The following is a 47,197-nucleotide window of genomic DNA, read 5'->3' on the forward strand; positions in this document are numbered from 1 at the left end:
CAGATGGGCCCGGCCGAGTTTCTGACCGGCCAGGGCATCGACGTCCGCCCGCACCCTCACATCGGCCTCGGGACGGTCACCTACCTTCTGAAGGGAAAGATGCACCACCGCGACAGCCTGGGATCGGACCTCTGGATCGAACCCGGCGCGGTCAACTGGATGATGGCGGGGCAGGGGATCACCCATTCGGAACGGACGGATGGTGAGGCCCGCAAGGCCCCCCTCTCCCTCTTCGGCCTGCAGACCTGGCTTGCTCTCCCCAAGGACCGCGAGGAAGACGCCGCCGGTTTCGCCCATCTCGAACGGGCCGCCTTGCCGGAACTGGAAGGCGAGGGCAAACAGGTCCGCCTCATCCTCGGCACCGCCTGGGGCGAAAAGGTCGGTCTCGACATGCCCTCCGAGGTCTTCTACGCCGACGCCCGCCTGCAGCCCGGCGCCTCCATCCCGCTGCCCGACGATCACGAAGACCGCGGCGTCTATATCCTGGATGGCGAGGTCTCCAGCGGGGGCCAGACTTTCGAGGCGGGCCGGATGCTGGTCTTCCGCCCCGGCGACCGGGTCTCGGTCAAGGCGGGTCCCCAGGGCGCGCGGATCATGCTGCTGGGAGGCGCCACGATGGACGGCCCCCGATTCATCTGGTGGAACTTCGTCGCCTCCAGCCGCGAGAAGATCGAGGCCGCAAAGGAAGCCTGGCGCGCCGGCGACTGGATGCACGGCCGCTTCAAGCTGCCGCCCCATGACGACGGCGAATTCATCCCGGCCCCGGATCGGTGAAAATCCCGCGCTTCCCCCATTGACGCCCCCGGCGTGACCGTCTATCCCGCCCTCCACGCGCGGTGGTAGCTCAGTTGGTTAGAGTACCGGCCTGTCACGCCGGGGGTCGCGGGTTCGAGCCCCGTCCACCGCGCCAGTTACCTCCCTTTGCAGATCATAGCCCGCAAGGGCGCCACACGTGGCGCGCTTTTCGGGCCGTTTGATTTCAAAGGGTTGGATGCGGGTGTGAGAGGAGTGGTAACACTTCGCCGTAATCTTCGCCTTTGACCGCGCGGGCCGTATCCGGGCGAAGGGGGCGACGCTGGCCCAGCCACCGTCCATCCTGCACCGACCCCCTGAAGCCGGACCAAGCGCCGCCCAGCAGCACTGCCGGCGGCGGCCCCACGACCCTCGCCACCCTTGGCCCACGGTGCTCCTCCTCGCCGTCCTGACCCTCACCCTCCAGACCCGCACGCACGCCGACCTCCGCCACTTCGGTCTGGAGTGACCGCACCCCACAGTTTCCCGCTTGACGCCCCCTGCGTGACCCACTATTTGCCCCTCCAGCGCGCGGTGGTAGCTCAGTTGGTTAGAGTACCGGCCTGTCACGCCGGGGGTCGCGGGTTCGAGCCCCGTCCACCGCGCCAGCTTCTCTCATGAACCGACCAACTGTCGCATGACGGTCCGTTCTGTCCGACTGCGACATGCCGTTGAGCGGGGTTGATGGCCCGGTGGCAGGAGGGTACGATGGCTGTTCTCGATCGGATTCCGCTGTCAATTCTGGTGATCGCAGCCCTGACGCTGGGGTTGGCGCCCTTTGTCCCCGAACCGCATATCTGGGAGAAGCTGAAGCTCTTGGTGGCGGGTGATCTGGTGAAGTCGGTAGATATCTTCGATCTGCTGATGCATGCGACCCCCTTCGTGCTGCTGGTGGCCAAACTGGTGCGTATGGCCGTGCAGCGGGGGTAGGGTGTCGGGGTGAACCCCGAGTTACAGTGTCATCCGATACCTGATATGGCCGTCGTTATCGCAGAACTGGTCGTAAAGTTTGCGGGCCGTCGTGTTCTCGATCTCGGTCAGCCAGTAAAGTCGCTGCCAGCCGTTGCCGCGGGCGATGGCGATCAGGTCCTCGATCAGCGCGCGGCCAAGACCCTTGCCGCGGGCCTCGGGGGCGACGAAGAGGTCTTCCAGATAGCCGTCGTCCCCCAGCACCCATGTCGAGGGGTGGTGCTGGTGAATGGCGAAGCCCTGCGGGGTGCCGTCGACCACCGCCAGCCGGGCCGTCAGGGGATTCGCGGGGTCCATCAGGCGGGTCCAGGTGAAGGCGGTGACCTCCGCAGGAAGGGTCAGGCCGTAGCCGTCGAGGAACCCCTGCCACAGGCGCAGGAAATCCCTTTCGTCTTCGGTCCTTGCGTCACGAAGCTTAAGCATCACGCGATGCGGGCCAGGATGCGCGCCCAGGAGCGGATGCCCTTGTGGAAGCTTTCCAGATCATACTTCTCGTTCGGCGAATGGATCTGGTCGTCGTCGCGGCCAAAGCCGATCAGCATCGCATCCATCCCGAGGATGGTCTTGAAGTAACCCGCCACCGGGATCGAGCCGCCGGCCCCCACGAAAGCGGCAGGGCGGCCCCATTCTTCGGTCAGTGCAGCGCGGGCGGCTTCGAAAGCGGGATCGGAGATTTCCATCACCGAGGCGGGCGCACCATCGCTGCCGCCGTGCCAGAGGATCTCGCAATCGGCGGGCATCTGGGCTTCGGCCCAATGCTTGAACGCGGCGATGATCTTTTCCGGGTCCTGGCGCGACACCAGACGGAAAGAGACCTTGGCGTGGGCCTCGCCCGGCAGCACGGTCTTGAATCCGGCCCCATTGTATCCGCCCCACATGCCGTTCACTTCGGCGGTCGGACGGGACCAGATCTTCTCCAGCGGTGTGCGGTCCTGTTCCCCCGCAGGAACCGAGAGGCCCACGTCGCCAAGGTAGGTCGCATGGTCGAAGGACAGGTTCTGCCATTGCTGGCGCAGGGTGTCGGGAAGTTCGTCCACGTCGTCATAGAATCCGGGGACCTGTACCCGGCCCGTCGAGTCGTGCAGGCCGGACAGAAGCCGCGCCATCAGGTGCAGCGGGTTCTGCGCAAGGCCGCCGTACATCCCGGAATGGAGATCCCGCGACGCGGCGCGGATGGTGAATTCGGCCTTGGCCAGCCCGCGCAGCATCGTCGTGATGGCGGGAGTCGCGCCCTCGAAAAGCCCGGTGTCGCAGATGAGGGCGAGGTCGCAGGACAGTTCCTCGCGGTTCTGTTCCAGGAAGGGGACCAGCGAGGGCGAACCCGATTCCTCCTCGCCTTCCAGGAAGATCGTCAGCTTGCCGGGCAGGGTGCCGTGGACGTGTTTCCAGGCGCGACAGGCCTCGATGAAGGTCATCAGCTGGCCCTTGTCATCGGAAGAGCCACGGGCGCGGATCACCTTGCCCTTGGGGGTGTCCTGGACTTCGGGGTCGAAGGGCTGGCGGTCCCAAAGGTCCAGGGGATCAACGGGTTGCACGTCATAGTGGCCGTAGAACAGGATGTGCCTGCGGCCTTCGCCGCCATGCGCCACGACCATCGGATGCCCCGGAGTCTGCGCGGCGCGGGCCTCGAAGCCAAGCGAGGCCAGGTCGGCGGCCAGAAGATCGGCGGTGCGGGCGCAATCCTCCTTGTAGTCGGGATCGGTGGAAATCGACGGGATGCGCAACAGCTCCATCAGCCGATCCAGTGACTGGGGCAGGGTGTCGTCGATGCGGGCAAGGACGGCGTCGAGAGACGGGGTGGACATCATACTCTCCGGGATTTGATCAGGAACCAGCCTAGCAGGCGGGTTGGGACTGTCCAGAGCAGGCGGGCTGCGGTAAGGAAGACGAGGCCTGCGGGTGGGGTGACAAATCGCCCCCTTGGCAGCGCCGCAAGATTGACCGAGATCAAGGCACCCATGCGGGGGTTCGGTGGAGAACCCTTGCAAAAGGAACCGAAGGCCGATGACCAGATACAACGATGCGATCGATGCCAGCCTGCAACGCCTTCACGACGAGGGGCGCTATCGCACCTTCATCGACATCGCGCGGGCGCAAGGCCAATTTCCCCATGCCGTGTGGACCAAGCCCGACGGGTCGCAGAAGGACATCACTGTCTGGTGCGGCAATGACTATCTGGGCATGGGTCAGCATCCGGATGTGCTGACCGCGATGCACGAGGCGCTGGAGGCGACTGGCGCCGGTTCGGGCGGCACGCGCAACATCAGCGGCACCACGGTCTGGCACAAGCGGCTGGAGGCGGAACTGGCCGACCTGCACGGGAAAGAGGCCGCGCTGGTCTTTACGTCGGCCTACATCGCCAATGACGCGACCTTGTCGACGCTGCGGGTGATCTTCCCCGGCCTCATCATCTATTCCGACTCGCTGAACCATGCCTCGATGATCGAAGGCGTGCGGCGTGGCGGTGGCGAGAAGCGGATATTCCGGCACAATGACGTGGCCCACCTGCGCGAGCTGCTGGCCGCTGACGACCCGGCGGCTCCGAAGCTGATCGCCTTCGAATCGATCTATTCGATGGACGGCGACTTTGGCCCGATCAAGGAAATCTGCGATCTGGCGCAAGAGTTTGGCGCTCTGACCTACCTGGACGAGGTGCACGCGGTCGGCATGTACGGCCCCCGCGGCGCGGGCGTGGCGGAACGTGACGGGCAGATGCACCGGGTGGACATCATCAACGGGACGCTCGCCAAGGCTTACGGCGTCTTCGGCGGCTATATCGCGGCTTCGGCGCGCATGGTCGATGCGGTGCGGTCCTACGCGCCGGGGTTCATCTTCACGACCTCGCTGCCGCCGGCGGTTGCTGCGGGTGCAGCGGCCAGTGTCCGGTTCCTGAAAGGGGCGGGTGGGCAGGCGCTGCGGCTGCGGCACCAGACCCAGGCGACGATCCTGAAGACCCGGCTCAAGGCGATGGGGCTGCCGATCATCGACCACGGGTCGCACATCGTGCCCGTGCACGTGGGCAACCCGGTGCACTGCAAGATGCTGTCCGACATGCTGCTGGAAGACCACGGCATCTACGTCCAGCCGATCAATTTTCCCACCGTCCCCCGCGGTACCGAGCGGCTGCGCTTCACGCCCTCGCCGGTGCACGGATCGGGCGAGATCGACAAGCTGGTGCGCGCGATGGATGCACTCTGGTCGCATTGTGCGCTGAATCGCGCCGAACAGGTGGCTTAAGGCCTTTGGCCTGTGGAAAAGGCCTTGTCCTATGGTAGGGTTTGTCCAATAGAACAACGATGTGAGTCGCTGGGGAAGGCGACCACGCGGACGGGTGCACCGAAGGGGACAGCGGGCAGATGATCGGTTGGAGGTCAAAACCTTCGACAACCGAAGAGGACAAGCCAAAGGGCTTTGACGACTTCGAGTTGCGGCTCGGCGACCTCATGCGCGGCGAGCGTGCCACGCTTGGCAAGTCGCTGCTTGATGTACAGCGTGAGCTTAAGATCAAGGCCACCTATATCGCCGCCATCGAAAACGCCGATCTGTCGGCTTTCGAGACCCCCGGTTTTGTCGCAGGCTACGTCCGTTCCTACGCCCGCTACCTGGCAATGGACCCGGAATGGGCCTTCGAACGCTTCTGCGCCGAAGCGGGCTATACCGTGTCGCACGGGCTTTCCTCGGCCGCTGCACCGCAGCAGTTCGCAAAGGCCCGGGCCCGGGCCGAGAATGCCGATCCGCTGGGCGACCCGAACGCCAGCTTCATCCCGCGGGGCGAGGCGATCTGGTCGCATATCGAACCCGGGGCCGTCGGCTCCATCGCCGTTCTGGTCGCGCTGATCGGGGCCATCGGCTATGGCGGCTGGTCGGTTCTGCAGGAAGTCCAGCGTGTGCAACTGGCGCCCGTCGACGAAGCCCCGACCGTGGTGGCCCAGATCGACCCTCTGTCGAGCGCCGGAACCGCGGGTCAGCAGATCGCCGTGGCCCGCCCGGCCGAACCGGCGGCGGAAGCGGTCGCCAGTGCCGAAGGTTCGGCAGACAGCGATGTGCTCGACCGGCTCTACCGCCCGCAGGCGCTGGACGTGCCCGTCCTGACCTCCCGCGATGGCCCGATTGCCGCGATCAACCCGCGCGAAACCGGGGTGCTGGCGGAAGTCGCCGAAGCCGATGCCGTGGACCAGGCGATCGAACAGGCGGTCGAGGCCGAGGTGCAGGTCGTCGCCGAGGCGCAGCAGGGCATCGAAGTCCTGGCCGTGCGCCCGTCCTGGGTGCGGGTCAATGCGGCCGATGGCACCGTGCTGTTCGAAAAGATCCTGGACGCAGGCGAACGGTACGTGGTGCCGCCGCTGGAAACCGCAGCCCTGTTCCGCACCGGCAACTCCGGATCGATCTACTTTGTCGTCGATGGTCTGACCTACGGCCCGGTTGCCCCCGGCGCGCAGGTCGCCAAGGACATCCCGCTTTCGCCAGAGGCGCTGACGCAAAGCTTTGCCCAGGCCGATCCGACGGCGGACGAGGATCTGGCGCGCTTTGCCACCGCGGATGCCTCGGCCCTTGTTCCGGCCTTGGACGCGCCAGAAGCTGCCCCCGAGGATGCGACCGAATAGGCGGATTGCCGGGACTGCCCGCGCGGCTTATGTTGCGACGGCAAGACACGGAGCCTGACCCATGACCCACAATCCCGTCCGCCCCTGGCGCAACATCCAGCGCCGGCCCTCGCGGCAGATCCGGGTGGGCAAGGTGCTGGTCGGCGGCGATGCTCCGATCAGCGTGCAGACCATGACCAACACGCTGACAACCGACGTGGCCGCGACGATCGAGCAGATCCAACGTTGCGCGGTCGCCGGGGCGGATATCGTCCGGGTGTCCACGCCGGACGCCGAAAGCACGGCGGCGCTGCGCGAGATCGTGGCGGAAAGCCCGGTCCCGATCGTTGCCGACATCCATTTCCACTACAAGCGCGCCATCGAGGCGGCTCAGGCCGGGGCGGCCTGCCTGCGGATCAACCCCGGCAACATCGGCGATGCGCGCCGGGTGGCCGAGGTGGTGAAGGCCGCGAAGGACCACGGGTGCAGCATCCGCATCGGGGTGAACGCCGGGTCGCTGGAAAAGCACCTTCTGGACAAGTACGGCGAGCCTTGTCCCGATGCGATGGTGGAATCGGGCCTCGACCACATCAAGCTGTTGCAGGACAACGATTTCCACGAATTCAAGATTTCGGTGAAGGCCAGTGATGTCTTCATGGCGGCTGCCGCCTACCAGCAGCTGGCCGATGCCACCGACGCGCCGATCCATCTGGGGATCACCGAGGCAGGGGGGCTGACCTCGGGCACGGTGAAGTCGGCCATCGGGCTGGGGAACCTGCTGTGGATGGGGATCGGCGACACGATCCGCGTCAGTCTGTCGGCGGACCCGGTCGAGGAAGTGAAGGTCGGCTTCGAGATCCTGAAATCGCTGGGCCTGCGGCACCGTGGGGTGACGATCATCTCGTGCCCGTCCTGCGCGCGGCAAGGGTTCGACGTCATCAAGACCGTCACGGCGCTGGAGGACCGGCTGGCCCACATCACCACCTCGATGAGCCTGTCGATCATCGGCTGCGTGGTCAACGGCCCCGGTGAGGCCTTGATGACCGACATCGGCTTTACCGGCGGCGGGGCGGGCAAGGGGATGGTCTATCTCGCCGGCAAGCAGGACCACACCCTGTCCAACGACCGGATGGTCGAGCACATCGTCGAACTGGTCGAGGCCAAGGCGGCCGAGATCGAGGCGGCGGAAAAGCTTGCCGCGGAATAGCGGGACTTAATCCTCGCCCAGTTCCTGCGCCAGGTGATCGATGAAGGCGCGCAGCCGGGCGGTGACCGATTGTGCCGAGGGATAGACGAAATAGATCGCCTTCCGCGGCGTGGACCAGGCGGGCAGGACATGGACCAGCCGCCCTTGCGCGATTTCCGCGCGGACGATGAGGCCGGGCAGGGGGGCGATGCCGGCCCCGGCGACGACGGCGTCACGGACTGCCAGCTGCGACCCAAGCCGTAGCGGCGGGTTGAAGGGCAGGGTGATCTCTTCGGCTCCGTTGCCAAGCGGCAGGCCTCCGGCCCACAGCGTGGCCAGGCCGACCATCGGAAAGCGCGTCAGGTCAGTCGGATGGCGCAATGTGTCCAGCCCTGGCAGGTCGGGGGCGGCGGCAAGCATCGCCTGGCCGTGCAAAAGCCGCCGCGCGACCTGGCTGCTGTCCTCCAGCGGGCCAAAGCGGATGCAACCGTCGAAGCCCTCTTCCAAGAGGTCGGGGGTCCGGTCAAGGAAATGGATCTCCAGCGTCACGTCGGGGTGCAGGCGGCGGAAGCTGGCGGCAATCGGGCCGATCAGCAGATTGCCGATCACCTGCGGCACCGCCAGCCGCAGATGCCCGCGCGGAGTGCCGCCGGATTCGCCCAGGGCGCGGCGGATGTCCTCGGCCTCGCCCAGCAGCCGGTCGGCGCGGGCAGCAAGGACTTCGCCTTCCTGCGTGGCGCGCAAGGTGCGGGTGGACCGTTCGATGAGCCGGACGCCCAGATGGCTTTCCAAGTCCGCCACCCGCTTTGACAGCGTGGACTTCGGCACCCGCAGGGCCAGGGCTGCGGCAGAGAACGAGCCCTCGCGCAGCACGGTGCGGAAGCCGCGCAGGGCGGTGAGGTCGAGGTCATTGTCCATAATTCGGGACGCACCTTGCAGGAAAGGCCAACTTGTCCATCATGCTGGATTGTCGCATCCTGTGCAAGACAGATTGAAGGACCAATAGATGCAACGGATGACTGACCGGCCCGGCGGCGCGGTGACAGGAGCGGTGACGGCGGCGGTGCTGGGACTTGCGGCGATGACGATCATGGCCAATGCCACCGTCGCCTCCTCGCTGCCGGGCCTGCGCGCCCATTATGCCGACGTGCCGCATATCGACACGCTGGCGGGGCTCATCGTGACCTTGCCCTCGCTGGCCATCGTCCTGTCGGCCGGGCTGATGGGCGTGCTGATCGACCGTTGGGACCGGCAGAAGCTTCTTTTGGTGACGGCGGTGCTTTATGCGGTGGGCGGGACCTCGGGCCTTTGGGCGGAAAGCATCTGGGCGATGCTGGCGGGGCGGCTGGCGCTGGGGCTGGGGGTTGCGGGGACGATGAACCTTGGCATGACCTGGGCCAGCGACCTGTGGCAAGGCCCCGATCGGGCGCGGTTTCTGGGGATGCAGGGGGCGGCGATCTCGGCGGCGGGGATCGTGTTCATGCTGCTGGGCGGGCTTCTGGCCAGCTACCATTGGCGCGGAGCCTTCGCTGTCTATGCACTGATCCTGCCGATCGCGGCGCTGGCCTTCATCGCCCTTGGCCCCCATGCCAGGGCCATCGCCGCCGACCGCGACCGGCCGAAACCGGTCCAGACCACCGCCGACCGCTTCCCCTGGGCCGCCTATGCCTTCATTGCGCCCCTGGCCTTCGTGTTTCAGGTCGCGTTCTACGTCACCCCCACCCGGCTGCCCTTCCACCTTGAGGCGCTGGGGACCACCAGCCCCCTGGTCGTCGGGGCGCTGATGGCGGCGCTGGTCACGGTCTCGGCCCCGGTGTCGCTGATGTACGGCCGCATCCGGACGCGGCTGTCGGCCATGACGATCTTCGGGTTGTCCTTCGTTTTGATCGGGGCGGGGTTCATCGCCCATGCCACGGCGACGGACTGGCACGGAGTCCTCGTGGGCTCGCTGATCGCGGGGCTTGGGATGGGGATCTCGATGCCGAACTACACGACCTGGTTCATGGCGCTGGTTCCGGCGACGATGCGGGGCCGGGCCTCGGGCTTGCTCACGACGGCGTTCTTCCTGGGCCAGTTCGCCTCGCCCCTGGTGTCCGCGCCGCTGGTGGCCTGGTTCGGACTGGCGGGGACATTCGCGGCGGTGGGCTTCGGTCTGGTGGGCTTGGGCGCGGCGCTTTGGGTCGTCCACGCGGTACGCCCCGAACCGACGGCGGCCGAGGCCTAGACCACCCTAGTGCGGGATCGACTTCGAGAAGAGGTTCACGATCAGCACCCCCACGAGGATGAAGGCCAGACCCAGGATCGCGGCGAAGTCCAGGGTCTGGCGATACCAGATCCAGGCCACGCCGCTGATCAGCACGATCCCCATCCCCGACCAGATCGCATAGACCACTCCGGTCGCCATCACCCGCAATGGATAGGACAGAAGCCAGAAGGCCACGGCATAGCCGAAGATCGCCACCAGCGAAGGTCCCAGCCGGGTGAAGCTTTCAGACCGCGCCAGCGCGGTCGTCGCAACCACTTCAGCCAGGATGGCCGCCAGAAGGATCAGATAGGTCCGGGTCATGCGTCCGCCTTGGTCGTTGCCTGTCACGGGCATCCTGCGCGGGCCGGCGACACAAGTCGAGTTGGCCCGCGACGCTTGCAGAGGCGGAACCGGCACCGCCAGCGACCGCAAGCCGGATCACCGGGCGGTCGCAAGCCCTGGCTCAGCCACCCTTGCGCATGTCGGCGACGAAGGTCTGCATCACGTCGAGGGGGGCATAGCCGCGCATCACCGAATCCCCCATGACGAAGGCCGGGGTTCCGGTGACGTCCATCATCTCGGCCAGGGCATAGTTGTCCTGGATCACCGCCATCACCTCGGGCGACTTCATCCGGTCCAGGACCGGCTGCGGCTCGAACCCAAGGTCTTCGGCCAGACGGGTCAGCGTCTCGGTGGTGGGCTCTCCCCGCAGGACAATGAGAGCGTGGTGCGCCTTGTCATAGGCCTCGTCGCCGTGAAGCTGGCGCAGCGCGATGGCGAACTGGGCGGATAGCATCGACGCCTCACCCAGGATCGGGAATTCCTTGACCACAAAGCGGATGTTGCCGTCGGCGGCGATCAGCTGTTCGACCTCGTCATAGGCCTTGCGGCAATAGCCGCAGCGATAGTCCATGAACTCGACCAGAGTGATGTCGCCGTTCGGGTTGCCGCCGACCCAGTCGTTCGGATTGGCGAAGATGCGCGCGCTGTTGGCCGCGATGATCGTCGAGTCCCGCTCCAGCCCGGCGGATTCTTCGCGCTGCTGCAGGATATCCATCGCTTCGATCAGTACTTCGGGATTTTCCAGCAGATAGGCCCGCACTTCGTCACGGAAGGCGCTGCGCTCGGCATCCGTCATGGCGGCAGCGGCGCCGGTGACCGGCTCCTCGGCAAGGGCGGGGAAGCTGGCAAGGCCGGCGATCAGGCCAAGGGCAAGACGGTTCATGGAAGCTCCTGAAGACCGCGGACCTGCGGCGGGCGGAGGATAGGGGGGGCCACCGGGCGTGACAAGCCGCTCGCCGCTTTGTGATGGCCGGGACGCGGGCGGAATTTACAAATGCCGGCCAAGCAGGGATAAGGCGGCGATGACCGCGCTTAAAGCCTTGCTGCTGACCCTGCTTCTGGCCCTGCCTCTGGGCGCGGAAGAGCTTTCGGCGCTGGCCAAGGTAAACTCGCTGCGGTCGGGGATCGTGGCGACAGGGGGCGGGCTGGAACTCCGCCTTGCGCTCAGCCAGCCGGTGCCCTGGCGCCTGCGGTTGCTGGACGATCCGCCGCGCCTGGTGATCGACGCGCGCGAAGTGGACTGGCGCGGGGCCGAGGCGCTGGCCGTGGTCAAGCCCGGCGTCTCGCTGCGGGCAGGCCGCTTTCGTCCGGGCTGGTCGCGGATGGTGCTGGAGCTGGAAGGTCCGCACAAGGTCGCACGGGCCGAGATGACGACGGGCGACGAGACCCGGCTGGAGATCGTGCTGGAACCGACCGACGCGGCCAGCTTCGCGGCTGAGGCAGCGCGTCCCGACCTGCCGGAATGGGCCTTGCCCGAGGCCGCGACACTGGTGCCGCCCCTGCCGCAGGGCAACGGTCCCCTGGTCGTCGTCCTTGACCCCGGCCACGGCGGGATCGACCCCGGTGCCGAACGCGACGGCACCAGCGAGGCCGCGCTGATGCTGACCTTCGCGCGCGAGGTGAAAGAGGTTCTCTTGCGCGACGGCCGCTTCCGAGTGGTGATGACCCGCGACGAGGATGTCTTCGTCCCGCTGGAAACCCGGACCTCCGTCGCGCGTGAAGCCGAGGCGGACCTGTTCCTGTCGCTTCACGCCGATGCGCTGGCCGAGGGTGATGCGCAGGGGGCGACGGTCTATACCCTAGCCGATGAGGCTTCGGATGCCGCCGCAGCCGCGCTGGCCGAACGGCATGACCGCGATGATCTGCTGGCGGGGGTGGATCTTTCCGAACAGGACGACGTGGTGGCCGAGGTCCTGATGGACATGGCCCGGACCGAAACCGCTCCGCGCACCGACCGGCTGGCAAAGGCGATGGTCGGGGCGATCAAGGCCGCGGAAATCCGGATGCACCGTCGACCGCAACAGTCGGGCGGCTTTTCGGTGCTGAAGACGCCGGACATCCCCTCGGTCCTCTTGGAGGTCGGGTTCCTGTCGTCGGACCGCGACTTCAAGCGTCTCTCTGACCCCGCCTGGCGCGCGACCCTGGCCGAGGCGCTGCGTCAGGCGCTGGTCACCTGGTCCGAGGAAGACGCGGCGCTGCGGGCTGCGGCCAACCCCTGACCCGTGCGAAACCCCGCCCGAACAGGTATTTGTGACCGTCCAAGGTTTTGACGTAGGCCCGCGTCTGGTATACTGCGGGGACGCAATCGGAAGGGACCGCGGTGCTCAGATTTGTTGGAAATGTTCTGGGCGGGATCTTCTCGGCGGCGACGCTTGGGCTGGTATTTGCCGCGCTGACCCTGGGCGGCATCTTCTTCATGTATTCCCGCGACCTGCCCAGCCACGAAAATCTGGCGCAATACACCCCAGCGACGATCAGCCGGATCTATTCCGGTGAAGGCCGGATCATCGACGAATTCGCGCAGGAACGCCGCCTCTTCGTCGCGTCCGAAGACATTCCGGACCTGGTGAAGCACGCCTTCATCAGCGCCGAGGACAAGAATTTCTACAACCACCACGGCTATGACACCCGCGGCATGGTCGCCGCCGTGGTCGAAGCCGTGCAAAGCCGCGGGCAAAGCATGCGCGGCGCATCGACCATCACCCAGCAGGTGATGAAGAACTTCCTTCTGGACGGCTCGCGCAGTGTCGAACGGAAGATCAAGGAGATCATCCTTGCGACCCGGCTGGAACAGACGCTGTCCAAAGACAAGATCCTTGAGCTCTATCTGAACGAGATCTTCCTCGGGAAGAACTCCTACGGGGTGGCGGCTGCGGCGCAGACCTATTTCAACAAATCGCTCAGCGATCTTGCCCCGCACGAGGCCGCGATGCTGGCCGCGATGCCGCAGGCGCCGGGGAAGTACGATCCGGTGACCGCCAAGGAACGGGTGACGGAACGCCGGAACTACGTCCTGCGCGAGATGTGGCAGAACGGCTATATCGACGAGGCGACCTATCTGTCCGAAAAGGACCAGCCGCTCCGGTCAGTCCAGAACGGCGATTTCGAGGCCTTCCGGGATGCGCTGCCGCCACGCGACTATTTCACCGACGAAATCCGCCGTCAGCTGTCCGGTGTCTTCGGCGAAGAGGAGTTCTTCTCGGGCGGGTTGACCATCCGCGCCACCGTGGACCCCGAGATGCAGAAGGCCGCCGCCGAGGCGCTGCGCAAGGGTCTGGAGCAGTACGACCGCAACCAGGGCGTCTGGCGCGGGACGGGCAAGACCCTTCCGGCCGAGGTGCTGGGCGCTGACGCTGCCTGGCGCGAGGCGCTGGCGAAGGTCGAGATCGCCCGCGATGTCGACACCTGGTTCCCCGCCGTGGTCTTGGAGCTGGGCGAGAACGACGCCCGGATCGGCATCGAAGGCGTGATGGACGATGAGGACGGGCATTTCATCCCGGCCGAGGATGTGACCTGGGCGCGCAAGCGGCTGGAGGGCGGCGAACTGGGCCGCAAGGCGCAGGTCGCGGGCGATCTTCTGTCCGTGGGCGATGTCGTGCTGGTCCGCGCCGTGACCAACGACGACGGCACCTTCAACCGCTGGTCGCTGCGCCAGATCCCGGAAGTCCAGGGCGCCTTCATGGCGATGGACGTGAACACCGGGCGGGTCCTGTCGATGCAGGGCGGCTTCTCTTACCAGGACTCGGTCTTCAACCGCACCACACAGGCGACGCGCCAGCCCGGCTCCAGCTTCAAGCCTTTCGTCTATGCCGCCGCGTTGGACAGCGGTTTCACCCCCGCCACCATCGTCGTCGACGCCCCGATCGAGATCGAGACGCCGCAGGGTCTGTGGACCCCGAAGAACGCCTCGAACAAGTTCTACGGCCCGACGCCCCTGCGCACCGGGATCGAGCAAAGCCGGAACCTGATGACGATCCGCATCGCGCAGGAAATCGGGATGCAGACTGTCGCCGGTTACGCCGAACGCTTTGGCGTCTATGACCGCATGGGTCCGTTCCTGGCGAACTCGCTCGGCGCGCAGGAGACGACGCTCTTCAAGATGGTCGCCGCCTATGCGATGTTCGCCAATGGCGGTGAGCGGGTCGAACCCACCCTGGTCGACCGGGTGCAGGACCGCTTCGGCAAGACGATCTACCGCCACGACCAGCGCGTCTGCGAAGATTGCGGCCAGCCGGACCTTGCACCGGGGCAGGGGGTCCGCATCGACACCAACCGCGAGCGGGTGATGAACGCGATCACCGCCTACCAGCTGACCAGCATGATGCAGGGCGTCGTCCAGCGCGGCTCGGCCAGCCGTCTGAACCTGCCGGTTCCGATCGCGGGCAAGACCGGCACCACGAACGACGCCAAGGACGTGTGGTTCATCGGCTATTCCTCGAACATCGTCGCGGGCTGCTACATCGGTTTCGACCAGCCGCGCACCCTGGGCGAAAGTGCCTTCGGCGGCACGCTTTGCGTCCCTGTCTTCCAGGACTTCATGGAGGACGCGGTGAAGAAATACGGCGGTGGCGACTTCCGCATTCCCCCCGGCGGCTATTTCCGCAAGATCGACCGTTTCAGCGGGATGCCGCTTCCGGACGACGCCTCGGGCGACAACGTGGTAGCCGAATACTTCCGCGAGGGCGAAGAGGCGCTGATCGGCATCGGCCTTGTCGTAGATGGCGGCTTTGCGATGGGCGAGAACCTGCCCCTCTTCGCCTATGGCGAGGGCGAGGGCGGCGGTGGCGATCAGGGCACCACCGTCACCAACTCGGAAGGCCAGCAGGTCGTCGTCCCGAAGAAGGCCGATTTCGGCACCGTTTCCTCGGGCGGGCTTTACTGACACCTCTCGCAGCGTCTGGCCGCGCCCTTGCCGGGGCGCGGTCAAACCCTTATGACCCTCGGCCAAGATCAAGGACTGGACCCGACCCATGCGCGCCGAAACCCAAGCCAATATCGAGGCCATCGAAAAGACGCTGAAGCTTCTGGCGCAGCGGATGGACTGGGAAACAGCGCCGCACCGGCTGGAAGAATTCGATGCGATGATCGAAGACCCCGACCTCTGGAACGATCCGGCAAAGGCGCAGAAGCTGATGCGCGACCGTCAGGGGCTTCTGGACGCGGTCAACGCCTACAAGCTGATCGACAGCGGGCTGAAGGAAAACGCCGAGCTGATCGAGCTTGGCGAGGCCGAGGGCGACACCGAGATCGTGCGCGAGGCCGAGGCGGCCCTGACCGACCTCGTCAAGGTCGCCGAGGCGAAGGAGCTGGAGGCGCTGCTGGACGGCGAGGCCGACGGCAACGACACCTTCCTGGAAATCAACGCCGGGGCCGGTGGCACCGAAAGCTGCGACTGGGCGTCGATGCTGGCGCGGATGTATGTCCGCTGGGCCGAAAAGCGTGGCTTCACCGTGGAGTTGCAGTCGGAATCCGAAGGCGACGGCGCGGGGATCAAGTCGGCCTCCTACAAGATTTCCGGCAAGAACGCCTATGGCTGGCTGAAGACCGAGGCCGGGGTCCACCGCCTGGTCCGCATCTCACCCTATGACAGCGCCGCGCGGCGGCATACCAGCTTCTGTTCGGTCTGGGTCTACCCGGTCGTCGACGACAACATCGAGATCGAGGTTCAGGACAAGGACATCCGGATCGACACCTACCGCTCCTCGGGCGCGGGTGGCCAGCACGTCAACAAGACCGACTCGGCCGTGCGGATCACCCACTTCCCGTCGGGGATCGTGGTGACCTCCAGCCTGAAGTCCCAGCACCAGAACCGCGACATCGCGATGAAGGCGCTGAAATCCCGGCTTTACCAGCAGGAACTGGACCGCCGCACCGCCTCGATCAACGAGGCGCATGAAAACAAGGGCGATGCGGGCTGGGGCAACCAGATCCGGTCCTACGTGCTGCAGCCCTACCAGATGGTGAAGGACCTGCGCACTGGCTACGAGACCTCGGATACCCAAGGCACGCTGGACGGCGATCTGGACGGGTTCATGTCGGCGACCTTGGCGCTGAACGCCAGCGGCAAGAAGCGCGGCGACTTCGCGGACGTCGACTGACGCCCGCAAAATCCTTGCCTGAAGCTTCGCCCCGCGCGTAACATTTGGGCATGAGCGTCACGCATCCGCCCGCCACCCCGGAAATCAACCTGGTCGAGGCTTCCGACCTGCGCGAAAGTCTTGCGGCCGGATGGCGGGACTTCAAGCGCGCGCCGTTCCTTGGGCTGGCATTCTCGGCGGTCTATGTGCTGGGCGGCTGGCTGATCCTGTGGGCGATGACCACCAAGGGCCAGGTCTGGTGGACCTTGCCCGCCAGCGCCGGCTTCCCGATCCTGGGCCCCTTCATCGCCTGCGGGTTCTATGAAATCTCCCGGCGGCTGGAGGCGGAGGAGCCGTTGGTGGCCACGGAAATCTTCGGCGTGATCTTTCGCCAAAAGGACCGCCAGATCCCCGCCATCGCGGCGGTGATCGTGGTCTACTTCCTGTTCTGGAATTTCCTGTCGCACATGATCTTCGCCCTTTTCCTGGGCAACGCGACAATGACCAATGTCTCGTCCTCGCTCGCGGTGTTCCTGACGCCCGAGGGGATGATCATGCTGGGCTTCGGGACGGTGGTGGGCGCGGTCTTTGCGACGCTTCTCTTCAGCCTGACGGTGGTCAGCCTGCCGATGCTTCTGGACCGCGAGGTGGATTTCGTGACCGCGATGCTGACCAGCTTTGCGCTGGTCAGGGAAAGTCCGGGGGTGATGCTGGGCTGGGGCGCGTTGATCGGGCTCTGCCTGTTCCTGGGGATGCTGCCCGGTTTCCTGGGCCTCTTCCTCGTCCTGCCCTTGTTCGGCCATGCCAGCTGGCACCTTTACCGGCGCGCCATCACCTGACCGGACGGGCGACCAGCAACGCAAGTCCTGCCGCCAGTGCGGCCATCAGACTGGAGGTCAGCGCGACTGTGCCGAAGGCCGCACCTGTTGCGGCCAGATGCTGGGCGCTGTCGCCTGTGACACCAAAGCCCGGCGCAACCGGCCCGTAGGCCTCCGCGGCCATCCGGCCCAACAGCGCCACGGCGATCAGGCCCGCGACGCGGGCCACGGCATTGTTCACGCCCGAAGCGGCGCCCTGTTCGCCATCCTCGGCCCCTTGCATCGCCGCCGCTGTCAGGGGGGCCACGACCAGACCCAGGCCTAGTCCCGCGAGCGCGGTCAGCGGCACCACATGGGCCCAGAACTGACCCATCGGTGCCGCAAGCCAAAGTCCCGCATAGGCCAGCGCAACCAGCGCCGAGCCTGCGGCCATCAGGGGCCCCGCGCCGTAGCGGTCCGCCATCCGGCCCGCCGGGGCGGAAAGGACCCCGATCAGGATCGAGATCGGCAGGAAGGCCGCCGTCACCTCCAGCGCCGTCACGTTCCAGGCCGTGACCGCGGTCATCGGCAGGTAGAACATCACCCCGTTCAAGGCGAAGTAGAGGACAAAGGTCACCACATTCGTCACCGCCAGCGTCCGGTTGCGAAAGAGGCCCAACCGCAGCATCGGGGCAGGGGCCACGGCCTCCCAGACCAGAAAGGCGGCCAGACTGGCGAGGGCGGCCAGCGCGACCCAGGCCGGGGCTGCAGCGTCCGTCAGCGCCCAGGCCATCAGCCCCAGCCCCAGCGTCGCCAGTCCCGCTCCCGGCAGGTCGACCCGGACACCCGGCTTGCCGATGTCGCCAGGTGTGCGGCCGCGGACCAGCCACAGCGCGACCAGACCCAAAGGCAGGTTCAGCGCGAAGATCAGCCGCCAGCCAAGTTCGCCGCCCCAGGTGACGAACATGCCGCCAATCACCGGACCAAGCGCGGTGGTCAGGGTCGATGCGGCGGCCCAAAGGCCAAGGGCCCGGCCCCGTTCGGCGCGGGGATAGGCGCGCGAGATCATCGCCATCGACCCCGGCACCATCATCGCTGCCCCGACACCCTTCGCGGCGCGGGCGGCGATCATCTGCTCGGGTGTCATGGCGAAGGCGCAGGCCAGCGACCCCGCCACGAAAACCAGGATGCCCAGCGAGAAGATCCGCGCGATGCCGAAACGGTCGCCCGCAGCACCCCCGACCAGGACCAGCGAGGAGACGGCCAGAAGGTAGGAGGCGTTGATCCATTGCGCTTGTTGCAGCGACGCCCCCAGCGCCTCCCGCATCGCGGGCAGCGCGATCGACGTCACCGACGAGTCGATGAACCCCATCGACGAGGCCAGGATCGCGGCCCAGAGGATGATGCCCCTGTCACCCTCGGCACAGAAGGAAACGGGCACCGGAGTGCCCTCCGATGCCCGCGCAATGGTCATGGTGGGGTGGCTTATTCGGCGTCGGACGCAGGGACGGGCGTGTCCAGACGGACCGCGCCACCGGGGCCGCGGCCATTGGCCAGCGGGTCTTCCTGACGCTGAACCGAACCCTCGAAATGGGCGCCCGATTCGATGGCGATGGTCTTGTGGATGATGTCGCCCTCGACCCGGGCGGTGGAGGTCAGGCGGACCTTCAGCCCGCGCACGCGACCGATCACCCGGCCGTTGACGACGATGTCGTCGGCGACAATCTCGCCGCGGATGGTGGCGCTTTCGCCGACGGTCAGAAGATGCGCGCGGATGTCACCTTCCACGGTGCCCTCGACCTGGATGTCGCCCGTGGTCCGCAGATTGCCCACGACGGTCAGATCCGACGACAGCACCGAGGCGGATGCCTTGCCCTTCGGAGCCGAGGGGGTGAAATCCATGCTGGGCTTGGTCATCGGGGTCTCCGGGGTTTTGGGCTTCTCGACCTCGGCCTTCGGGCCCGGCTCGTTGATGCGGCTCTTAGAAAACATTCTTCGCTGCCTTTATGAAGGTCATCGGGTTTACGGCGTCACCGCCGAGGCGGACCTCGTAGTGGAGATGTGTGCCGGTGGAACGGCCTGAGTTGCCCATATCACCGATCCGGTCGCCGCGCGATACCCTTTGTCCGACCTCGACCCGGATCTGGCTGAGGTGCGCGTAGCGCGTCTCGACGCCAAAGTCGTGCTTGATCTTCACCAGACGGCCATAGCCATTGTCCCAGCCGGCATGGACGATCACCCCGTCCGCGGTGGAAAAGACCGGCGTGCCATAGGCCCCCGCCATGTCGGTGCCTTCGTGCATCCGGGTGCCTGCTCCCTTGGGGTCCTGGCGGTAGCCAAAGCCCGAGGTCCAGCGGAAGCTGTCCTTGACCGGCATCGCGAAGGGAAGCTTGAACGCCGCGATGCGGTACATGTTCATCCGGTCCAGGCCGGTCAGGATCGCATTGGCCCGCAGTTCTTCGGCCGAAGGTGCGGCACCCGAGGTCGAGAACGATATCGGCGTCAGCGGGCCGCCCTGACCCGAGTAGCCCTCGCGCACCGCGCCGATCAGGTCGTCGGGCGACATGCCGGCCTCGCGGAACATCTTGTCCAGGGGTTCCACCGAGACGGTCAGCGCCTCTTCCAGCCGGGTGAAGATCGCGTCGTTGCGCAGCTGCATCGCTTCCTTGGCGTCGGCGACCAGTGCGGCCTCCTCGCGCGCGGCTTCGGCATCGGCGAGGACCTCGTTGCGTTCCTCGGCGGCGTCGCCCAAAGCCCCGGTCAGGAACTCCAGCGTGGCCACGGTGTCACCCGCACGGCCCAGTTCGGTTGCAACACCCGATTGCGAATTCAGCGCCAGCGTCACGCGGTCGGCTTCGGCCCGGGCGGTGTCGCGGTCCTTGATCGTCTCGCGCAGCGTGTCCTGGATCGCCTCGATCCCGGTCTCCAGCTCGCGCCGGCGGTCTTCGGAGGCAAGCAGACGCTCCTGCATTTCCGACACCTGGGTCAGCGCGATGCTGAACCGCTCCTGCGCGCGGGCGGCTTCCTCGGCCCGCAGGTCGCGGTCGGACGAGAGCGCGGTCAGCCGCTCTTCGTACAGCGCCTGTTGGCGCATCGACTGTTCGCGCGCCGAACCGGCACCAATGGAATCCATCATGATCAGCGCGGTGGCGACGATGGTCCAGGCCAGCGCCAGGGTTCCGCCCACGATCCCGATGATCTGCGTCGCCGGTCGCAGCCGGATGAAGCGGGTTTCGGTGTCGGACTTCAGGAACAGGCGTTGTTCAGGGAAATGCCGTTCCAGGCTTTGGTGGAACCGATAGGCGAGGCGATTCAGCACGTGGGGGTCATCCGTTCTTGCCCTGGCAGGGGCTTCAATAGGTTACCCCAAGGCGGCTGGCCCCAGGCTCGGACCTGATTAGCCATGCTGTTTCAGGGTCGCAACAATTTTGACCACAGGCTGAGTTTTTCCGCGCGGGACCCGGGGATTATCGGCAAAAAACCGCCGATCACTCCCCGTCTTCGGTGAGCGGCCAATAGAAATCGGGCGGAATCCCGGCATCGGCCCGCTTTGCCTCGTTGAAGGGCGGTTTCAGCTGGCCGTGGAAATACCGGCGGACCAGGGCGTGGAACACCTCTTTCGGGTCGGTCCCGTCGCGACCGCAAAGCCAGTTGAACCACTTCGACCCATAGGCGACATGGGCCACTTCCTCGGCGTAGATCACCTCCAGCGCGGCCAGGGCCTGGGTTTCGCCGTGCTTGCGAAAGACCTCTATCATGCCCGGCGTCACGTCCAGCCCGCGCGCCTCCAGCACCATCGGCACGACGGCCAGGCGGCCATGCAGGTCGAGGGCGGTATCCTCGGCGGCGCGCCACATTCCGGCATGGGCGGGCAGCGCGCCGTAGTGGCTGCCCATCGCCTCCAGACAGTCGCAGATCAGGTTGAAATGCTTGGCTTCTTCGTCGGCGGCCTTGACCCAGTCGTCGTAGAAGCCCAGCGGCATCGGGTGGTCGGCGAAACGTGCGATGATGTCCCAGTGCAGGTCGACCGCATTCAGTTCGATATGCGCCACGGCATGCAGAAGCGCGATGCGACCCTCGGGGCTGCCGGGGCGGCGGCGCGGGACATCCTTCGGGGACAGAAGCACGGGCGCTTCCGGGCGGGCAGGGCGCAGCGGTGGCTCGGCCCGGCCGATGGGCAGGGACTGGTTCGCCGCGCGGGCGGCAAACCAGGTGGCGGCATGGGCACGACCAAGCGCCGTCTTTGCGCGACCATCGGCGGTGGTCAGAACCTCGACCGCAAGTTCAGCCAGGCTTTGCGTCATCGGTCAGGTCCCGCAAATCTATTCGAAAAGATTGCATATTCCCTCGAAGGAATTTGCGGACCCCTTCTGTCACAGCGCCTGCGCTGCCGCCAGCACCTCGTCGGCGTGGCCCTTGACGCTGACCTTGTTCCAGACCCGCGCCACCTGACCTGCGCCGTCGATCAGCACCGTCGTCCGCTCGATCCCCATGTAGGTCTTGCCGTACATGCTTTTCTCCAGCCAGACGCCGTAATCCTCGCAGGTGTGACCCGCCTCGTCCGACGCCAGGATGATCCCCAGACCGTGCTTCTTGCAGAACTTCTCGTGGCTTTTGACGCTGTCCTTCGACATGCCGATCACCGTGGTCCCCGCGGCCGCAAACTCGGCCTGGCGGGCGTTGAAGTCCTGGGCTTCCAGCGTGCAACCCGGCGTGTCGTCCTTGGGGTAGAAGTACAGGACCACCTTGCCGGGCTTCAGCCCCGAAAGCGTCACGGTGCCGCCACCATCGCGGGGCAGGGTGAAATCGGGGGCGGTCTGTCCGGCGGAAATCATGGGCGGCTCCTTGCCTTGTGCACGTTTGTGACTTTGCATCTAGTTGCCTTCGCGCAAAGATAAAGGCAGGGAAAGCACCGGCGCTCTGCACGGGGCGACGGCAGGTGAGCGGGGCGCCAACTTCAGATGAACGACCAGTCGGCGGGCTTGGAAGACGGGCGCAGTCCCGTTGCCGCGCCGGCGCGGGCAGAACCCCTGCTTCTGAGCCATCCCGAACCTGACCCGCCGACCCCACCTGGTCGCCCCGACCGACCGGCCCGCGCACGCAGATCGCGCCGCCGGGGCGGGATCAGCCTGACCGTGATCCTGACGCTGGTCGTGCTGGCCCTTGGCTTTGGCTACCTGACGATGGCCTATACCGGCAAGACCATCCGGGTCCCGACCTGGGGCGTCGCCGAGATCGAGGCGCGGCTGAACCAGGGCCTGGCCCAGGCGCGGTTGCCAAAGGGGACTGCCGTCTCTCTGGGCGCGGTGGAACTGGCGGTCGATGCCGATTTCGTGCCCCGCTTCCGGCTGGAGGACATCCGCCTGATCGGTGAGACCGGCCGCTCGCTTCTGGCCCTCCCCGAGGCGATGGTCGCTTTCGAGCCGCGGGCACTGCTGACCGGCCGGGTGCGCCCGTCCGAGGTCCGGCTTCTGGGCGCCCGGCTTGCGGTGCGACGCGACGCGGCCGGCCGGATCGACCTGCAGTTCGAAGGCAGCGCCACCGGTGCCGGACCGCAAAGCCTGTCCGACGTGCTGACCGCGGTCGAGACGGCCTTCGCGGGGCCCGCCTTCGACTCGCTGACCTTGATCGAGGCCGAGGGCCTGACCCTGGTCCTGACCGACGACCGCGCGGGCCGGACCTGGCAGGTGGGCGACGGACGGCTGGCGATTCAGAACGGCGAGACGACGATTTCGGCCGAACTTGGCCTGACGCTGCTGCAGGGTGCGGTGCCGGCGCAGGCGGTGCTGACGCTGGTGTCCGACAAGGGGGCCAAGACCGCGCGTCTGAGCGCCAAGGTCGACAACATCGCCGCGACGGACCTTGCCGCGATGGCCCCGCCGCTGGCCTTCCTGGCCTTCGTCGACGCGCCGATCTCCGGGGCGCTGGAGGCACGGTTGGGCGGGGACGGGCGGTTCGACAGCCTGACCGCCGAACTGGGCCTTGCGGCAGGCAGCCTCGCACCCGGGGCGGGTGCGCGTCCGGTCGGCTTTGACCGCGCCGCGCTGTCCCTGGCCTATGATCCGGCGACGGCGCGGATCCAGCTTTCCAGCCTGTCGGTCGAAAGCCCCTCCCTCCGCCTGACCGCCAGCGGGCACGGCGATCTGCTGGCCTCGGACGGAACACCCCTGGCCGTCGGCGCATTGCCCGACAGCATCCTCGCCCAGATCGCGGTCCAGGAGGTCATGCTGGACCCCGAGGGCCTGTTCGAGGAACCCGTCCGCTTCGGCAATGGTGCCTTGGACATGCGGCTTCGGCTGAAACCCTTCCGGCTGGACATCGGCCAGCTGTCCCTGATCGAAGGTGAGGAACGGCTGCTCCTCTCAGGCTCCGCCGAGACGCTGGAGGATGGCTGGCGGGTGGCGCTGGACGTGGCGCTGAACCAGATCCAGACCGAACGCCTGCTGAAAGTCTGGCCGGTCTCGGCGGTGCCGAAGACCCGCAGCTGGTTTGCCACCAACGTGGGTCAGGGCCTGCTGACCGACGTCCAGGCCGCCCTTCGCCTGCAACCGGGCGGGCAGCCGCAATTCACCCTCGGCTACGAGTTTTCCGACACCGAGGTCCGCTTCGTGCGCACCCTGCCGCCGATCCTGAACGGCCGCGGCCATGCCACGCTGGAGAACAAGACCTATACTGTCGCCCTGGACAAAGGCCATATCATCGCCCCCGAAGGCGGCCGGATCGAGGCGGACGGGACCGTCTTCCAGATCCTCGACATCACCCAGCGCCCGGCCACCGCCAAAGTCGATCTCGTGACCTCAGCCAGCCTGACCGCCACGCTTTCGCTGCTGGACCAGGAGCCGTTCAGCTTCTTCTCCAAGGCCGGGCAGCCCTACAACCTGGGCGACGGCCGCGCCGAATTGGCCGCCACCATCATCATGCCGCTGAAGCCCCGCATCCTGATCGAGGACGTCAGCTTCACCGTCGCAGGTTACATCCGCAACTTCACCTCGCCCGCCCTTGTCCCCGGACGCATCCTGACTGCGCCCGAGATCGAGGTCGCGGTCAACACCGAAGGGCTGGAACTGCGCGGCAAGGGCAAGCTCGACATCATGCCGGTGGACCTGATCTATCGCCAGGGCTTCGGGCCGGAACAGAAGGGCCGCGCCCGGGTCAACGGCACGGTGCAGCTGTCGGACGCGGTCCTGCGCGACTTCGGGATCGAACTGCCCGCAGGATCGGTCAAGGGCGAAGGTCCTGCGGCGATCGACGTGGCCCTGGTCAAGGACCTGCCGCCGCAACTGACGCTGACCTCGAACCTGGCGGGCCTTGCCCTCCGCCTTGACGCCCTGGGCTGGTCGAAGCCCGCGGGAACCCGCGCCGCCCTGGACCTTGAAGCCCGACTTTCGCGCGAGCCCGTGGTCGAACGCCTGACACTGGATGCCCCCGGACTGGATGCGCGCGGCCGGATCACCACGCGCGAAGGCGGCGGGCTGGAGGCGGCCACCTTCGAACGGGTCGCCGCCGGCGACTGGCTTGACGCCGCCGTGACGCTGACCGGGAGGGGTCGCGGTGCGCTGGACGTGGCCCTGACCGGCGGCAGCCTCGACATGCGGCGGATGCCCGACGGCGGCGGCGACGCGGGCGGTGGCGGGCCGATCAACGTGCGCCTCGACAGCCTGCGGATCTCGGAGGGCATCGCGCTGACCGACTTCCGCGGCGAGTTTGGCAGCCGCAGCGGCTTCAGCGGCCGCTTCGTCGCGGCCGTCAACGACATGGCGCTGGTTGAAGGCATCGTCGCCCCCGCAGAAGGCGGCAGCGCCATCCGCATCACCTCGGAGAACGCGGGGGCCGTGATGGCGGCGGCGGGCATCTTCGACCAGGGGCGCGGTGGCAATCTGGACATGACCCTGTTCCCGCGCGGGCCCAAGGGCGAATACAATGGTGCGGCCACCTTCACCCGGCTGCGCATCCAGGGCGCGCCCGCTTTGGCCGAGCTTCTCTCGGCGATTTCGGTCGTGGGCCTGCTGGAGCAGATGAACGGCGAGGGGCTGGCCTTCAACAACGGCGAGGTGAAATTCATCCTCACGCCAAAGGCGATCGAGATCACGGCAGGCTCTGCTGTCGGTGCCTCTCTTGGCATTTCCTTTGCCGGGCTTTACCTGACCGGCTCGGGTGCGATCGACCTGCAGGGGGTGATCTCGCCGATCTATCTGGTCAACGGGGTGGGGCAGATCCTGACACGCAAGGGCGAGGGGCTATTCGGCTTCAACTACCGCGTCACCGGCACGGCCGAGGACCCGAATGTTGCGGTGAACCCGCTGTCGGTGCTGACGCCCGGCATGTTCCGCGAGTTGTTCCGCCAGCGACCGCCCAACCTGAAGGACGCGCAGGGGAGCGGCGGATGAAGCTGGACGATTTCGATTTCGACCTGCCCGAGGCGCTGATTGCCACGCGGCCCGCCCGCCCGCGCCCCTCGGCCCGGCTTCTCTTGGCGGAAGGCGACCGGATCAGCGACCGGCATGTGTTTGATCTGGTGGACATCCTGCGGCCCGGCGACCGGCTGGTCCTGAACAATACCAAGGTCCTGCCCGCGCGGCTGTTCGGCACCCGCCAGCGCGGTGAGGCGGTGGCAAAGGTCGAGATCACCCTTCTGGAACCGCGTGCCGTGGGCTGGCGGGCGCTGGCCAAGCCCCTGCGCAAGGTGCAGGTGGGGGAGGTGATCCGCTTTTCGGACCGGCTTTCCGCGACGGTGGCCGAAAAGTCCGAAACCGACCTGACGCTCACATTCGAGCTGACCGGGGATGACTTCGACACCGCCTTGGCCGAGGCCGGAGTGATGCCGCTGCCGCCCTATATCGCGGCCAAGCGCGCGGCGGACGACCAGGACCGGACCGATTACCAGACCGTCTTCGCCCGCCACACCGGGGCCGTTGCCGCGCCCACGGCCAGCCTGCATTTCGATGTGGAATTGCTGAAGGCGCTGGCGGCCAAGGGGGTCGATTTCACCGAAGTCACCCTGCATGTCGGCGCCGGCACCTTCCTTCCTGTCAAGGTCGAGGACGTGACGACCCACAAGATGCACGCCGAATGGGGCCGCGTCACCGCGGCGGCGGCAGACGAGATCAACGCGACAAGGCGGGCAGGGGGACGGGTGATCCCTGTCGGCACCACCGCGCTGCGGCTGATCGAAAGCGCCGCGGCTCCGGACGGGGTCCTGCATCCGTGGGAGGGGGAGACCGACATCTTCATCTATCCCGGCTACAAGTTCCGGGTGACGGACGCGTTGATGACCAACTTCCACCTCCCGAAATCTACGCTGGTGATGCTGGTCGCGGCCCTGATGGGCGAAGACCGCATCCGCGCGATCTATGCCCAAGCGATCGTCGCGGGCTACCGCTTCTTCAGCTATGGCGACAGCTCGCTTCTTGTCCCCGATCCCTAGCGGCTAAAGACGAAACCTTCCCAGTCGCCCGCATCACGCCCGCGCGGGGCAAGGCCCAGGCTTTGCCGGTCGCAAGGCGCGAAGCCGCAGGCCAGAAGCAGGCGCTTCGATCCCGGGTTGGCGGGGTGCACCCGGGCGGTGATCCGGGTGATATGCGGCTTTCTGACCGCAAGCCGGTCCAGAAATCGCTGCACCATGTCACGCCCGTGGCCCTTGCCGCGGTGGGCCGCAGCGATCCAGTAGCTCAATTCCCCGGTGTCCGGGGTTGCCCCGTATTCCAGCCGAACCTGACCCACCGGCTGCCCGCCGACGCTGGCGACCCGCACCTTGTGGTGCGTGCCTTCGGTCGACAGCGCGATCAGCGCGCGGGCCATGTCATCGTCCAGGGACCCCGGCCGATCCTCCAGCATGTAGGTCCACAAGCTGGGGTCGCTCATCAGGGCGCGGTAGGCTGGCAGGTCATCCTCGACCCAGACCCGCAGGGACAACGCCTGGGGCCGGACATAGACCGGAGTGCCGGTGACCTGCTTGTGCAGCGGCAGGACGCCCATCTGCCAGGACAGCGGCGGGGCGGTGTCATCCTCGTCCTCGGTCTGGTGGACCCAGCCTTGCTGCAACGGACAATAGGCCAAAGGCTCACCCAGGGCCCGCGCCCTGGCAAGCTCCTCGGCGTCCAGCACGCCGTCGAAGCGGTTGCGGCCGGTCCGCGTATCCCCTTTGGTCATGGCGTGCTCCCTTTTGTCGTTCCAGCCTAAGTGGGAAGCCCTTGGCCGAATTCAATAACTGTGTCGGGTACAATTCCGCGGGCCAAAGGAAACCCTGCCGGGCCGCTTGCCTTGTGCCGAAACTTCGGGCAGGCAGACCGCCTATCCCCGCGCGGCAGGAACGACGATGCTGAAAGTCCTCTCCCATTCCTGGCCGCTTCTGATGGGCATCATGCTTTTGATGGTCGGCAACGGTATCCAGGGCACGCTTCTTGGCATCCGTGGCAATCTGGAGGGCTTCACCACCTACCAGCTCTCCTACGTGATGGCCGCCTACTTCCTGGGCTTCCTCTTCGGGTCCTGGGCCGCGCCGAAGATGATCCGCCAGGTGGGCCACGTGCGCGTCTTCGCCGCACTGGGCTCGCTGATCTCGGCAATCCTGGTGATCTACCCGGTCTATCCCGACTGGATCGTCTGGACCGCCCTGCGAGTCCTTGCGGGCTTCTGCTTTTCCGGCATCTACATCACCGCCGAAAGCTGGATCAACAACACCGCCTCGAACGAGACCCGGGGCCAGGCGCTGTCGGCCTACATGATCGTGCAGATGATCGGCATCATCGCCAGCCAGGTCCTGCTGAACCTGCCCGACCCAACCGGCTTTGCGCTGTTCATCCTGCCGTCGGTCCTCGTGTCGCTGGCCTTCATGCCGATCCTGCTGGCCCCCACCCCTGCGCCCGAGTTCGACAGCACGCGCCGCGTCTCTTTCGGGCGGCTCTTCCGCATCTCGCCGCTCGGCTGCGTCGGCATGCTCCTGACCGGAGGCGTCTTCTCCGCCATGTTCGGCATGGCCTCCGTCTGGGGCGCGCAGGAGGGGCTGACCCTGGGCCAGATCTCGATCTTTGTCGGCGCGATCTATGTCGGCGGTCTGGTGCTGCAATACCCCATCGGCTTTGCCTCGGACCGGATGGACCGGCGCACGCTGATCACCGGGCTTTCGGCCGTCGCTGCCGTGGCGATGCTGGCGGCGGCGCTCCTGCCCCTGTCCTTCCCGGCGCTGGTCGGCATCGCCATCATCCTGGGCGGGATCACCAACCCGGTTTACGCGCTCCTCATTGCCTACACCAACGACTTCCTGCCACGGGACCAGATGGCGGGCGCCTCGGCGGGACTAATCTTCCTGAACGGGTTCGGCGCGATCTTCGGACCCACCTCGACCGGCTGGATGATGGAGCAGTTCGGCCCCTCGGGCTTCTTTCTTTTCATCGGTCTGCTTTACATCGCCCTTGCGGCCTATGCGCTGTACCGCATGACGCGCCGCGCCGCGCCCAGCGTCTCGGGCGCCTTCCGCGGCGTGACCCTCGGCGCCTCTCCCCTGGCGGTCGAGGCGGTCCTGGACGAGGCCGCCCGGGACGATCCCCCGCGCAAGGATGTCGCCTGACATCTTCGGGTTGCAGCGCCGCCCGATCCCTGCAAGGCTTTGCCAAAGCAGGGAGGCTGCGATGTCTGACCCGGTAGAAGTGCTGGACTTCTGGATCGGCGAGATCGGCGCAAAGGGCTGGTTCAGCGGTGGCGACGCCGTGGACGATGCCTGCCGCGACCGGTTCCTGGATCTCTGGCAGGCAGCGCACGATGGCGGCCTGGAACACTGGGTCGAAGGACCCGCCGGGACGCTGGCCTACCTTGTCCTCACCGACCAGTTCCCCCGCAACATGTTCCGCGGCGAGGCGCGCGCCTTTGCCACCGACGCCCGCGCCCGCGCCGCCGCCCGCCGCGCCGTGGCGCTAGGCTGGGACATCGCGGTGCCGGAACCCGAACGCACCTTCTTCTACCTGCCCTTCGAACATTCCGAAGACCTGTCAGACCAGGACTGGTCGGTGGAGCTTTACTCCGCCCGCATGGTAGAGGATGCCGATTTCCTTTTGCACGCCAAGGCGCACCGCGAGATCATCGCCCGCTTCGGTCGCTTTCCCTTCCGCAATGCCGCCTTGGGGCGCACCACGACGCCCGAGGAACAGGCCTTCCTGGATGCGGGCGCTTACCCGGCCCTGGTGACCCAGATGAAGGCCGAGCAGGAGGAAAGCCATGCGCCTGACGCATAGGCCCACAGCAGCGCCAATGTTGCTTGGGTCTGGCAGATAGTTTAATGGCAAACTACTTTTTCTGGAGGAGGGAAAGATGGCTGCCCAAAGCTTCGACGTAATCGTGATCGGTGCCGGACCGGGGGGCTACGTCGCCGCCATCCGCGCAAGCCAGCTTGGCCTCAAGGTCGCCATCGTCGAGCGTGAACACCTGGGCGGCATCTGCCTGAACTGGGGCTGCATCCCGACCAAGGCCATGCTGCGCAGCGCCGAGGTCTTCCACCTGATGCACCGAGCCAAGGATTTCGGCCTGGCCGCGACCGGCATTTCCTTCGACCTGCCCGCCGTCATCGCCCGCTCGCGTGGTGTGGCCAAGCAGCTTTCGGGCGGCATCGGCCACCTGATGAAGAAGAACAAGGTCACCGTCTTCATGGGCGCGGCGACGCTGCCCGCCAAAGGCATGGTGTCGGTCAAGACTGACAAGGGCACCGAAGAACTGACCGCCAAGTCCATCGTCCTTGCCACCGGCGCCCGCGCACGGGAGCTGCCGGGGCTTGAAGCAGACGGCGATCTTGTCTGGTCCTACCGGCACGCGCTGGTCGCGACCCGGATGCCGAAAAAGCTGCTGGTCATCGGCTCGGGGGCCATCGGCATCGAATTCGCCAGCTTCTTCAACACGCTGGGTTCCGACACGACGGTCGTCGAAGTGATGGACCGCATCCTGCCGGTGGAAGATGCCGAAATCTCGGCCTTCGCCAAGAAGCAGTTCCTGAAGCAGGGCATGAAGATCCTGGAGAAGGCCGCGGTCAAGAAACTGGACCGCAAGCCGGGGCAGGGCGTCACCGCGCATATCGAACAGGCGGGCCAAGTCACCACGCAGGACTTTGACACGGTGATTTCCGCCGTGGGCATCGTCGGCAACGTGGAAAACCTGGGGCTTGAGGCTTTGGGCGTGAAGATCGACCGCACCCATGTCGTCACCGACGAATACTGCCGCACCGGCGTTGAAGGGCTTTACGCCATCGGCGACATCGCGGGCGCGCCCTGGCTCGCGCACAAGGCCAGCCACGAAGGCGTCATGGTGGCCGAACTGATCGCAGGCAAGCATCCGCACCCGATCAAGCCGAACTCCATCGCGGGCTGCACCTATTGCCACCCGCAGGTCGCCAGCGTCGGTCTCACCGAAGCGAAGGCGAAAGAAGCGGGCTATGACATCAAGGTCGGCCGCTTCCCCTTCATCGGCAACGGCAAGGCCATCGCCCTGGGCGAAGCCGAAGGTCTGGTGAAAACCATCTTCGACGCCAAGACGGGGGAACTTCTGGGCGCTCACATGATCGGTGCCGAAGTGACCGAGCTGATCCAGGGCTATGTGATCGGCCGCACGCTGGAGACGACCGAGGAAGACCTGATGAACACCGTCTTCCCGCATCCCACGCTCTCCGAGATGATGCACGAAGCCGTGCTCGACGCCTACGGACGCGCGATCCACATCTGATGGCCTCGCTCAACCGGGTCGTGATGCAGAAGGAAACCCGGGACTGGATCACCAGTCTCGGCCCCGAGCGTCTCGACGTGGCCGAGCTTTCCGGCAGATGGGGCGAGAAGTTCGGCTTTCGCAGCTACCGCGCCTTGCAGTTCCGCAAGTTCGATCCCTGTCAGGGTCCCCTGCTGGACGAGGCCGGGAAGGTCGTCCGCTTCGATCTGATCATGGCCAACCAGGTCTGGGAGCATGTCGAACGCCCCCATGCCGCCACCCGCAACATCTACCGGATGCTGCGCTCGGGCGGCTGGTTCTGGCTGGCCGTGCCGTTCTTCGCGCCCTACCACGCGGTGCCGGTCGATTGCTCGCGCTGGACGGCGCGGGGGCTGAAGAACTTGCTCATCGAGGCGGGCTTTGACGAGGGGCGTATCCAGTCCCACCAATGGGGCAACCGCCACGTGGCACAGCGCAACCTGGAAGTGCCTTGGCCGCCCGACTTGCGGGACGATGATGACCTGACCAACGATCCCGACTTTCCTGTGGTCTCCTGGGCGATGGCGCAAAAGGACTGACGCCGCCTCGTGCGCTTTCGTCTTCCCCCGCCGGCAGGGCCGCCGCGACGCGCCCGCCGCCGCCCCCGAGCGAGGAGCGACGCAGTCGGGCGAAGGCGCCGCGCCAGCTTAAGAAATCCTGAACGCCCGCCGTCAACCCCTTGAAATCAAATGACCTGAAAGACTGACCACGCGGGGCACCCTCTGGCATCCCGCCCCCATTCCCGCTACCACTCCCCCATGCGCCCGCTGCCGCCCATGTTCCTCGTCCTCCTCCTCTGGTGCGCCGGCCTCGGTGCCGCCGCCCAGTTCGGGAAGATCTCGATCCTGTACGAGACCCTCCGCGCGACCTACGGCGGGCAGGGCGAGGTCGCCCTCGGGCTCGTCGTCTCCATCGTCGGGATGGTCGGCCTGATCTTCGGAACCACCGCCGGGCTTCTGGTGGCCCGCATCGGCCCCCGCCGCGCCATCGTCGCCGCGCTGGCTGCCGGGGCGGCGATGTCCGCCCTGCAAAGCCTGATGCCGGCCTACCCCCTGATGCTGGCCAGCCGGATCATCGAAGGCGCCAGCCACCTCGCCATCGTCGTGGTCGGCCCCACGATGATCGCGGCCCTCGCCCCCGAACACCGCCGCCCCCTCGCGATGACCCTCTGGTCCAGCTTCTTTGGAGTGACCTACACCATCCTCGCCCTGATCGGCCCGCACGCGACCCCGACCGGCCTTTTCCTCGGCCACGCCGCCTACATGGCCGCCCTCGCCGTGATCCTGGCGCTGACCCTGCCGCCCGACCCCCGCGGGGTTGCGCTGCCGATGGGGAACCTTCTGGCCCAGCACGCGGCCATCTACGCCTCGCCCCGCCTCGCCGCCCCGGCAATGGGGTTCTGCTGCTACACCTTCCTCTACGTCGCCCTCCTGACCCTGCTGCCACCCGAGACGCCCGAGACGCACCGCGCCCTGATCGCCGCCGGGATGCCCCTCGTCTCCATCGCCGTGTCGCTGACGCTGGGGGTCCAGCTTCTGGGACGTATGTCGGCCGTCCGCCTGGTGCAGGCAGGTTATCTGGTGGCGATACCAGGATTTCTGATCCTGTGGGTGTTCTGGGGGCAGGGCGCCGGAATGGTGGCTGGAGGGTTCCTGCTGTCCGGTGCGCTCGGGATCGTCCAGGGCGCAAGCTTCGCTTCGATCCCCGAACTTAACACCACCCCCGAAGACCGCGCCCGCGCCGCTGGGGCGGTGGCGCAACTGGGGAACCTGGGGACGACCACGGGTACCCCGGTCCTTGCAGCATTGCTTGCCAGCATGGGTCCGGGGGGGCTTGCGCTGGCGGCGGTCATCCTTTGCGGGGCAGGGATCGGCATCCACGCTCTGCAGAAGGCCCGCCGCGAGCAGGTGACCTAGCAGGCAACAACCGCCCCGCCGCCTGCCGCCCAATCGCGCAGGCCGCCGAGGTTGACCACAGGCCCGTAGCCAAGCTGCGCCAGCCTGTCCGCGGCCATCGCCGACCGCCCACCCGCCGCGCAGTAGACCGCGACCGGCAGGCCCTGCGGCAGTTCACACCCCGGCTGGCGTGGGTCGCACTTCAGGGGCAGCAACGACAGCGGGATCAGCTTGGCCCCCTGCGCCACACCCGAAGCTTTCGCCTCGGCGACCTCGCGTACGTCGATTAGCAGCATTTTTCCCAGAGCCACCTGTTCGGCGACTTCTGCGATGCTCAACCGGAGGGGGGCGGGACGGGCCGTGGAAGACATAGAACACCTCGTTCTTGGGATTACACCTATATAGCTTGGAATATGAAAATGTAAACCCCACAGCAAGGCCGATATGCGTTCATGTTCCGTTCACTTTTTCCGGTTGGAGACTCAGCCAAACCGTCCTATGTCTTGTCCCTGCACGTTTGGGGTTATCATGGCGGAACAGAAGTTCATCGAAGTGCGCGGCGCGCGCGAGCATAACCTCAAGGGCGTAGACGTCTCGATTCCGCGCGACCAGTTGGTGGTGATCACCGGGCTTTCCGGCTCGGGCAAGTCCTCACTCGCCTTCGACACGATCTATGCCGAGGGGCAGCGGCGCTATGTGGAATCGCTGTCGGCCTATGCCCGCCAGTTCCTCGACATGATGGGCAAGCCTGATGTGGATCACATCTCCGGCCTTTCGCCCGCAATCAGCATCGAGCAGAAGACCACCTCGAAGAACCCGCGTTCCACCGTCGGCACGGTAACCGAGATCTACGACTACCTTCGCCTGCTGTTCGCCCGGGTCGGCACGCCCTATTCCCCCGCGACCGGCCTGCCGATCACCGCGATGCAGGTGCAGGACATGGTCGATGCCGTGATGGCGATGGAGGAGGGGACGCGGGCCTATCTGCTGGCCCCGATCATCCGGGACCGGAAGGGCGAATACCGCAAGGAATTCCTGGATCTCAGGAAGCAGGGCTTCCAGCGGGTCAAGGTAAATGGCGCCTTCTACGAGCTGGAAGAACCGCCGACGCTGGACAAGAAGTTCCGCCACAACATCGACGTCGTGGTCGACCGGATCGTCGTGAAGGAAGGGATCGAGACGCGCCTCGCCGATAGCTTCCGCACAGCGCTGAACCTGGCCGACGGGATCGCCGTGGTCGAGCTCGCCGACGCCAAGGAAGGAGAGGAAGCGCAGCGCATCACCTATTCGGAGAAATTCGCCTGTCCGGTCAGCGGCTTCACCATCGCCGAGATCGAACCCAGGCTGTTCAGCTTCAACGCACCGTTCGGCGCCTGCCCGGTCTGCGACGGCCTGGGGATGGAGCTTTTCTTCGACGAGCGCCTCGTCGTTCCCGACCAGAACCTGACCCTGATGCAAGGTGCCATCGCGCCTTGGGCCAAGTCGAAGTCGCCCTACCTGACCCAGACGATGGAGGCCCTGTCGAAGCACTACGGCTTCAACCTGAAAGCCAAGTGGAAGGACCTGCCCGACACGATGAAGGACCTTTTCCTGCACGGCTCCAAAGGCCAGGAAATCGAGTTCCGCTATGACGAGGGCGGGCGCGTCTATCAGGTCAAGCGCGTCTACGAGGGCATCATCCCCAATATGGAACGCCGCTACCGCGAGACTGACAGCGCTTGGTCCCGCGAGGAGATGGAGCGCTATCAGGCCAATCGCGCTTGCGGAGCCTGCGGTGGCTACCGCTTGAAGCCCGAGGCGCTGGCGGTGAAGATCGCCAAGCTGCACGTCGGACAGGTGGTACAGATGTCGATCACCGAGGCTTATGCCTGGATCGAAGGCGTGGCCGAGACTCTGACCAAGCAACAGAACGAAATCGCGAAGGCGATCCTGAAGGAAATCCGTGAACGCCTTGGATTCCTTGTGAATGTCGGTCTGAACTATCTGACGATGAGCCGCGCCGCGGGGACCCTGTCGGGGGGGGAATCGCAGCGCATCCGGCTGGCGTCGCAGATCGGGTCCGGTTTGACCGGCGTGCTTTACGTGCTGGACGAGCCGTCCATCGGACTTCACCAGCGCGACAACGACCGGCTGCTGACCACGCTGAAGAACCTGCGGGATGCGGGCAACACCGTCCTGGTCGTCGAACATGACGAAGACGCCATCCGCGAGGCCGATTATGTCTTCGACATGGGGCCGGGCGCGGGGGTGCACGGCGGGATGGTGGTCAGCCACGGCACGCCCGCCCAGGTTGCCGCCGATCCGGCCAGCCTGACCGGGCAGTATCTGTCGGGTGTGCGGGAGATCGCGGTGCCGAAGACGCGCCGCAAGGGCAATGGCAAGACGCTGACGGTGGTGGGAGCCACCGGCAACAACCTCAAGAACGTCACGGCCGAGTTTCCGCTGGGGATGTTCGTCTGCGTGACGGGTGTGTCGGGGGGCGGCAAGTCCTCGCTGACCATCGAGACGCTGTTCAAGACCGCCGCGATGCGCCTGAACGGCGCGCATGAAACTCCGGCGCCTTGCGAGACGATCAAGGGGTTCGAGCATCTGGACAAGGTGATCGACATCGACCAGCGCGCGATCGGCCGGACTCCGCGTTCGAATCCAGCGACTTACACCGGGGCCTTCACCCCGATCCGCGACTGGTTCGCGGGTTTGCCAGAGGCCAAGGCACGGGGCTACGGCCCGGGGCGGTTCAGTTTCAACGTCAAGGGTGGTCGCTGCGAAGCCTGCCAGGGCGACGGTGTGCTGAAGATCGAGATGAACTTCCTGCCCGACGTCTACGTCACCTGCGAGACCTGCAAGGGCCAGCGCTACAACCGCGAAACGTTGGAAGTCAAGTTCAAGAACAAGAGCATAGCCGACGTTCTTGACATGACCACCGAGGACGCCCGCGAGTTCTTCCAGGCGGTTCCGTCGATCCGCGAGAAGATGGATGCCCTGGTTGAGGTGGGCTTGGGCTACATCAAGGTCGGCCAGCAGGCGACCACGCTGTCAGGTGGCGAGGCGCAGCGGGTGAAGCTGTCAAAGGAGCTTTCCCGACGGGCAACCGGCCGAACGCTGTATATCCTGGATGAGCCGACCACCGGCCTGCACTTCGAGGACGTCAGGAAACTTCTCGAAGTGCTGCATTCCCTTGTGGACCAGGGGAATACGGTGGTGGTGATCGAGCATAATCTGGACGTGGTGAAGACGGCGGATTGGGTGATCGACATCGGCCCCGAAGGCGGGGACGGCGGCGGCGAAATCGTTGCAACCGGAACGCCCGAGGCTGTCGTGAAGGTCGAGGCAAGCCACACCGGCCGCTACCTCAAGGACCTGCTGAAACCGCGGCGCATCGCGGCAGAGTAGGGTGGGCGATACCGCCCACCCTACGCCCGTGCTCAGTTCAGCACGTTTTCCAAGATGCGGATCGGCTCGATGACGACAAGGTTGCTTTCCTTGACGCGGACGATCTGGTTGTCGATCACCACGTAGACGCTGTCATCGTCAAGCGGCGTCAGCGACAGGTCCGCCCACTGATCTTCGGTAACGATCACGTAGTGGCCGCGGAGGCGGTCGCCTTCGGCATAGACATGGTCCGGGTTATAGGACTTGCCGACCTGTCCCGGAGGGACGCAGGCGGGGTCCTTCTTCGCCAGGCCGGGCGGGCAGTCCTTGGCGCCTTCAGCCAGCGCTGGAACGCCGGTCAGGGTGAATGCCGCAAGGGTGGCGGCAAGAATGGTGGTGATACGGGGCATGTTGGCCTCCTTCTGCTCTGATACGAAAGTAAAACCGTTTGGCGGGCCTCTTAGTTCCTGAAAGGTTCGGGCCAAGCGGCTTTCAGCGCAGGTGCGAGGTCCGGCGCGTGCGGATCACCTCCAGCACCAGACCAGAAGCGGTTTCCACCCGGTAGACCACGCCCGCCATCGCATAGTAGCGCCAGCTTCCATCCGAGGGGGCAAGGTCATAGCGGGCCGGGTCCATCAGCAAGGACCGCGTCTCGACCGGGAACCTGTCACCGACGATGAAGGGCGTGACCGTGGGCTTCACCCGCAGGATCTTGCGGGCAGGGGCGTCATCGATCGGACGCTCGCAGACCGAGGGGACGATGGAAGCGCATTGCCCGGCCAGCGCAGGACCGACGGGGAAGAGAAGAAGCAGGGAAAGGATCAGGGGTCGCATTCTGGCCTCGCTGATGGATCAGCAAGGGAACGCCGGTAGTTAAGGCGCGGTTCCCCGGGGGAAACCGCGCCGGAGAGGTTAGTCCAGCGCCTTGAAGTTCAGGCTGGCACCGTCCTTGATGCCGCTGAACCAGCGCGCCGTGACGGTCTTGGTCTTGGTGTAGAAGCGGAAGGCATCGGGCCCGTACTGGTTCAGGTCACCGAAAGCCGATTTCTTCCAGCCACCGAACGAGAAGTAGGACAGCGGCACCGGGATCGGGAAGTTGATCCCGACCATGCCCACGTTGACCCGGGACGCAAAGTCGCGCGCGGTGTCGCCGTCGGCGGTGTAGATCGCGGTGCCGTTGCCGTATTCGTTGTCCATCACCAGCTTAAGCGCCTGCTCGTAGGACCCGGCGCGGACAGTCGTCAGGACCGGCCCGAAGATCTCCTGCTTGTAGATATCCATCTCCGGGGTGACGTTGTCGAAAAGCGAGGGGCCGACGAAGAAGCCGTTCTCATAGCCCTGCAGCTTGAAGCCGCGGCCGTCGACCACCAGATTCGCGCCCTGTTCGACGCCCGAATTGATCAGGCCAAGGATGCGGTCCTTCGAGGCCTGGGTGATCACCGGCCCGAAATCCACATCGTTTCCAGCGGTGTACGGGCCGACCTTCAACTTCTCGATCCGCGGGATCAGCCGTTCGATCAGTGCGTCCGCGGTCTTTTCACCGACCGGGACGGCCACGGAAATCGCCATGCAGCGTTCGCCCGCCGCGCCATAGCCCGCGCCCACCAGCGCGTCCGCGGCTTTGTCGAGGTCGGCGTCGGGCATGATGATCATGTGGTTCTTCGCACCACCAAAGCACTGCGCCCGCTTACCGTTCGCAGCGGCCCGGCCGTAGATGTATTGCGCGATGGGGGTCGAGCCGACAAAGCCCACGCCCTGAATCACCGGGTGGTCCAGGATGCCGTCCACCACGGTCTTGTCACCGTTCACCACCTGCAGCACGCCATCCGGCAGGCCAGCTTGTTGCAGCAGTTCGGCCAGGTACAGCGAGGTCGAAGGCACCCGTTCCGACGGCTTCAGGATCATCGCATTGCCCGACGAAAGCGCCGGTCCGATCTTCCACAGCGGGATCATCGCCGGGAAGTTGAACGGCGTGATTCCGGCAACGACACCAAGCGGTTGGCGGATGGCGTAAAGGTCGATGCCCGGACCTGCGCTGTCCATCGCCTCGCCCTTCAGCATCGCGGGCGCGCCCATGCAGACCTCGATCACCTCAAGTCCGCGCTGCACGTCGCCTTTGGCGTCGGGAATGGTCTTGCCGTGTTCGCGGGCCACCATCTCGGCCAGCTTGTCCATGTTTTCATTGATCAGGGCGCCGAAAGCCATCATCACCCGGGCCCGGCGCTGCGGGTTCGTGGCCTGCCAGCCGACCTGGGCCTTGGCGGCCTCCTGGATGGCGTGGTCCAACTCGCCTAGCGTGGCCAGAGCGACGCGCGCCTGCACTTCGCCGGTGGCGGGGTTCATGACATCGGCGAAGCGGCCCGAAGTGCCCGCGACGCGCTTTCCGTTGATCCAGTGACCGATCTCTTGCATGGAATCCCTCCTAAGGTTGCTGTCCTTCTACCCCTGCACAAACGCCAGACAAAGCGGCAATCGTCCAAAAAGGTTTTGCAGGAATGCAGGGCAGGGGTAGGGTGGACAGTATTGCCCACCTAGTGAGGTTCAAGAATGGACTGGGACGACCTGCGCGTATTCCTTGCCGTGGCGCGCACCGAAAGCCTCTCGGCGGCAGGCAAGCGGCTGAAGATCGACCCGGCCACCGTCGGTCGCCGCATAGCCCGGCTTGAGGAGGCCACCCACGCGCGGCTTTTCACCAAGTCGCCGCAGGGCTATGCGCTGACCGAGGAGGGCGCCCGGCTGATCCCCCATGCCGAACAGGCCGAGCGCGCCACCCTTGGTGCCGAGGAAAGCCTGACCGGACCCGGTGGCCTGACCGGGCTGATCCGGCTGGGTGCGCCCGACGGCTGCGCGAACTACCTGCTGCCCCAGGTCCTGTCCCGGATCTGTGACGAAAATCCCGGGCTGGAAGTGCAGATCGTTGCACTCCCCCGCGTCTTCAACCTGTCCAAGCGCGAGGCGGATATGGCCATCGCCGTCAGCAGACCCGAAGCAGGCAGATTGACCGTGCAGAAGCTGACGGACTACCGACTGCACCTGGCCGCCAGCCGCAACTATCTGGCAGGGGCGCGCGCCATCACCGCGCCCGAGGACCTGCAGGGGCACCGGATCATCGGCTACATTCCGGACATGATCTTCGACAAGGAACTGGACTACCTCGCCGAGATCGGGATCGGTCCTGCGACCCTGACGTCGAATTCGGTCTCGGTGCAGCTGAACTGGCTGCGGACCGGGGCAGGGGTCGGGGTCGTGCATGACTTCGCGCTTCCGGCCGCGCCGGACCTCGCGCGCATCCTGACCGACCGGATCAGCCTGACGCGCAGCTTCTGGCTGATCCGCCACGAAAGCGATGCGCGGCTGGATCGGCTGAACCGCTTCGCCGATCAGCTGACCCGCGGCGCGCGGGCCGAGATGGTGCGGCTTGAGGCGCTGATCGCGGACGAAACCCGTGCTTGACAGAATCCCCTGTCAGGTCCGACCCTTGACCTCCGGTCAGGAGGAGGGGCCGTCCCATGCTCGTACAGCAAATCCTCGCATCCAAGGGTGACCTTGGCGTCATCACAGTCGAACCAGGCACCACCGTCCAGGAAGTTGCCGCGATCCTTTCGTCGAAACGGATCGGGGCGGTGATCGTCTCGTCGGACGGCAAGGCGGCCCTGGGGATCGTTTCAGAGCGCGACATCGTGCGTGAACTGGGCAAACGCGGCGCCACCTGCCTGAAAGACCCGGTCGAAAGCCTGATGACGGCAAAGATCGTTCATTGCACACGGACCGAAGGCACCGATGCCGTGCTGGGCCGGATGACCGATGGCCGTTTTCGCCACATGCCGGTGATCGAGGAGGGCCAGATGGTCGGCCTGATTTCCATCGGCGACGTGGTCAAGGCCAGGCTGATGGAACTGGCGGCCGAGAAGGAAGCCTTGGAAGGCATGATCAAGGGCTTCTAGGGCGGAAATGCGCTTGCACCCGCGCGGGCAATATTGTTGCGTGCAGAAGTCATGCGGCCAGCCAAGGGGGAGCCATGCGCATCGGGCTTTATCCGGGGACCTTCGATCCGGTCACCCTGGGCCACATCGACATCATCCAGCGCGCGATGGCCTTGGTGGACCGGCTGGTGATCGGGGTGGCGATCAACCGTGACAAGGGGCCGCTTTTCAATCTGGAAGAGCGCGTAGCGATGGTCGAGGCGGAATGCGCGGCGATCATCGCCAAGACCGGGGGCGAGATCATCGTCCATCCGTTCGAGAACCTCTTGATCGACTGCGCCCGCGACGTCGGCGCCGGAATCATCATCCGCGGTCTGCGCGCGGTGGCGGATTTCGAATACGAATTCCAGATGGTCGGCATGAACCGCGCGCTGGATGCCAGCATCGAGACGGTGTTCATGATGGCCGATGCCCGGCGTCAGGCGATTGCCTCCAAGCTGGTAAAGGAGATCGCCCGGCTGGGCGGCGACGTCTCCAACTTCGTGACACCGCCGGTGGTCGACGCCCTGGTCCACAAGTACCGCTGATGCAAAAGGGGCCCGCAGGCCCCCGCATCGTCCAGCGTTCTGGCCGCGATCAGGCCGCCTTGCCGTAGACCGCTTCGCGCGCGATCCGGTCGGCGTCGCCGGGAAGAATCCCGAGATCCAGCGCGATGTCGGCAGGCAGGTTGGCAATCTCGTTGCGGGTCTGGCGGTACAGCGCATAGTTCGCCGCAGCGGTCTTCAGCATTTCATACACAGAGGTCATCTTCATCGTCCTTATACAGCGCGAGAGGACTGCTTTTCCTTCTCGCATGGCCGGAACATAAGCGTTCCGTTGGCGCCAACAATGACCAATGCTGCGCTGCGGCTATGCAGTCACCGCATAGCTTCGGACAGGAAAAAGGGCGCCAGATGGCGCCCTTTTGCCTTTATATCAATGGGTTCAGATCAGTTTTCCCATCGCGACAGCCGTGTCAGCCATGCGGTTCGAGAAGCCCCATTCGTTGTCGTACCACGACAGGATCGACACGAAGCTCCCGTCCATCACCTTGGTCTGGTCCATGTGGAACACCGACGAATGCGGGTCGTGGTTGAAGTCGCTGCTGACCAGCTTTTCGGTCGTGTAACCCAGGATTCCCTTCAGCGGACCCTCGGCGGCGGCCTTGATCGCGGCATTCACTTCCTCGACCGATGTGGCGCGCCTGGCGATGAACTTCAGGTCCACCACGGAGACGTTCGGCGTCGGCACCCGCATGGCAAAGCCGTCAAGCTTGCCCTTCAACTCGGGCAGCACCAGACCGACGGCCTTGGCAGCGCCGGTCGAGGTCGGGATCATCGACAGCGCCGCAGCCCTGGCGCGGTACAGGTCCTTGTGCATCGTATCCAGCGTCGGCTGGTCGCCGGTGTAGCTGTGGATCGTGGTCATCATGCCCTTCTCGATCCCGATGGCGTTGTTCAGGACGAAAGCCACCGGCGCCAGGCAGTTGGTGGTGCAGGACGCATTCGAGACGACGATGTCATCCCTGGTCAGCGTGTTGTGGTTCACGCCGTAGACGATGGTCTTGTCCGCGCCGTCGCCGGGGGCGCCGATCAGCACCCGCTTCGAGCCGTTCTCAAGATGCGCCTGGCACTTTTCCTTCGAGGTGAAGATGCCGGTGCATTCCAGCACGATGTCGACGTCACCCCAGGGCAGCTCGGCCGGGTTCTTCAGCGCGGTCACCCGCATCGGCCCGCGGCCGACGTCGATGCTGTCTGCGCCCGTGGTCACCGTGGCCGGAAACTTCCCGTGCACCGAATCATAGCGCAAGAGATGGGCGTTCGTCTCGACGGGACCCAGGTCGTTGATTGCCACGACCTCGATGTCGGTGCGGCCCGACTCGATGATGGAGCGCAGCACGTTGCGTCCGATGCGTCCAAATCCGTTGATGGCAACCTTGACGGCCATGACTAGTCCTCCGAAGTTTGGGGTATCCCGATAGCGCTAACAAAGACATATCGCCGGGAAATGCAACCGCAGTTTGACGCGGTCAGTTCCAGAAAGCCACCCAGTCGATCAAGTTCAGGAATTTTCGCGCCAGAAACTGAAACGCCGCCCCGCTGTTGACTGCAAGGTCGGCGACAATGGCGGCGACAATCACCAGGCCCAGCCAGATCGCGATGGTATTGGTCAAGCCGGCCCCCGGAAAGCGGGGCGCCTGGCCCCGGTTACTGCGCGAGCCGCCCCATCGCGCCGGCCACATCGGCCATCCGGCAGGAGAAACCCCATTCGTTGTCATACCACGCCAGCACGCGAACGGAACGCCCCGCGACCTTGGTCTGGTCGGGCGCAAAGATCGACGACTGCGACGTGTGGTTGAAGTCGATCGACACCTTCGGTTCGGGGTCATAGGCCATGACCATGCCCATGTAGCCTGCGCAGGCTTCCCTGACGATTTCGTTAACCTCGGCCACCGTGACCGACTTCTGCGCGATAAAGGTCAGGTCCACCGCGCTGACGTTCGGCGTTGGCACGCGGATCGCCGAACCCTCCAGCCGGCCCGCCAGTTCCGGCAGCACCTCGCCGATAGCCTTGCCAGCGCCGGTCGAGGTCGGGATCATCGCCATTGCTGCACTGCGGGCGCGGTACAGGTCCTTGTGCCGCCGGTCCAGCGTCGGCTGGTCGCCGGTGTAGCTGTGGATCGTGGTCATGATCCCGCTTTCAATCCCGATCGTGTCGTTCAGCACTTTGGCCAAGGGTGCCAGGCAGTTCGTGGTGCAGGAGGCGTTCGAGACCACCAGGTGTTCTGGCAGCAGGCTACGGTGGTTGACGCCGTAGACCACCGTCAGATCCGCCCGCTTCGCCGGGGCTGACACCAGCACCCGCTTCGCCCCCCGCCCCAGATGCACCGCCGCCTTGTCGCGGTCGTTGAACTTGCCGGTGCATTCCAGGACGACATCGATGCCGTACCAGTCCAGTTCCTTCGGCTCATAGGTCGACATCATCCGGATCGGCCCGCGACCAAGGTCAAGCCCGGCGTCCATCACCTTCACCACCCCGGGAAACCGGCCATGCACGCTGTCATACCGCAGGAGGTGGGCGTTCGTCTCCACCGGCCCCGTCGCGTTGATCGCCACCACCTGTACGTCGTTGCGGTTCGATTCCGCGATATGCGCCAGCGTGCAGCGCCCGATGCGCCCGAAGCCGTTGATGCCGACGGTGACGGTCATGCTGAAACTCTCCCTGGTGATCCCGGTCGCAGGGATACCGGCTTGCATCCGACATTCAAGACAAAATACGACGGCAAATCAGAGTGTTAGCGCAATCTTCGCCTGTTTGCGCTAACCGGGTGCATCACTTTGCCGAATCCTGCGTTTCCAGCTACATCCAAGGTTGCAGGCGGAACGGGGCAAGGCATGAGCGGACTTCTGGCACTTCTCGACGACGTGGCGGCCATCGCCAAGGTGGCGGCTTCGTCGATCGACGACATTGCGGCGGCTGCGGCCAAGGCGGGGACCAAGGCGGCGGGGGTGGTGATCGACGATGCCGCGGTGACCCCGAAGTACGTCCACGGCTTCTCGGCCGACCGGGAACTGCCGATCATCTGGCGCATCGCCCTTGGCAGTTTGCGCAACAAGCTTATCGTCCTGCTTCCCGGCCTTCTGGCGCTGGACCATTTCGCCCCTTGGGTCATCACGCCGCTGCTGATGCTGGGCGGGGCATACCTGTGCTTCGAGGGCGCGGAAAAGTTGGTCCACGCCTTTGCCCCCCACGCTGACGAAGCTGTCGCGTCGGACTTCGACACCAAGGACCCGACCCACCTGGAAGAGGAAAAGGTCGCCGGTGCGATCAAGACCGACTTCATCCTCTCGGCCGAGATCATGACCATCGCGCTGGCCACCATCGAAAGCCCCAACTTCTGGATGCAGGCCATCACGCTGGCGGTGGTGGGCACGATCATCACCGTCGCGGTCTACGGGGCGGTCGCTCTGATCGTGAAAATGGACGACGTGGGCCTTCACCTGGCCGCCACGGGCCGGACCTCCGGGGGCAGGGCGCTTGGCCGCGGGCTGGTGCTGGCGATGCCAAAGCTGATGGCGTTCCTGTCCACCGTCGGCACGGCCGCGATGCTGTGGGTCGGCGGCAACATCGTCATCCACGGGCTGGAGGTCACCCATCTCTGGGCCTGGCCCTACGAGACGATCCACCACATCGCCGAGGCCGTCGCCCATGCGGTGCCCGTGGCGCAGGGCTTCGTCGAATGGGTGGTGACGGCGGCGCTGGATGGGGTCTTCGGACTGATCCTCGGCGTCCTCCTTATCCCCGTCGCGACCCGGATGATCGGTCCGCTCTGGGCCGCCGTCACCGGCAAGAAGGCCGCCGCGCACTGACGGAACCGGCCCTGCAAGATGGCGTTGTCTCCCCAACAAGGGAGACCACCATGAACCGCCAAGACTTCGACGCCTGGGAAGCCCGCATCCGCGACCGTGCCGATCTGCTGTGGCAAGAGGCGGGCAGTCCCGAGGGCGGCAGTGACCGTTACATCGACCAGGCGCGCGAGTTGCTGGCGATGCGGGAAGTCGCGCTTCCGACGCTCGACCCCGAAGAGGCCGCGGCGCCTGTGATCGAGGAAGCCTCGATCCAGGGCAACCTCGGGGAATTCCCCACGCTGACCGACCAGGGCGAGGAGCAGACCTATCCGCACATCCAGGACGACGACGGCCCGCGCCTGTCGGACGGTGACGCCTCCGAGGACGGCGGAGTCCTTCCGACCGAGGATTATCCTGAGGAAGACCTGCCCGAGGTTTCCCTCGCTGATGCCGATCTCACCTCAAGCACCGAGAATGCCGAGGACGATCCGCAAAGCCCCGACCTCAATGACGACGGGATGCCCGATCCCGAGGACCTGGACGCCGAGGAGGATGTCGAGGGCGAGATGGACCCCGGCGACGAATACGAGGACAGCGCTCCCCCGGACCCCGATGCCACCGCGCCAGGCTATGACGCTGCGGTGCGTGGGCGTTAGTCCAGCAGGGCCAGCCGCTGCGCCAAGGCCGAGACAAGGTCGGTCCGTGTCACGATCCCGACGATGGCCGCGCCTTCCACCACCGGCACCGCCTCGGCTCCGCCATCCGCCAGAAGCGGCAGCAGCGCCCCCACGGGCGTTGCAGGCGTAACCTGCGGCACTCCGGTCTCCATGATTTCACCGGCCTTGGGCGGGGTCTTGCGGTGGCTGTCGATCAACCGGGCCAATGCGGCAAGCAGGCTGGAATGCTGAAGAAAGGCATCCTCGCGGGCGCGGCGGATCAGGTCGATCTGGAAGATCACACCCATCAGGCGGGTGCCCTCCACCACCGGCAGCGAGGTGAAGCCCCGCGTGCGGAAGATGTCCGCGACCTGGGACAAGGGCGCCTCCGGGCCGACCGTCACCAGATCGCGCGACATGATGTCAGCGGCGGTAAACCCCTCCATCCGCCGCGCCGCAGCGGCCTGTTCCGCCGCGCCGACCAGTCGGGCCAGGTCGGCGACACCAAGGTTCGCCGACTGCCGGAAGTCTTCCAGGATCGTGGCCAGCTCGGCCGGATCAAGGCCGATCCGCGCCTCGGGGGTGGGGTCCTGCGTGCCGTGCGGACCCGGCTGGGCGGGCTGGCGGAAGGGGTAGACCCGGCCTGCCGCGCCGTTCCACAGGATGCCGACCGCGACCAGGAGGGCAGACCCCGCCGCGACGGTCGCGGTCGTTGCCAGCCAGTGCGCCGGACCACCAAGCGCCACCAGAAGCGCCACGGCACCGCCCGGAGGATGCAGTGCGCGCGTGGCCAGCATCGCGGCAATCGCCAGACCCACCGCCAGCGGCACGGCGTGGCTGGCCTGGGGCAGGGCGCTCAGCACCGCCAGCGCCACCAGTGCGGACAGCGTATTTCCCACCACCACCGACCAGGGCTGCGCAAGGGGGCTGTTCGGAACCGCATAGACCAGCACCGCCGAAGCCCCGAAGGGTGCGATCAGCCAGCCAAGCCCTGCGCCCCGCAGGGCCAGCCCCGCCAGAAGCAGCCCCACTCCTGCACCAAGCCCGGCGCGGACAAGGTCCACCACCTTCGGGCTGCCCATCGCCGGGCCGAATCCCCGCCAGTCCATCCTTGCCCCCTTTTTCGCGGCGGACCCTGACCGGCCAAAGTCGAAATGAAAAGCCCGTCAGAACCTCGCGCGCCAGCGGTCCGTCAAAAATGGAAGCGGCGGCCCGAAGCCGCCGCTTGCTTAACCAGACTGGATCAAAGGGTCAGAGCAGCGCCTTGGCCGCTGCAACCGTGGCGTCCGCCGTGATCCCGAATTCGGCGTACAGCCGCTCCATCGGGGCCGAGGCGCCGAAGGTCGACATGCCAACGAACCCGGCCTTCGCCTCGCGCCCGCGCTCGCCCAGAAGCCAGCGGTCCCAGCCCATCCGGACGCCCGCCTCGACCGCGACCCGCACCGGGCCGGGCGGCAGGACCTTGCGGCGGTAGGCCTCGTCCTGCGCTGCGAACAGTTCCATCGACGGCATGGACACGACGCGGGTGCCGATCCCTTCCGCTTCCAAAGCGGCACGGGCCTTCAACGCGATCTCGACCTCGGAGCCCGTCGCCATCAGGATCACCTGACGCTTGCCCGTCGCCTCCTCCAGCACATAGGCGCCTTTGGCGACCATGTTGGTGTTGGTGTGGGTCTTCCGCACCGCCGGAAGGTTCTGGCGGGACAAAGCCAGGACGGTTGGCCGGGTCTTCTCGGTCAGCGCGATTTCCCAGGCTTCGGCGACTTCCACCAGGTCAGCAGGACGGATCACCAGCGTGTTCGGCGTCGACCGGCTGATCGCCAGATGCTCGACTGGCTGGTGGGTCGGGCCATCTTCGCCCAGACCGATGGAGTCATGCGTCATGACATAAACGACCGGGATGCCCATCAGCGCCGAGAGGCGCATCGAAGGCCGCGCATAGTCGGTGAAGCACATGAAGGTGCCGCCATAGGGCCGCACGCCGCCATGCAGCGCCATCCCGTTCATCGCTGCGGCCATCCCATGTTCGCGGATACCGAAATAGACGTAGCGGCCCTTGCGATCCTCGGGCGTGAAAACGCCCAGGTCGGCGGTCTTGGTGTTGTTTGATCCCGTCAGGTCGGCAGAGCCGCCGATGGTTTCCGGCAGCACCGGGTTCACCGCGGCCAGCACCTTTTCCGACGAGGCGCGGGTGGCCAGCTTCGGCATATCCGTGACGGCCTGCTTCTTCACGCCGCGAATGACCGAGGCCAG

At 66.0% G+C, this 47,197-nt stretch carries 44 protein-coding genes and 2 tRNA genes (1 of these 46 running past the window's edge); 25 read left to right on the forward strand and 21 right to left on the reverse strand.

Annotated features, from left to right (window positions below; translation table 11 throughout):
- The 4 genes from Q0C42_RS15275 to Q0C42_RS15290 all read left to right on the forward strand — a co-directional run.
- Positions 1-774 carry the 3' portion of a pirin family protein gene (locus Q0C42_RS15275; protein WP_295077643.1) on the forward strand. 162 nt of this gene lie to the left of the window's left edge, so the window shows 774 of its 936 coding nt (coding positions 163-936); its start codon lies beyond the left edge, outside the window; it ends in the stop codon at positions 772-774.
- Positions 775-833: 59 nt separating this feature from the next.
- Positions 834-910, forward strand: a tRNA-Asp gene (locus tag Q0C42_RS15280).
- Between the two features lie 413 nt (positions 911-1,323).
- Positions 1,324-1,400: transfer RNA gene (locus Q0C42_RS15285), tRNA-Asp, on the forward strand.
- Positions 1,401-1,500: 100 nt separating this feature from the next.
- Positions 1,501-1,722 (forward strand): RND transporter, encoded by a 222-nt coding sequence (locus tag Q0C42_RS15290; RefSeq protein WP_295077646.1) that lies wholly within the window; start codon positions 1,501-1,503, stop codon positions 1,720-1,722.
- 21 nt (positions 1,723-1,743) lie between these two features.
- On the opposite strand, the gene Q0C42_RS15295 is transcribed toward Q0C42_RS15290, so the two are convergent.
- Together Q0C42_RS15295 and Q0C42_RS15300 are read right to left on the reverse strand one after the other, a co-directional pair.
- On the reverse strand, positions 1,744-2,184 hold the full coding sequence (locus tag Q0C42_RS15295) for a GNAT family N-acetyltransferase (RefSeq protein WP_295077649.1): 441 nt from the start codon (positions 2,182-2,184) through the stop codon (positions 1,744-1,746).
- The gene (locus Q0C42_RS15300) at positions 2,184-3,566 is read right to left on the reverse strand and encodes a M20/M25/M40 family metallo-hydrolase (protein WP_295077652.1); all 1,383 of its coding nucleotides are present in this window, start codon (positions 3,564-3,566) and stop codon (positions 2,184-2,186) included. Before Q0C42_RS15300 ends, Q0C42_RS15295 begins: the two co-directional genes overlap by 1 nt.
- Positions 3,567-3,765: 199 nt before the next feature.
- Here Q0C42_RS15300 and hemA point away from each other — a divergent pair, with 199 nt between their 5' ends.
- From hemA to ispG, 3 genes are all read left to right on the forward strand, one after another.
- Positions 3,766-4,998, forward strand: coding sequence for a 5-aminolevulinate synthase (gene hemA, locus Q0C42_RS15305; protein WP_295077655.1), 1,233 nt, complete (start codon positions 3,766-3,768; stop codon positions 4,996-4,998).
- 119 nt (positions 4,999-5,117) lie between these two features.
- A complete protein-coding gene (locus Q0C42_RS15310) occupies positions 5,118-6,365 on the forward strand; it encodes a helix-turn-helix domain-containing protein (protein WP_295077657.1) in 1,248 nt (415 codons plus the stop codon).
- A gap of 61 nt (positions 6,366-6,426) precedes the next feature.
- Positions 6,427-7,551, forward strand: a complete 1,125-nt coding sequence (gene ispG / locus Q0C42_RS15315; RefSeq protein WP_295077659.1) for a flavodoxin-dependent (E)-4-hydroxy-3-methylbut-2-enyl-diphosphate synthase — start codon at positions 6,427-6,429, stop codon at positions 7,549-7,551.
- A gap of 6 nt (positions 7,552-7,557) precedes the next feature.
- On the opposite strand, the gene Q0C42_RS15320 is transcribed toward ispG, so the two are convergent.
- The gene (locus Q0C42_RS15320; RefSeq protein WP_295077662.1) at positions 7,558-8,448 is read right to left on the reverse strand and encodes a LysR family transcriptional regulator; all 891 of its coding nucleotides are present in this window, start codon (positions 8,446-8,448) and stop codon (positions 7,558-7,560) included.
- An 88-nt stretch (positions 8,449-8,536) separates the two neighbouring features.
- Here Q0C42_RS15320 and Q0C42_RS15325 point away from each other — a divergent pair, with 88 nt between their 5' ends.
- On the forward strand, positions 8,537-9,754 hold the full coding sequence (locus Q0C42_RS15325) for an MFS transporter (protein WP_295077666.1): 1,218 nt from the start codon (positions 8,537-8,539) through the stop codon (positions 9,752-9,754).
- Positions 9,755-9,760: 6 nt separating this feature from the next.
- Here Q0C42_RS15325 and Q0C42_RS15330 read toward each other — a convergent pair whose 3' ends face one another.
- Both Q0C42_RS15330 and Q0C42_RS15335 read right to left on the reverse strand, forming a co-directional pair.
- Positions 9,761-10,096, reverse strand: coding sequence for an SMR family transporter (locus Q0C42_RS15330; RefSeq protein ID WP_295077669.1), 336 nt, complete (start codon positions 10,094-10,096; stop codon positions 9,761-9,763).
- A 142-nt stretch (positions 10,097-10,238) separates the two neighbouring features.
- A complete protein-coding gene (locus Q0C42_RS15335) occupies positions 10,239-11,000 on the reverse strand; it encodes a DsbA family protein (protein ID WP_295077672.1) in 762 nt (253 codons plus the stop codon).
- Positions 11,001-11,139: 139 nt separating this feature from the next.
- On the opposite strand from Q0C42_RS15335, the gene Q0C42_RS15340 reads away from it, so the two are divergent.
- The 4 genes from Q0C42_RS15340 (at position 11,140) to Q0C42_RS15355 (ending at position 17,033) form a co-directional block, all read left to right on the forward strand.
- Positions 11,140-12,336, forward strand: a complete 1,197-nt coding sequence (locus tag Q0C42_RS15340) for an N-acetylmuramoyl-L-alanine amidase (RefSeq protein ID WP_295077675.1) — start codon at positions 11,140-11,142, stop codon at positions 12,334-12,336.
- Positions 12,337-12,437: 101 nt separating this feature from the next.
- Positions 12,438-14,999 (forward strand): penicillin-binding protein 1A, encoded by a 2,562-nt coding sequence (locus Q0C42_RS15345; protein ID WP_295077678.1) that lies wholly within the window; start codon positions 12,438-12,440, stop codon positions 14,997-14,999.
- An 88-nt stretch (positions 15,000-15,087) separates the two neighbouring features.
- Entirely contained in the window at positions 15,088-16,215 is a 1,128-nt protein-coding gene (gene prfB, locus Q0C42_RS15350) for a peptide chain release factor 2 (protein ID WP_295077681.1), read from the forward strand.
- A gap of 50 nt (positions 16,216-16,265) precedes the next feature.
- A complete protein-coding gene (locus tag Q0C42_RS15355; RefSeq protein ID WP_295077684.1) occupies positions 16,266-17,033 on the forward strand; it encodes a DUF2189 domain-containing protein in 768 nt (255 codons plus the stop codon).
- On the opposite strand, the gene Q0C42_RS15360 is transcribed toward Q0C42_RS15355, so the two are convergent.
- The 5 genes from Q0C42_RS15360 to Q0C42_RS15380 all read right to left on the reverse strand — a co-directional run bounded on the left by Q0C42_RS15360 (position 17,026) and on the right by Q0C42_RS15380 (position 21,826).
- Positions 17,026-18,465, reverse strand: a complete 1,440-nt coding sequence (locus Q0C42_RS15360) for an MFS transporter (RefSeq protein WP_295077687.1) — start codon at positions 18,463-18,465, stop codon at positions 17,026-17,028. The two genes, Q0C42_RS15355 and Q0C42_RS15360, sit on opposite strands and share 8 nt — an antisense overlap.
- A gap of 11 nt (positions 18,466-18,476) precedes the next feature.
- Positions 18,477-18,983, reverse strand: a complete 507-nt coding sequence (locus tag Q0C42_RS15365; protein WP_295077690.1) for a polymer-forming cytoskeletal protein — start codon at positions 18,981-18,983, stop codon at positions 18,477-18,479.
- Positions 18,973-20,310, reverse strand: coding sequence for a M23 family metallopeptidase (locus Q0C42_RS15370; RefSeq protein ID WP_295077693.1), 1,338 nt, complete (start codon positions 20,308-20,310; stop codon positions 18,973-18,975). Before Q0C42_RS15370 ends, Q0C42_RS15365 begins: the two co-directional genes overlap by 11 nt.
- Positions 20,311-20,479: 169 nt before the next feature.
- Positions 20,480-21,295 carry a ferritin-like domain-containing protein gene (locus tag Q0C42_RS15375; protein ID WP_295077696.1) on the reverse strand — a complete coding sequence of 272 codons (816 nt, stop codon included), beginning with the start codon at positions 21,293-21,295 and terminating at the stop codon, positions 20,480-20,482.
- 69 nt (positions 21,296-21,364) lie between these two features.
- Positions 21,365-21,826, reverse strand: a complete 462-nt coding sequence (locus tag Q0C42_RS15380) for a peroxiredoxin (protein WP_295077698.1) — start codon at positions 21,824-21,826, stop codon at positions 21,365-21,367.
- A 126-nt stretch (positions 21,827-21,952) separates the two neighbouring features.
- Here Q0C42_RS15380 and Q0C42_RS15385 point away from each other — a divergent pair, with 126 nt between their 5' ends.
- Positions 21,953-25,378, forward strand: a complete 3,426-nt coding sequence (locus Q0C42_RS15385; RefSeq protein WP_295077701.1) for a hypothetical protein — start codon at positions 21,953-21,955, stop codon at positions 25,376-25,378.
- Positions 25,375-26,415, forward strand: coding sequence for a tRNA preQ1(34) S-adenosylmethionine ribosyltransferase-isomerase QueA (queA, locus tag Q0C42_RS15390; protein ID WP_295077704.1), 1,041 nt, complete (start codon positions 25,375-25,377; stop codon positions 26,413-26,415). The genes Q0C42_RS15385 and queA overlap by 4 nt, the downstream gene beginning before the upstream one ends.
- Here queA and Q0C42_RS15395 read toward each other — a convergent pair.
- Complete coding sequence (locus tag Q0C42_RS15395) at positions 26,412-27,140, reverse strand: GNAT family N-acetyltransferase (protein WP_295077707.1); 729 nt, start codon at positions 27,138-27,140, stop codon at positions 26,412-26,414. The two genes, queA and Q0C42_RS15395, sit on opposite strands and share 4 nt — an antisense overlap.
- 166 nt (positions 27,141-27,306) lie before the next feature.
- On the opposite strand from Q0C42_RS15395, the gene Q0C42_RS15400 reads away from it, so the two are divergent.
- The 5 genes from Q0C42_RS15400 to Q0C42_RS15420 all read left to right on the forward strand — a co-directional run bounded on the left by Q0C42_RS15400 (position 27,307) and on the right by Q0C42_RS15420 (position 32,626).
- Positions 27,307-28,557: an MFS transporter gene (locus Q0C42_RS15400; RefSeq protein WP_295077710.1), complete on the forward strand. Its 1,251-nt coding sequence runs from the start codon at positions 27,307-27,309 to the stop codon at positions 28,555-28,557.
- 61 nt (positions 28,558-28,618) lie between these two features.
- The gene (locus Q0C42_RS15405) at positions 28,619-29,218 is read left to right on the forward strand and encodes a DUF924 family protein (RefSeq protein ID WP_295077713.1); all 600 of its coding nucleotides are present in this window, start codon (positions 28,619-28,621) and stop codon (positions 29,216-29,218) included.
- Between the two features lie 76 nt (positions 29,219-29,294).
- The gene (gene lpdA / locus Q0C42_RS15410) at positions 29,295-30,692 is read left to right on the forward strand and encodes a dihydrolipoyl dehydrogenase (protein ID WP_295077716.1); all 1,398 of its coding nucleotides are present in this window, start codon (positions 29,295-29,297) and stop codon (positions 30,690-30,692) included.
- Positions 30,692-31,249, forward strand: a complete 558-nt coding sequence (locus Q0C42_RS15415; protein WP_295077719.1) for a methyltransferase domain-containing protein — start codon at positions 30,692-30,694, stop codon at positions 31,247-31,249. Before lpdA ends, Q0C42_RS15415 begins: the two co-directional genes overlap by 1 nt.
- A gap of 219 nt (positions 31,250-31,468) precedes the next feature.
- Entirely contained in the window at positions 31,469-32,626 is a 1,158-nt protein-coding gene (locus Q0C42_RS15420) for an MFS transporter (protein ID WP_295077722.1), read from the forward strand.
- On the opposite strand, the gene Q0C42_RS15425 is transcribed toward Q0C42_RS15420, so the two are convergent.
- Positions 32,623-32,976, reverse strand: coding sequence for a rhodanese-like domain-containing protein (locus tag Q0C42_RS15425; RefSeq protein WP_295077725.1), 354 nt, complete (start codon positions 32,974-32,976; stop codon positions 32,623-32,625). The two genes, Q0C42_RS15420 and Q0C42_RS15425, sit on opposite strands and share 4 nt — an antisense overlap.
- A gap of 157 nt (positions 32,977-33,133) precedes the next feature.
- Here Q0C42_RS15425 and uvrA point away from each other — a divergent pair, with 157 nt between their 5' ends.
- Complete coding sequence (gene uvrA / locus Q0C42_RS15430) at positions 33,134-35,998, forward strand: excinuclease ABC subunit UvrA (RefSeq protein ID WP_295077728.1); 2,865 nt, start codon at positions 33,134-33,136, stop codon at positions 35,996-35,998.
- 32 nt (positions 35,999-36,030) lie between these two features.
- On the opposite strand, the gene Q0C42_RS15435 is transcribed toward uvrA, so the two are convergent.
- From Q0C42_RS15435 to Q0C42_RS15445, 3 genes are all read right to left on the reverse strand, one after another.
- Positions 36,031-36,387 (reverse strand): hypothetical protein, encoded by a 357-nt coding sequence (locus tag Q0C42_RS15435; protein WP_295077731.1) that lies wholly within the window; start codon positions 36,385-36,387, stop codon positions 36,031-36,033.
- Positions 36,388-36,469: 82 nt separating this feature from the next.
- Complete coding sequence (locus Q0C42_RS15440; protein WP_295077734.1) at positions 36,470-36,811, reverse strand: hypothetical protein; 342 nt, start codon at positions 36,809-36,811, stop codon at positions 36,470-36,472.
- Between the two features lie 78 nt (positions 36,812-36,889).
- Positions 36,890-38,389 (reverse strand): CoA-acylating methylmalonate-semialdehyde dehydrogenase, encoded by a 1,500-nt coding sequence (locus Q0C42_RS15445; protein WP_295077737.1) that lies wholly within the window; start codon positions 38,387-38,389, stop codon positions 36,890-36,892.
- 135 nt (positions 38,390-38,524) lie between these two features.
- Here Q0C42_RS15445 and Q0C42_RS15450 point away from each other — a divergent pair, with 135 nt between their 5' ends.
- The 3 genes from Q0C42_RS15450 (at position 38,525) to coaD (ending at position 40,487) form a co-directional block, all read left to right on the forward strand.
- Positions 38,525-39,430, forward strand: coding sequence for a LysR family transcriptional regulator (locus Q0C42_RS15450; RefSeq protein ID WP_295077740.1), 906 nt, complete (start codon positions 38,525-38,527; stop codon positions 39,428-39,430).
- A gap of 56 nt (positions 39,431-39,486) precedes the next feature.
- The gene (locus Q0C42_RS15455; RefSeq protein ID WP_295077743.1) at positions 39,487-39,921 is read left to right on the forward strand and encodes a CBS domain-containing protein; all 435 of its coding nucleotides are present in this window, start codon (positions 39,487-39,489) and stop codon (positions 39,919-39,921) included.
- A 74-nt stretch (positions 39,922-39,995) separates the two neighbouring features.
- Positions 39,996-40,487 (forward strand): pantetheine-phosphate adenylyltransferase, encoded by a 492-nt coding sequence (coaD, locus tag Q0C42_RS15460; protein ID WP_295077746.1) that lies wholly within the window; start codon positions 39,996-39,998, stop codon positions 40,485-40,487.
- Positions 40,488-40,536: 49 nt separating this feature from the next.
- Here coaD and Q0C42_RS15465 read toward each other — a convergent pair whose 3' ends face one another.
- The 4 genes from Q0C42_RS15465 to gap (Q0C42_RS15480) all read right to left on the reverse strand — a co-directional run bounded on the left by Q0C42_RS15465 (position 40,537) and on the right by gap (Q0C42_RS15480) (position 43,148).
- Positions 40,537-40,707 (reverse strand): hypothetical protein, encoded by a 171-nt coding sequence (locus Q0C42_RS15465; RefSeq protein WP_295077749.1) that lies wholly within the window; start codon positions 40,705-40,707, stop codon positions 40,537-40,539.
- A 177-nt stretch (positions 40,708-40,884) separates the two neighbouring features.
- A complete protein-coding gene (gap, locus tag Q0C42_RS15470; RefSeq protein ID WP_295077752.1) occupies positions 40,885-41,886 on the reverse strand; it encodes a type I glyceraldehyde-3-phosphate dehydrogenase in 1,002 nt (333 codons plus the stop codon).
- Positions 41,887-41,968: 82 nt separating this feature from the next.
- The gene (locus tag Q0C42_RS15475) at positions 41,969-42,112 is read right to left on the reverse strand and encodes a glyceraldehyde-3-phosphate dehydrogenase (protein WP_295077755.1); all 144 of its coding nucleotides are present in this window, start codon (positions 42,110-42,112) and stop codon (positions 41,969-41,971) included.
- A 34-nt stretch (positions 42,113-42,146) separates the two neighbouring features.
- A complete protein-coding gene (gap, locus tag Q0C42_RS15480) occupies positions 42,147-43,148 on the reverse strand; it encodes a type I glyceraldehyde-3-phosphate dehydrogenase (protein ID WP_295077758.1) in 1,002 nt (333 codons plus the stop codon).
- 186 nt (positions 43,149-43,334) lie between these two features.
- Between gap (Q0C42_RS15480) and Q0C42_RS15485 the strand changes: the two genes are divergently transcribed.
- Positions 43,335-44,309 carry a DUF808 domain-containing protein gene (locus Q0C42_RS15485; protein WP_295077761.1) on the forward strand — a complete coding sequence of 325 codons (975 nt, stop codon included), beginning with the start codon at positions 43,335-43,337 and terminating at the stop codon, positions 44,307-44,309.
- Positions 44,310-44,359: 50 nt separating this feature from the next.
- A complete protein-coding gene (locus tag Q0C42_RS15490) occupies positions 44,360-44,944 on the forward strand; it encodes a DUF2934 domain-containing protein (RefSeq protein ID WP_295077764.1) in 585 nt (194 codons plus the stop codon).
- On the opposite strand, the gene Q0C42_RS15495 is transcribed toward Q0C42_RS15490, so the two are convergent.
- Both Q0C42_RS15495 and Q0C42_RS15500 read right to left on the reverse strand, forming a co-directional pair.
- Positions 44,941-46,053, reverse strand: a complete 1,113-nt coding sequence (locus Q0C42_RS15495; protein WP_295077767.1) for an HPP family protein — start codon at positions 46,051-46,053, stop codon at positions 44,941-44,943. The two genes, Q0C42_RS15490 and Q0C42_RS15495, sit on opposite strands and share 4 nt — an antisense overlap.
- 142 nt (positions 46,054-46,195) lie before the next feature.
- Positions 46,196-47,197: transketolase family protein (locus tag Q0C42_RS15500; RefSeq protein WP_295077770.1), on the reverse strand; the 1,002-nt coding region annotated here is incomplete at its 5' end.

Origin of the sequence: Tabrizicola sp. (assembly GCF_022842145.1) — a bacterium.
Classification (GTDB): Bacteria; Pseudomonadota; Alphaproteobacteria; order Rhodobacterales; family Rhodobacteraceae; genus Tabrizicola.

Coding starts and splice junctions, on each gene's coding strand:
- Q0C42_RS15290 (WP_295077646.1), top strand. CDS start 1,501: ATGGCTGTTCTCGATCGGATTCCGCTGTCAATTCTGGTGATCGCAGCC.
- Q0C42_RS15295 (WP_295077649.1), bottom strand. CDS start 2,184: ATGCTTAAGCTTCGTGACGCAAGGACCGAAGACGAAAGGGATTTCCTG.
- Q0C42_RS15300 (WP_295077652.1), bottom strand. CDS start 3,566: ATGTCCACCCCGTCTCTCGACGCCGTCCTTGCCCGCATCGACGACACC.
- hemA (WP_295077655.1), top strand. CDS start 3,766: ATGACCAGATACAACGATGCGATCGATGCCAGCCTGCAACGCCTTCAC.
- Q0C42_RS15310 (WP_295077657.1), top strand. CDS start 5,118: ATGATCGGTTGGAGGTCAAAACCTTCGACAACCGAAGAGGACAAGCCA.
- ispG (WP_295077659.1), top strand. CDS start 6,427: ATGACCCACAATCCCGTCCGCCCCTGGCGCAACATCCAGCGCCGGCCC.
- Q0C42_RS15320 (WP_295077662.1), bottom strand. CDS start 8,448: ATGGACAATGACCTCGACCTCACCGCCCTGCGCGGCTTCCGCACCGTG.
- Q0C42_RS15325 (WP_295077666.1), top strand. CDS start 8,537: ATGCAACGGATGACTGACCGGCCCGGCGGCGCGGTGACAGGAGCGGTG.
- Q0C42_RS15330 (WP_295077669.1), bottom strand. CDS start 10,096: ATGACCCGGACCTATCTGATCCTTCTGGCGGCCATCCTGGCTGAAGTG.
- Q0C42_RS15335 (WP_295077672.1), bottom strand. CDS start 11,000: ATGAACCGTCTTGCCCTTGGCCTGATCGCCGGCCTTGCCAGCTTCCCC.
- Q0C42_RS15340 (WP_295077675.1), top strand. CDS start 11,140: ATGACCGCGCTTAAAGCCTTGCTGCTGACCCTGCTTCTGGCCCTGCCT.
- prfB (WP_295077681.1), top strand. CDS start 15,088: ATGCGCGCCGAAACCCAAGCCAATATCGAGGCCATCGAAAAGACGCTG.
- Q0C42_RS15355 (WP_295077684.1), top strand. CDS start 16,266: ATGAGCGTCACGCATCCGCCCGCCACCCCGGAAATCAACCTGGTCGAG.
- Q0C42_RS15360 (WP_295077687.1), bottom strand. CDS start 18,465: ATGACCATTGCGCGGGCATCGGAGGGCACTCCGGTGCCCGTTTCCTTC.
- Q0C42_RS15365 (WP_295077690.1), bottom strand. CDS start 18,983: ATGTTTTCTAAGAGCCGCATCAACGAGCCGGGCCCGAAGGCCGAGGTC.
- Q0C42_RS15375 (WP_295077696.1), bottom strand. CDS start 21,295: ATGACGCAAAGCCTGGCTGAACTTGCGGTCGAGGTTCTGACCACCGCC.
- Q0C42_RS15380 (WP_295077698.1), bottom strand. CDS start 21,826: ATGATTTCCGCCGGACAGACCGCCCCCGATTTCACCCTGCCCCGCGAT.
- Q0C42_RS15385 (WP_295077701.1), top strand. CDS start 21,953: ATGAACGACCAGTCGGCGGGCTTGGAAGACGGGCGCAGTCCCGTTGCC.
- queA (WP_295077704.1), top strand. CDS start 25,375: ATGAAGCTGGACGATTTCGATTTCGACCTGCCCGAGGCGCTGATTGCC.
- Q0C42_RS15395 (WP_295077707.1), bottom strand. CDS start 27,140: ATGACCAAAGGGGATACGCGGACCGGCCGCAACCGCTTCGACGGCGTG.
- Q0C42_RS15400 (WP_295077710.1), top strand. CDS start 27,307: ATGCTGAAAGTCCTCTCCCATTCCTGGCCGCTTCTGATGGGCATCATG.
- Q0C42_RS15405 (WP_295077713.1), top strand. CDS start 28,619: ATGTCTGACCCGGTAGAAGTGCTGGACTTCTGGATCGGCGAGATCGGC.
- lpdA (WP_295077716.1), top strand. CDS start 29,295: ATGGCTGCCCAAAGCTTCGACGTAATCGTGATCGGTGCCGGACCGGGG.
- Q0C42_RS15415 (WP_295077719.1), top strand. CDS start 30,692: ATGGCCTCGCTCAACCGGGTCGTGATGCAGAAGGAAACCCGGGACTGG.
- Q0C42_RS15420 (WP_295077722.1), top strand. CDS start 31,469: ATGCGCCCGCTGCCGCCCATGTTCCTCGTCCTCCTCCTCTGGTGCGCC.
- Q0C42_RS15425 (WP_295077725.1), bottom strand. CDS start 32,976: ATGTCTTCCACGGCCCGTCCCGCCCCCCTCCGGTTGAGCATCGCAGAA.
- uvrA (WP_295077728.1), top strand. CDS start 33,134: ATGGCGGAACAGAAGTTCATCGAAGTGCGCGGCGCGCGCGAGCATAAC.
- Q0C42_RS15435 (WP_295077731.1), bottom strand. CDS start 36,387: ATGCCCCGTATCACCACCATTCTTGCCGCCACCCTTGCGGCATTCACC.
- Q0C42_RS15440 (WP_295077734.1), bottom strand. CDS start 36,811: ATGCGACCCCTGATCCTTTCCCTGCTTCTTCTCTTCCCCGTCGGTCCT.
- Q0C42_RS15445 (WP_295077737.1), bottom strand. CDS start 38,389: ATGCAAGAGATCGGTCACTGGATCAACGGAAAGCGCGTCGCGGGCACT.
- Q0C42_RS15450 (WP_295077740.1), top strand. CDS start 38,525: ATGGACTGGGACGACCTGCGCGTATTCCTTGCCGTGGCGCGCACCGAA.
- Q0C42_RS15455 (WP_295077743.1), top strand. CDS start 39,487: ATGCTCGTACAGCAAATCCTCGCATCCAAGGGTGACCTTGGCGTCATC.
- coaD (WP_295077746.1), top strand. CDS start 39,996: ATGCGCATCGGGCTTTATCCGGGGACCTTCGATCCGGTCACCCTGGGC.
- Q0C42_RS15465 (WP_295077749.1), bottom strand. CDS start 40,707: ATGACCTCTGTGTATGAAATGCTGAAGACCGCTGCGGCGAACTATGCG.
- gap (WP_295077752.1), bottom strand. CDS start 41,886: ATGGCCGTCAAGGTTGCCATCAACGGATTTGGACGCATCGGACGCAAC.
- gap (WP_295077758.1), bottom strand. CDS start 43,148: ATGACCGTCACCGTCGGCATCAACGGCTTCGGGCGCATCGGGCGCTGC.
- Q0C42_RS15485 (WP_295077761.1), top strand. CDS start 43,335: ATGAGCGGACTTCTGGCACTTCTCGACGACGTGGCGGCCATCGCCAAG.
- Q0C42_RS15490 (WP_295077764.1), top strand. CDS start 44,360: ATGAACCGCCAAGACTTCGACGCCTGGGAAGCCCGCATCCGCGACCGT.
- Q0C42_RS15495 (WP_295077767.1), bottom strand. CDS start 46,053: ATGGACTGGCGGGGATTCGGCCCGGCGATGGGCAGCCCGAAGGTGGTG.